This is a genomic window from Mycolicibacterium thermoresistibile (genome assembly GCF_900187065.1).
Lineage (GTDB): Bacteria > Actinomycetota > Actinomycetes > Mycobacteriales > Mycobacteriaceae > Mycobacterium > Mycobacterium thermoresistibile.
Window position 1 is genome coordinate 230,687 of record NZ_LT906483.1, and the last position, 57,280, is coordinate 287,966.

The following is a 57,280-nucleotide window of genomic DNA, read 5'->3' on the forward strand; positions in this document are numbered from 1 at the left end:
CTGCCCTCGGCGACCAGATCCTGGAACGCGCGACGCACGGTCTGCCGCGAGACCCCGTACTGCGCCATGAGTTCGGACTCGGTGGGCAACCGAGTACCGTCGCGGTACCGGCCGGCGGCGATATCGTCGCGCAGCCGGTCCCGCAGCACCTGATAGGCCGGCCGGGGACGCACCGGTCAGATCCCGCCCCGGGCCACGAGTTGGCTGACGATGACGTTGCGCTGGATCTCGTTGGTGCCTTCGCCGACGATCATCAGCGGGGCGTCGCGGAAGTAGCGTTCCACGTCGAATTCGGTGGAGTAGCCGTAGCCGCCGTGGATGCGCACGGCGTTGAGCGCGATCTCCATGGCGACCTCGGAGGCGAACAGTTTGGCCATGCCGGCCTCCATGTCGCAGCGCTGGCCGCTGTCGTAGCGTTCGGCGGCGTAGCGGGTGAGCTGGCGGGCGGCGGTGAGTTTGGTGGCCATGTCGGCCAGGTAGTGGCCGATGGCCTGATGCTTCCAGATCGGTTGGCCGAAGCTCTCCCGCTGCTGGGCGTAGGCCAGGGCGTCCTCCAGGGCGGCGGTGGCCACTCCCAGCGCGCGGGCGGCGACCTGGATGCGCCCGGTCTCCAGGCCCTTCATCATCTGCGTGAAGCCCTTGCCGGGCTCACCGCCGAGGATCGCCGAGGCCGGCACCCGGCAGTCGTCGAAGACCAGCTCGCAGGACTCCACCCCCTTGTAGCCGAGTTTGGGCAGATCGCGTGACACCGACAGCCCGGTGGTGCCCTGTTCCACCAGCACCACCGAGATGCCCCGGTGCCGCGGGGTGGCGTCGGGATCGGTCTTGCACAACAACGCGATCAGCCCGGAGCGCCGGGCGTTGCTGATCCAGGTCTTGGCGCCGTTGATCACCAGGCCGCCGCCGGGGCCGGGCAGCGCGGTGGTGGTCATGTTCTGCAGATCCGATCCGCCGCCGGGCTCGGTGAGCGCCATGGTCGCGCGGATCTCGCCGGTGGCCATCGCCGGCAGGTAGCGCTGTTTCTGTTCCTCGGTGCCGAACAGCGTCAACAGTTTGGCCACCACGGTGTGCCCGCCCATCGCCCCGGCCAGGCTCATCCAGCCGCGCGACAGCTCCTGGGTCACCTCGACATAACACGGCATCGACACCGGTGAGCCGCCGTAGGACTCCGGGATCGCCAGCCCGTAGATGCCGATGCGTTTCATCTGCTCGATCCACGCCTGCGGATATTCGTTGGCGTGTTCGACCTCGCGCACGGTGGGCTTGACGTCGCGGTCGATGAACGCCCGCACCGTCTCGACCAGCATGGTCTCTTCATCGTTGAGGTGTGCCGTCACCGTCGTCCCCTACTCGTCGAAAATGTACGGCCATATTGACATACCGGCGGCTCCATTGCAGCATCAACCGCGTGACTTTGTACGGCCAAACTCCGGGCGGTCCCTATTTCGACGATCTGCGCGTCGGTCAGGTCTTCGACTGGGCCCCGTCGATGACGTTGACGGCCGGCGCCGCGGCCGTGCACCAATCCATCCTCGGCGACCGGCTGCGCCTCGCCCTCGACGCCGAGCTCGCCGCCGCGGTGACCGGATCGGCCGGCCCGCTCGCCCACCCCGCCCTGGTGTGCGATGTGGCGATCGGGCAGTCCACCCTGGTCACCCAGCGGGTCAAGGCCAACCTGTTCTACCGGGGACTGCGGTTCCACCGCTATCCGGTCATCGGAGACACCCTGTTCACCCGCACCGAGGTGGTGGGTCTGCGGGAGAACACCCGCAGACCGGGCCGGGCGCCCACCGGGCTGGCGGCGCTGCGGATGACCACCGTCGACGACGCCGGACGGCTCATCCTGGACTTCCACCGGTGCGCGATGCTGCCCCTGAGCCCCGACGCCGGGGAGACCGGACACGCCGACGATCTGTCGGTGATCGGGACAGACCCGCTGCCGGTCGACGATCCGACCGCGTCCTGGAACGCCGAGGTGTACCGCGCCGAGGTGCCGGGCCCGCACTTCGACCCGGGTCTGGCCGGGACGGTGCTGCACAGCACCGCCGACGTGGTCAGCAGCGCCCCGGAGCTCGCCCGGCTGACCCTGAACATCGCCGCCACCCACCATGATTCACGTGCCGGCGGGCAGCGGCTGGTCTACGGCGGGCACACCATCGGGCTGGCGTTGGCGCAGGCCACCCGCCTGCTGCCCAACCTGGTCACCGTGCTCGGCTGGGAGTCCTGCGACCACACCGGCCCGGTGTACGAGGGCGACACCCTCTACAGCGAACTGCACATCGAGGCCGCCGAACCGCTCCCCGGTGACCGGGGCGGGGTGCTGCGGCTGCGCTCGCTGGTGCACGCCGTCGGCGATCCCGACCGTCAGGTGCTCGACTGGCGGTTCACCGCCCTGCTGTTCTGAGCCGGGTGGCTGAGCCGGCGGCGCCCGTGACCCACAATGGGGGCATGTGTGCGCTCGACATCCCACCCGCGGTGTTGGCGCACGCCCAGGGCATCGCCGGCCGGCTGGCGGAGCTCACCGGCATCGCCGTCGACGCCGAGGAACTGCTCACCGGCCGGGCCGCGCTGCTCGGGATCGCCCCCGACGGCCGGAGATCCGCCGGCGGGGCCACCCGGCTGTTGGAGGCCGCCGACGGCTGGTGCGCGCTCACCCTGTCCCGTGCCGACGACATCGCCGCGGTGCCCGCGCTGATCGAGGCGGACGAATCCGATGTCGACCCCGACGATCCGTGGCCGGCGGTCACCGCCTGGACCGCCCGGCAGCCCGCCGCCGACGCCATCGCCCGCGCCCGGCTGCTCGGCCTGCCCGCCGCGGTTCTCGGCGAAACCGCTGCCGCGCCACCGGTCGTGCGCCGGCTCGGGCTGCCGGCCGGGGCACGGTCCGCCCGCGGTCTGCTGGTCGCCGACCTGTCCTCGATGTGGGCGGGGCCGTTGTGCGGCCAACTGCTGCTGCGGGCCGGCGCGACCGTCGTCAAGGTGGAGAGCCCCACCCGCCCCGACGGCACCCGATCCGGACCATCTGTGTTCTTCGACTGGATGAACACCGGAAAGCTCAGCTACGCCGCCACATTCGACGAGCCCGAACCGTTGCGGGCGCTGCTCGGGGCGGCCGATGTGGTGATCGAGGGGTCACGGCCGGCCGCTCTGATCCGGCGCGGCCTGGGCCCCGACGACATCCCCGCGCGGCCCGGCCGGGTGTGGCTGCGCATCAGCGGTCACGGCACGTGCGGGGAACGCGCCGACTGGGTCGCCTTCGGCGACGACGCGGCGGTCTCCGGCGGTCTGGTCGGCACCACCGCCGACGGACCGCGGTTCTGCGGAGACGCCATCGCCGACCCGTTGACCGGGCTGCACGCCGCCCTGGCCGCCGTCGAGGCGCTGCACCGCGGCGGCGGCGAGCTGATCGAGGTGTCGATGGCGGCCACCGCCGCCGGTTACGCCGCGTTGCCGCCGGCGCCCCGGCCGGTGCCGGCGCTGAGGCCACCGGCGCCGGTGCCGCCGGCCCGGCCACTCGGCGCCGACAACGCCGTTGTGGACCAGTTGATCGCCGAGAGATCGGTCAGCCCATGCTGATCCGGCACGCCACCCTGCTCGACGGCCGCACCGTCGACATCCGCGTCGATCCCGGGCGGATCGCCGAGGTCGGCGCCGGGCTGGCGCCGCGGCCGGACGAGGAGGTGTTCGACGCCGGGTTCGGCACCGTCATCCCCGGCCTGCACGATCACCACCTGCACGTCTACTCCGCCGCCGCGGCACTCGACTCGGTTCGGGTCGGGCCCGGGCAGGTCCGGTCCCGCCGGGAGCTGGCCGATGTGCTCGCCGCCGCGAAACCCGGTGACGACGGCTGGATCCGGGCGATCGGCTATCACGAGGCGGTCGCGGGGTCACTGGATCGGCGTGCGCTCGACGAGATCGCACCCGATGTGCCGGTGCGGGTGCAGCACCGCAGCGGCGTGCTGTGGACGCTGAACTCGGCGGGCCTGGCCCGCATCGGGATGCCCGACCATCCCGACGGCCGGCTGCGCAGCGCCGACCCGGACTGGTCGAATTCGTTGCAGCGCCGCGAAACCCGAATCGCCGACCTCAGCGCGGAGCTGACCCGCTACGGCGTCACCGGGGTCACCGACGCCACCCCGGGACTGGATGTGGGCGACGTGGTCCGGTTGACGGGGATGAACCGCCGGGGCAACCTCAGCCAGCGGGTGAACTGTCTGGCCCCCGGCAAACGGATCCTGCACGACGACCGGCTCGACCTCACCGAGCTGACCGAGTGGATCGCGACCCGGCACGCCGCCGGCGGGGCCGTCGCGATCCACTGTGTGACCGCGGCCCAACTGGTGGTGACGTTGACCGCGCTGCGGGCCGTCGGCACCCATCCCCAGGACCGCATCGAACACGCCGCGGTGGTGCCCGACGACAGCCTCGAGGAGATCGCCGCCCTCGGGCTGACGGTGGTGACCCAACCGAATTTCATCGCCGAACGCGGTGATCAGTACCGCACCGACGTGCCCGCCGACGAGCACCATGAGCTGTGGCGGCTGAAATCACTGCTGGACGCCGGCATTCCGACCGCACTGTCGACCGACGCCCCGTTCGGTGACGCCGACCCGTGGGCCGCCATGCGCGCCGCTGTGCACCGCACCACCGGCAGCGGCGCGGTGCTCGGCGCCGACGAACGCATCGACGCCGGGACCGCGCTGCGGATGTTCTTCGGCACCGCGGACCGTCCCACCCGGCCGCGCACCGTCGAACCCGGTCAGCCGGCCGATCTGTGTGTGCTGTCCGCGCCGCCCGACCGGGTGCTGCGGGAGCTGAGCGCCGAACTGGTCAGCGCGACGATCGTCGGCGGGAAACCGGTGTATCAGAAACCGGTGTGATCACAGCTGGCCGTGCCGGGGCGGCCGGGTCCCCGACAGCAGGTACCGGCCGATGTGGTGCAGCTTCCACCGGGTCGGATCGTGCAGGGTGTGGGTGCGCGCATCACGCCAGAACCGGGACAGGTTCGCACTCACCGTCGCGCTGCGGGTACCGCCCAGCTCGAACAGCGCGGTGGAGGCCCGCAGCGCCGCCCGCTCCGCGGCCACCTTGGCCGTCGCCACCGCGATCGACGCCGCGGCCGCGGTGTCCTCGGTGAGATCGGCGGTGGCGGCGTCGACCGCCCGTGCCGCCTCGCCGAGCAACGCCTGCGCGGCCCGCACCGTGACGGCAACCTCGCCGGCACTCTGGATCAGCGTCGGATCGTCGGTGGCCACCGGCGCCCCGGATTCGAAATGCGGCCGGGCACGGGCCGCCAGACGTACCCCCTCTTCCAGTGCTGCGGTGGCGATCCCGACGTCCAGCGCGGCATGCCACAGCTGTGCGCGGGCGCCGTAGACGGTCGGCCGGCGGAAGATCGGGGTGAACGGCACCACATGGTCGGCCGGCACCCGCACCTCGTCGAGCGTCACCGACCCGGACGCGGTGGTGCGCTGCCCCATCCCGTCCCAGTCGTCGATCACGGTGAGGCCGGGCGCATGCCGCGGGACGAATGCCACCGCCTTGGGGGTGGCGGCGGTGGGCGCATCCGCCGCGTCGGCCGGCACCGAGGCCCGCACCACGATCCAGTCGGCGAACAGCGCACCGGTGGAATAGAACTTGCGTCCGGTCAGCAGGTAATCCCCGGCGCCGCGGCGCAACAGCACGGTGGTGTCGACGTCGATCGGATGCGGCCCCCGTTCGGACTGGGCGTTGGCGAACAGCGCACCCTCAAGGACCAGACCGTAGAAGAACCCGCGCTGCCGTTCGGTGCCCTGCAGCCGCAACACCTCCAGAAACGTGAAGTGCGAGTGCGGAATCTGCGCCACCGACGGATCACCGTGCGCCAGCAGCCGGAACACCTCGGCCAGCACCGTCGCCGGCACGTCGAGGCCGCCGTGTTCGGCCGGCACGCTCAGCGTCAACAGCCCGGACCGCTTCAACTCGCACACCTGCTCATAGGGCAGCAGACGTTCGGCGTCGCGGGTGCTCGCCTCCGCGGCGAACGACCCCGACAGCCGCGCGGCCACCGCCAGGGCCTCGGCGGTGTCGACGATCCGGGCCATGGTCAGCGGTTCGGTCACCGCGCGGCCCCCACGAACGGGATCGCCGCCGGCACCGGGCTGCGGTCGCCGGCACCGTCGAACAGGTTGCGGGACCGCAGGATCGGCACCACCCCCTCGCCGAACCAGAACAGCTCCTCGAGGTGCGGATACCCGGAGAAGATGAACTCCTCGATGCCGGCGGCCGCGTATTCGGCGATGCGGTCGGCGACCTCGGCGTGGCTGCCGACCAGCGCGGTGCCGGCGCCGCCGCGCACCAGGCCGACCCCGGCCCACAGGTTGGGCGCCACCTCCAGCGACCGCGCCGACCGCCAGCTGCCGTCGGCCCGGTTGGCCTGATGCAGCGCCAGCATGCGGCGCTGCCCTTCGGATTCGCTGCGGCGCAGCCCGGCCTGCGCGGCCCGCACGGTGTGCTCGTCGAGCGCTCCGATCAGCTTGTCCGCCTGCGCCCACGCCTCGTCGGCGGTGTCCCGGGAGATGGTGTGCAACCGGATGCCGAACCGCACGCGCCGGCCCTCGGCAGCGGCCAGGGTGCGGATCCAGTCGATCTTCTCGCGTACCGCGTCCGGCGGCTCACCCCAGGTGAGGTACACGTCGGCATGCCGGGCCGCCACCGGGCCGGCGGCCGTCGAGCTGCCACCGAAATACAACGGCGGCACCGGATCCGGTAGGGTCGGCAGGGCCGCATCCTCCACCCGGATGTGCCGGCCGTGGAGCGTGACGGTCTCCCCGGCCCACAACCGGCGCACCACCTCGAGGAACTCGTCGGCCCGCCGGTAACGCTCATCCTTGTCGAGATGGTCGCCGAAAGCCCGCTGCTCGTGCGATTCCCCGCCGACGACGACGTTGAGCAGGATCCGGCCCGGGGCGTGCCGGGCGAACGTCGCCGCCATCTGCGCCGACAGGGTCGGGCTGACCAGACCGGGCCGAAACGCCACCAGGAACCCCAGCGAGGTGGTCTCCCGGGCCAGCAGCGCCGCGGTGATGAACGCGTCCTCGCACCAGGCGCCGGTCGGGATCAGCGCCCCGGTGAAGCCGAACGTCTCCGCGGCCCGCACGATCGAGGCCAGGTAGTCGATCGACGCGTCCCGGTCGCCCCCGGCGGCGCCCGCCGGGGTGCCGTGGCCGCCGCCGACGATGAGCCGGCTGTCGCCGTAGGTGGGCAGGAACCAGTGCAGTTTGATCGTCACGATGTCATCACCCTCCGGGTCACTGGATGCCGACGAGTTCCCGGTCGGCGGAGTCGGCGCTCTCGATCTCGCGGACCAGCGGCAGCACCTTCGCGCCGAAGTACTCGATCTCCTCCTGGAAGTGCAGGAAGCCGCCCAGGATCAGGTCCACCCCGCGTTTGCGGTACTCGGCGATGCGTTCGGCGATCTGTTCGGGGGTGCCGATCAACCCGGTGCGGAAGCCGTCGTTGTACTGCACCAGATCCTCGAACGTGGAGTCGGCCCACATCCCCTTCTTGTCCGGTGTCGAGTTGCCGGCCTGCTGCACCGCGGCCCGGAAACCCTCCACCGCGGGCCGGTTGGCCTTGGCGATGATCTCGCGGAGGGTGTCCTTGGCCTCCTTCTCCGAGTCCCGGGCGATGATGAACCCGTTGAGACCGAACCTGACCTCCCGACCGGCGGCGCGGGCGTGCTCGCGCACCTCCACCACCTGTTCGGTGACGCCGTCGAAGTCCTTGCCGTTGGAGAAGTACCAGTCGGCGTAGTAACCGCCGTTGCGGCGGGCGGCGGTGGAGTTGCCGCCCTGGAAGATCTCCGGATGCGGCCGCTGCGGGGTGTTGACCGGCTTGGGTTTGAGGGTGAAGTCGTGGATGCGGTAGAAGTCGCCGCGGAAGTCCACGTCGTCCTCGGTCCAGATCTTGCGCAGCACCTGCTGGAACTCCGCTGCGCGCCGGTACCTTTCGTCGTGTTCCAGCCACGGCTCGCCGAGGTGGATGAACTCGTCCTTGAACCAGCCGGACACCACGTTGACGGCGAACCGGCCGCCGGAGAGTTGATCGGCGGTCGCGCCGAGCTTGGCCAGCACACCCGGCTGCCAGAGCCCGGGATGCACCGCGGCGATCACCTTCAGCCGCTGGGTGGCGAGCAGCAGCGCCAGGCTGAAACTGGTTGACTCGTGCTGGTATTCGGCACCGTAGCTGGCCTCGTAGCGGACCTGGGTCAGCGCGTACTCGAAACCGTTGTTCTCGGCGGTCCGGGCGAGTTCGGCGTTGTAGTCGTAGTTCCAGTCGGTGCGTTGTTCGATGTCGCTGGTGACCAGGCCGCCACTGACGTTGGGCACCCAGTAGGCGAACGTGACGTGATCGGCGATGCGTTCGGTGGACATGATGAGACCTTTCGGGATGGCGGGGAGGTGTCAGGGCCTGGGCAGCGGCGCGGTGCCGATCGCCCAGACGTAAACCGGTTCGGTGCCGTTGATCTCGTGGTCGCCGATGACCTTGGCCTTGAACACCGTCGGGTTGTGGCTGGACACGGTGCGGGCGTTGCGCCAGAACCGGTCCAGGGCGAACTCGTCGCGGACACCGGAGGCGCCGAGCGCGTCGAAGAGCTTCGAGGTGGCACGGGTCACCAGGTCGGTCGCGACCACCTGCCCGCGGGCGGTGGCGAGTTCGGCGGCCACATTGGCCTTCTTGTCGCGGACCGGGTCGCCGGCGCCGGCGTTCCGGGCCAGGGCGGCGCGGTGGGCGCGTTCGACGTCCTCGGCCGCCCGCAGGGCGATCGCCTCGGCGGCGAACGCGGCCGCCATCACCTCCCCGACGACCTGCTGAATCTGCGGGTCGGCGGCGTACCGGGGTGCGTTGCCGTGGCTGAACGTGCGGGTGCGGCCCCGGACCCGCTGGGCCAGTTCGGCAGTGGCGGCGTGGGCGATGCCGGCCAGGGTTGCGAGGTGGAACAACTGGTAGAACGCGGTCTGATACCGGAACCGGGTGGCGAACGGGATGAGGTTCTCGGCCGGAACCCGCACGTCGCGGTAGGTGGAGGTGCCCGACCCTGTGGTGCGCTGGCCGAACCCGTCCCAGTCGTCGGCGTGGGTCACCCCGTCGGCGTGTGCGTCGACCGCGGCGATGACGAACTCCCCGGTGTCGGTGCGCTGCGCGTACAGGTCGATCCAGTCGGCGAAGATGCTGCCGGTGCTGTAGAACTTCTGGCCGTTGACCACGAACGTGCCCGGGTCCCCGCTCGGGGCCACCTTGGTGTTGGCCTCGCCGAGCACGACGTCGCCGATCTCGGTCCAGGCGTTGCCGGCCAAATCCCCGGCGGCGAACCGCTGCCACCAGCGGTCCCGCCCCGGGCCGGGTGCGGCCACCAGCCGGTCCTCGGCGAACGCGAAATGGCCGCGAAGGGCCTGGGTGATGTTGGAATCCGCGGTCGACAGCTCGATCAGCAGCCGGGTCAGCTCGGGGATGGTGGCGCCGCGGCCGCCGGCGGACACCGGCAGCCGCACCGCACCGAAGCCGGCCGCCTTCAGCCAGCCGATCTGCTCGAACGGGAGCTCCCGGTCCCGTTCCCGCTGAACCGCGCCCGCCCGGATGCGGTCGAAGACCGGCCGGAACTCGGCGGCCAGAGCTTCAAACCGCTGTTCGTCGAAATACGGCACTGCCGAGGGGTTTACGGCAGGCGCGTGGTCAAGGCTGGCAGTCATGAAGTGTCCCTCGAAACGCTCGGTTGATGTGGGCGTCACGGCCTTCGCCGTGGATGAGGGACATGGTCGCCGGGCGGGAGGGCGCGGCGATACGGTTTCGATCAGCCTGATGAAATGGAAACGGCCGCGAGCGTCCGCAAAAGTACGGCAGCCATCGGCGTGTCGCGTACAGACACGGACGCTCGCGGCAGTTCGGAACTCAGTGGGGGAGGTCGCGGAAGGGTTGATCCCGGTAGGGATCCGGCTCCTTGGGCAGGCCCAGCACCCGTTCGCCGACGATGTTGCGCTGCACCTGGTCGGTCCCACCGCCGATCGACGTGAAATACGCGTTGAGCGTGCGGAACGTCACACCGTCACCGATCGGATGGTCCGGGCCGGCCAGCATCGACTCGGCGCCGACGATCTCGGTCTGCACCCGCGCGGTCTCGTGCAGGATCCGCGACATCGCGATCTTGCCGAGCGCCTGCAACGTCAACGACTCCACCTTGTCGCGGGTGGCCTTCGACCGCTGGGTGTTCCACCGGTTGACCGCCGCGAACTCGTCCATCCGGGCGATCCGCTGCCGGATGTAGGGATCATCGAGTCTGCCGGCCTCCCGGGCCATCTCGACCAGCGCGTTGCGCTGCTGGGCGGGGTCGTCCTTGGGTTTGCGGCTGGCCTTCGAGGTTCGGGCCAGATCACCCATCAGCCGCCGCTCATAGCCGAGCGCGACCTGCAGCACCGACCAGCCCTCGCCGGGCCGGCCGACCATGTTCTCCGCCGGGCAGCGGGCGTCGGTGATGAACACCTCGTTGAACTCCGACTCCCCGGTGATCTGGTGGATCGGCCGCACCTCGATGCCGGGTTGCTTCATCGGCAGCATGAAGAAGCTGATGCCCTTGTGTTTGGGCACATCCCAGTCGGTGCGGGCGACCAGCAGTCCGTAGTCGGCGGTCTGGGCGAACGACGTCCACACCTTCTGCCCGTTGATCACCCACTCGTCGCCGTCCCGTTCGGCCCGGGTGCGCAGACCCGCGAGGTCCGATCCGGCGCCCGGTTCGCTGTAGAGCAGACACCACCGGGTCTCACCGCGGATGGACGGCGGGATCAGCCGCCGCTTCTGCTCCTCGGTGCCCAGATCGTGCAGGGTGCAGGCGAACAGGTTGGCCCGGTCGTGGCCGGTGCCGGGGGCGCCCACCGCAGCGAATTCGGCTGCCACGATGCGGGACTGGGGGTCGGTCAGGCCGCGGCCGTACCACTGCGGCTCCCAGCTGGGAACCGCCCAGCCGGCCTCGAACACCAGCCGGGCCCATTCGGCGCGGTCCATCCCGGGTTTCCAGTTCGCGGCCAGCCACTCGCGGACCTCGGTCCGGACCTGATCGTCGGTCAACTCGCTCATGTCAGGCTCCAATCCGCTGCAGGTAGCGCTCACGGTGCCAGGCCGGATCGCCGAACAGTTGCGCGTCGGTGCGGGCCCGCCGCAGATACAGGTGCGCCGGATGCTCCCAGGTGAAGCCGATGCCGCCGTGCACCTGGATGTTGGTGGCGGCGACGTAGACGTAGGCGTCCGAGCAATACGCCTGGGCCAGCGCGAGATCGGCGAACCGGTTGGGCGCCTCGTCGGCGAAGGCCGCGGCGACGTGCCGGGCCGCCGACACCGCGGACTCGGCCTCCAGCAGCATGTCGGCGCACATGTGCTTGACCGCCTGGAAGCTGCCGATCGCCCGGCCGAACTGGAACCGGGTCCTGGCGTAGTCGACGGCCATCCGCATGGCGCGGTGCGCGCCGCCGGCCTGATCGCCGAGCAGCGCGACCGCGGAGCGGTCGAGCGCGGCGCCGAGCGCGCCGGCCCCGGAGCCCGCGGCGCCGACCGGGCGCGCCGGGGTGTCGGCGAACCGGACCCGGCCCATCTTGCGGGTCAGGTCGACGGTGGTCAGGGGGTCGATCGTGACGCCCGCCGCGTCACGCTCCACCGCGAACACCGCGGACCCCGCATCGGTGGCGGCCAGCACGTAGAACACCGCCGCGGTCGGCGCGTCGAGCACGAACGTCTTCTCGCCGGTGAGCCGCCACTCGTCGCCCGTGCCGCGGGCGGTGGTCGCCGGCACGTCGGGGATCAGCGCCGAGGACGTGCCCTCGGCATAGGCCACGGTGGCGATGAGCTCCCCGGCGGCGATCCTCGGCAGCACCGCCGCCCGTTCGTCACCGGCGCCGAGCTCGTCGAGCAGGTACGGCACCATGACCGCGCTGGACAGATACGGCCCGCACAGCAGCGCGCGGCCCATCTCCTCGGCGACGATGCCCAGCTCGACCGGTCCCGCGCCCGATCCGCCGAGGTCCTCGGGAATCACCAGGCCGAGCAGACCCATCCCGGCCAGCTCCTGCCACAGCGCCGGATCGTGGCCGGTGTCGGACGCCATCAACGTCCGCACCTGCTGCTCCGACGAGCGCTTCTCCATGAGGTCGGCGACAGCTTCGCGTAACGCCCGCTGTTCGTCGGCTACCGAATATGACACGTGTCAAGTATGGCGCGTGACGGGTGTGACTCCAAGCGCGGGTACCGGCGGACCCCGCCGGTCAGGCCGCCTCCGGCCGGAGCAGACCCCGCAGCATGGCGCACTGGCTGTCGAAGAACTGCCGGGAGACCCCGGCCCGCGGGGCGATCGCATCGAAGCCGTGGAAGGCCCCGGGAACCACCTCGACCTCACACGGCACCCCGGCCGCCCGGAGCCGCTCGGCGTACGCGAGGTCCTCGTCGTGAAACAGGTCGTAGGTGCCCACACCGATCCACGCCGGCGGCAACCCGGCCAGATCCGTCTGCCGCGCCGGCACCGCGACCTCCGGGTCGGCGTCGCCGAGATAAGCCGACCACCCGAACCTGTTGCTCGACTGATTCCACAGCCGCAGACCCGGGTGGTCCAGGTCGGTGCGGTGCAACGTGCGGTCATCGAGCATCGGATACACCAGCAGCTGGGCGACCGGTGCGACCTCACCGCGGTCGCGGGCCAGCAACGCCAGCGCGGCTGCCAACCCGCCGCCGGCACTGCCGCCGGCGATCACCACCCGCTGCGGGTCCACCGTCGGCAGCCGAGTCAGCCACAGCAGCGCTGCGTAGCAGTCCTCCAGGGGGATCGGATACGGATTCTCCGGAGCGAGCCGGTAGTCCACCGCCGCGACGGTGACATCCAGTTCCCGGGCGTAGCGCCGGCAGAGTGCGTCGTCCTGCGCGGCGCACCCGATGACGTATCCGCCGCCATGGATCCACAGCATCGCCGCACCGGTGCCGCCGCCGGGCGGCCGGAACAACCGGATCCCGATTCCGGACGACAATGTCAGCACCTCGATATCCCTGGGTGCGCGACGGGTCATCGGCCGGGTCGCCAGCCGCATCAACGGCAACGTCACCGGCGACACCGCCTGCCGGGGGATGAACCGGGCGAGCCGGCGCAGGTCGGGGTGGAAGTCGAGAGGGAGTTTGGAGGAGCGGGCCACCCGCTCAGTATCGCCGCACCGGTTGCGGCGCGTCCGGCAAACCTTTGAGGATGTGCGGTTCGGGGACCGCCGGACGGGGTACATTCGCGCAATGACGGTACGTCCGGACGGGGGTTCCTCCGCGTGGCTGTGCGCCCGCCGGCTGCTGCGCGCCGGGCCGGCCGACCACCTGCTGGCCCTCAGCGCCGCCTCGGGCTCGCTGCCGATCGTGGGCAGGCATCTCGAACCGCTCGGGTCGGCGGCCGCGATGAGCCTCTGGGGTTTCCGGCACCTTCCGGATTTCGTTGGGGCGACAGTTAAGTCGTGGCTCGCTCCCGGCAGCGCCGAGCTGCGTCGCCGGCAGCGCGAGATGACCAACGAGGTGTCGCGGCAGGCGCTGCGCGGGCTGCTCCCGGCGGACCCAGCTGCCCCGGGCGCCTCAGAAGTCTCGTCCGGCTCGGCCGGTTCTGCCCTGGACTGGCCCGCACCCGACCGTGTCCCGCCGCTGTGGCGGATGCTGCAGCACCGTCGCCACCTGTACCGCGGTGCGGTGCGCTACGGCGATCACACCGAGAACGTGCTCGATGTGTGGCGGCGCAAAGACCTTCCGGCGCAACCGGCTCCGGTGCTGATCTTCGTGCCGGGCGGCGCCTGGGTGCACGGCAGCCGGATGCTGCAGGGCTACGCCCTGTTGTCGCACCTCGCCGAACAGGGCTGGGTGTGCCTGTCGATCGACTACCGGGTGGCCCCGCAACACCCCTGGCCGGCCCACCTCACCGATGTCAAGACCGCGATCGCATGGGCCCGCGCCAACGTCGACAAGTTCGGCGGCGACCGCGATTTCGTTGCGGTGGCGGGCTGCTCGGCCGGTGGCCACCTCGCCGCGCTGGCCGGTCTCACCGAGAACGACCCGGACATGCAGACCGAGCTGCCGGAGGGGTCGGACACCTCGGTGGACGCGGTGGTGGGTGTCTACGGCCGGTACGACTGGGTGGACCGGTCCACCGCCGAGCGGGTGCGGTTCCTCGACTTCCTGGAACGGGTGGTGGTCCGCAAGCGGCTGGACCGGCATCCGGAGGTGTTCCACCGGGCCTCCCCGATGCACCGGGTGCACGGCGATGCACCGCCGTTTCTCCTCGTGCACGGCAGCGCCGACACCGTGATCCCGGTCCGGCAGGCCCGTGACTTCGCCGACCGGCTGCGCTCGGTGTCCCGATCGGCGGTCAGCTACCTCGAACTGCCCGGCGCCGGGCACGGATTCGACCTGCTCGACGGCGCCCGCACCGGCTCGGCGGCGACGGCCGTCGGCCTGTTCCTCGACCACGTCCAGCGCAACCGGAGCCGGGTGCGCGGCCGCGCCGTCGGATGATGCTGCTCGGCCGGCCACCGGGGAGGAGGATTCAGCGGTGAAACGGCTTCAGGGTTGGGACGCGGTCCTGCTGTACAGCGAGACACCGAATGTGCACATGCACACCCTGAAGGTGGCGGTGATCGACCTGTCCGACGTCACCCACCCGTTCGGCCTCGAGGACTTCCGCAAGGTCATCGCCTCGCGGCTGTACAAACTCGATCCGTTCCGCTACCAGCTGGTCGAGATCCCGTTCAAATTCCACCATCCGATGTGGCGGGAGAACTGCGAGGTGGACCTCGACCACCACATCCGGGGCATGCGGGTGGACCCGCCCGGCGGCCGCCGCGAACTCGACGAAGCGGTGGGCCGGATCGCCAGCACCCCGTTGGATCGCCGATATCCGTTGTGGGAGATGTACTTTGTCGAGGGGCTGGCGAACGGCCGGGTCGCGGTGGTCGGCAAGATCCACCACGCCCTGGCCGACGGAGTGGCATCGGGCAACCTCATGGCCCGTGGGATGGATCTGCAACCCGGACCGCAACGTGACCACACCTTCTACCGCACCGATCCGCCGCCGGGACGCTCGCACCTGGTGCGCACGGCGTTCGTCGACCACCTGCGCCAGATCGGCCGGATCCCGTCGGTGATGCGCTACACCTATGACGGACTGCGCCGGGTGCACCGCAGCACCCGCAAGCTCTCGCCCGAGCTGACCCGGCCGTTCACCCCGCCGCCGACATTCCTCAACCACAAGATCGACGCCACCCGCACCTTCGCCACCGCGACCCTGGCGCTGTCCGACGTCAAGGCCACCAGCAGGCACCTCGGCGTCACCATCAACGACCTGGTGTTGGCGCTGTCGGCCGGGGCGTTGCGGAAACTGCTGCTGCGCTATGACGGTCACGCCGACCATCCGTTGCTGGCGTCGGTGCCGGTGAGCTTCGACTTCTCCCCGGACCGCATCTGCGGCAACTACTTCACCGGCATGCTCGTCGCGCTGCCCGTCGACACCGCCGAACCGCTCGACCGGATCCGGGCCACCCGCGACGCGGCACTGCTGGCCAAGGAGAGCCACCAGCTCATCGGCCCGGAACTGATCAGCCGCTGGTCGCAGTACCTTCCACCGGCGCCCGCGGAACGGTTGTTCGGCTGGCTGTCCCGCATCGACGGGCAGAACAAGATCCAGAATCTCACCGTGTCGAATGTGATGGGCCCCAAGGAACGTGGCCGGGTCGGCGGTGCGCTGGTCACCGAGATCTACTCGGTGGGGCCGCTGACCGCCGCCAGCGGGCTGAACATCACCGTGTGGAGTTACGTCGACCAGCTCAACATCTCGGTGCTGTCCGACGGCAGCACCTTCGACGACCCGCACGAGGTCACCGACGCGATGGTCGGTGAGTTCATCGAGATCCGCGGTGCCGCAGGGCTTCCCGGGGAGCTTACGGTCGTCGAGACCGCGATGGCGCGTTGACGCACACGGTACCTCAGCGCCGGGTGGCCTGCACCCAGGACAGGAAGGTCTCCACCGCCTCGGCGGTGTAATGCCCGCGCGGTGAGCCGAAGAAGTCGAACGCGTGCTGGGCGTGCGGCACCTCGACGTACGCCACCGGCGCCGTCGACACCGCCCGCAACGCCTCGACGAACTCCCGCGCCTCACCCACCGGGATGATCGAATCGTCCACCCCGTGCAGCACGAAGAACGGCGGCGCGTCCGCACGCACGTGCCGGATGGGGGAGGCGTCGAGATAGATCTGCCGGTTCTCGGTGATCCGCTTCTTGACCACCAGCCGCTGCAGGAAGTAGATGAACTCGCGGCGGCCCGGCCCGGTGCTGCTGTACCAGTCGTAACGGCCGTAGATCGGCACCGCGGCGACCACCGAGGTGTCGGCGTCCTCGAATCCGGGCTGCCACACCGGATCGTTCTGGGTCAACGCGGCCAGCGCAGTCAGATGGCCGCCGGCCGACCCGCCGGTGATCGACACCTGATCCGGATCACCGCCGTAGTCGGCGATGTTCTCCTTGATCCACGCCAGCGCCCGTTTGACATCGACGATGTGGTCCGGCCAGGTGTGCCGCGGGCTGACCCGGTAGGCGATCGACACGCACACCCAGCCCCGCTCGGCCAGCCGGCTCAACAGCGGATACGCCTGCGGCCGGCGCATCCCGATCGACCAGGCGCCACCCGGAACCTGCAGCAGCACAGGAGCTTTGGCATCGGGCGGCAGATCGCTGCGGCGCCAGATGTCGGCCAGGTTGGCGTTGCCGTGCGGGCCGTACCGGACGACGCTGTGCCGCTGGACATACCGGCGGCGGGACAGCGACGTGCCGACGATGCCGCGGCGGCGCAGTTGCCGGGCCGGCTGCGACCGGTCCGCGACGGTCTCGTAGTCGTCGCCGAGGGTCTCGCGCAACCCGGCCTCGAAATACCGTTCCGAACGCACGTTGCGGTACATCAACAGCCCGAGCAGCGCCCAGGTGACCCCGGTGAGCAGCAACGCGATCCGGCCGCGGGCGCCGGAGAAGTCGCCGCGCAGCCCGCGGCGCAGCGCATCCAGTACCGAGGCCAGCAGGTACAGCGGCGCCGCCTCGCTGGTCGGCCAGCCGAACGCGAACGCCGGGATGGTGATGTAGCCCTCCCGGCCCAGCGGCCGCACCCCGTTGGCGGCGTTGGCCAACTCGGCGGCGGCGCGCAGCAGCGGTCGGCGCTTGCGGACGGCCACGGTCAGCCGAGCACCGGGAGACGACGTTCGGCGGCCAACTCGTCCAGCGCACGTTGCATCGTGCGCCGGACATGCGCATCGACCTCGTCGATGTCGGGATCCGGGCCGAACTCGGCCTCGATGTCGATCGGCGGCAGCACCTGCATGACGATCTTCGTCGGCAACGGCACATTGACCGGGACGACGGCCGACAACCCCCACGGAAACCCGAACGAGATCGGCAGGATCTTCACCCGCATCAGCTTGTCCAGCCGCAGCAGCCGCGCCAGCGACTCACCGCGGGACAGGAACAGCTGACTCTCCTGACCGCCGACCGCGACGGTCGGCACGATCGGCACCCCGGCGTTGAGCGCGGCCCGCACATAACCGGTGCGCCCGTCGAAGTCGATCTTGTGCTGGGCGAACGTGGGCCGGTACACGTCGTAGTCCCCACCGGGGAAGACGATCACCACCCCGCCGGACCGCAGCGCCTCGTCGGCGTTGTCGTGGTTGGCGCGGATGAAGCCGGTGCGGATGAAGAAGTCGGCGGTGGGGCCGGTGAGCAGGATGTCGTGCGACAGCGTGTACACCGGCCGGTCGTAGCCGAACCTCTCGTAGAACCCGGTGGCGAACACCGGGACGTCCATCGGGAACAGACCGCCCGAATGGTTCGACACCACCAGCGCACCGCCGTGGGGAAAGGTGTCCAGGCCGCGGATCTCCGCGCGGTGGTAGCCCTTGATGAGCGGCCGCAGCAGACCCATCACGCGTTCGGTGAGGTCAGGATCCCACTTGGCGATCTCGGACGGCTCGATGTCGGTCGGGCTCAACGCGTCCCCCTAGGACCTGCCACGCCGCGCTCTGCAACGTGTTCCAGTCTGCGATGTTACCCAGCGACGCCCCCGGACCGGCCGACTGGTGGTTAGCATCACCGTCGTGACTGAACAAGGCAGCAGCGACAACCCGGTCCTCGTCGAACAACGGGGCCGCATCCTGATCATCACCATCAACCGGCCGGAGGCCAAGAACGCGGTGAACCTCGCGGTCGCGCAGGGTCTGGCCGCCGCGATGGACCGTCTCGACGACGACAAGGGGCTGTCGGTCGGCATCGTGACCGGCGCCGGTGGCTCGTTCTCCGCCGGGATGGACCTCAAGGCGTTCGCCCGCGGCGAGTTCCCGGTGGTCGAGGGCCGCGGACTGGGCTACACCGAGAAGCCCCCGGCCAAGCCGCTGATCGCCGCGGTGGAGGGCTACGCGCTGGCCGGCGGCACCGAACTGGCGCTGGCCGCCGACATGATCGTGGCGTCGCGGGAGTCGGCGTTCGGCATCCCGGAGGTCAAGCGCGGCCTGGTCGCCGGTGGCGGCGGGCTGCTGCGGCTGCCGGAACGCATCCCGTACTCGATCGCCATGGAGCTGGCGCTCACCGGCGACATCCTGCCCGCCGAACGGGCCCACGACCTGGGCCTGGTCAATGCGCTGACCGAGCCGGGCGCTGCGCTGGACGGCGCGATCGAGCTGGCCGAGCGGATCGCCGCCAACGGACCGCTGGCGGTGGCGACCACCAAGCGGATCATCATCGAGTCCAAGAAGTGGACCCCGGACACCATGTTCGCCGAACAGGGCAAGTTGATGGCGCCGGTGTTCAGCTCCAACGACGCCAAGGAGGGCGCGATCGCATTCGCCGAGAAGCGCGCGCCGAACTGGACCGGGACCTGACCGGGCGGACACCCGCGCGATGACCTGGGGCCGGATCACCACCGCGCCGCTGCGGCTGCAGCCCGGCCTCACCCAGCCCAGCCGGCACGAACCGAACCGGCTGGGGCGACTCGCCGACGGCCATCGGCTGGAGACCCGCATCCGGGATACGTGGGAGCCGCTGCATCTGTTCACCGCCACGCCCCGGCATCGGATCGACACCGAGGTCGCCGGCTGGTCGCCAGCTGGTACGTGTCGACGTATCCCGGCTCGACGTTCATCAGCGGGCTGTCGCGCGATCGTCACCGATGACGCCCGGATCAACCTGCGCGGGCGGCAACTGGCCGTGCACCGGGCGGGATTTTGCAGCCAGGGCTGTGGCTGCGGCCCGATCACAGCCCTGGACGCAATCTTTGGCGTTGCGCCGTGGGCCGTGGAGCCGTGGGCCGTGATCCCTGGGCCGTGGGCCGGCCGCCAGCCGGCAGGGGAGGTCCCGCAGGAAAAGTCATGGCCGGCCTCCGGCGGCACCGCCATACTCGGTTCTCGTGAGCGAGCAAGCCCTCACCGGACGGGACCGGTTGCGTGAACTGCTCGACGCGGTCGTCGACGCCGCCAACACCGATGTCGAGTCGATGGCGCGCAGCAGCCATTTCTCGGAGTTCCACTTCTCCCGCGAGGTCCGCCGACTGGCCGGCGAACCACCCGCGGCGATGCGCCGACGGGTGATGCTGGAACGGGCGGCGTGGCGGTTGCAGCGCGGCGAGTCGGTGTCGGCGGTGGCCGCCGCGGAGGGATGGTCGTCGGCCGAGGTGTTCTCCCGGGCGTTCCGGCGGGCCTTCGGGGTGCCGCCGTCGCGGGTCGCCGAGGTGCATTACCTGTTACCCGCCCCGAACGGGGTGCATTTCCACCCACCGCATGCGTTGTGGGTGGACGGCCCCGGCAGCCGAGGAGCCCCGGCCGGCTCGGTGCCCGAGATCTCGGCCGTGCTGGTGGACCACGACGTCGCCGACACCGACTACCTGCTCGAATGCGCCTGCACGCTAACGGATCGGCAATGGGCGGAGGAGATCTCCCCCGGGCAGCAGGTGCTCGCGTGGGACGGCCCGGAGCCCAGCGTGGGAGCGGTGCTGGGCGCGATCGTGTGGACCAAACAGGTGTGGCTGGCCACCATTGAGGGAGCGGATTTTCCTACCCGCCAACACCTTCCGCCTTCAGCGCTGCGTGACCACCACCGCGACGTCGGTGCCCGCTGGATCGAGATGGTGCAGAGCTGCTCGGCGGCAGGGAAGTTGGGCGACACGGTGATCGACGCGTTGTGCGATCCACCGGAATCGTTTCCGTTGTACGGCATCATCGCCCACGTACTGACCTTCTCCGCGCTGCGCCGCGGCCTGGCCCGCGCCATGCTGGCCCACCACGGTGTGCGCACCCATCACGGCGACCCCCTGGCCTGGATGAGGAGCAATTGATCATGGCCACTGTGTATTTCACCGCGGCGAGCCTGGACGGCTTCATCGTCGACGACCATGACAGCCTGGACTGGCTGGTCACCCGTGACATCGACCCGGACGGACCGTTCGGATACCGGGCCTTCGCGGACTCGGTCGGCGCGGTGGTGATGGGGGCCGCCACCTACGAATGGGTGCTGCGTAACCAGCCCGGCGAGTGGATGCATGAGCAACCGTCCTGGGTGCTGACCCACCGCCCGCAGATCATCGCCGAAGCGCACCCGGTGCGGACCTTCAGCGGTGACGTCGCCGAACTGCACCCCGAACTGGTGCGGGCCGCCGGGGACAAGGATGTGTGGGTGGTCGGCGGCGGGGAGGTGGCCGCCCAGTTCGTGGCCGCCGGCCTGGTCGACGACGTCATCATCGGATACGCCCCCTGCACCCTGGGCGCCGGCGCGCCGGTGCTGCCGCAGCGTTCGGAATGGACGTTGGTCGACAGCGGGGTGAACGGGGAGTTCCTGTGTGCCCGGTGGTCGAGGTCGGCCGGCTCGTAGCGTCGGACCTTCACGGCAACGGTGCGGTGTGTGGGAGAGTACGCACCGGAAGCGCCGTCGAGAACTACGCTCGGTATAGCCGGATCGAAGGATGCGAGCGATGGGCCACTACAAGAGCAATGTGCGTGACCTCGAATTCAACCTGTTCGAGGTGCTGAGTCTGGAGAAGGCGTTGGCCACCGGCAAGTTCGGTGACCTCGACGGCGACTCCGTGCGGCAGATGCTGTCCGAGGCGGCGCGCCTGGCCGAAGGCCCGGTGGCCGAGTCGTTCGCCGAAGCCGACCGCCATCCGCCCACGTTCGATCCGGAGGCCCACACCGTGCAGCTGCCGGAGCCGTTCAAGGAGTCGCTGCGGGCCTGGCAGCAGGGCGAGTGGTTCCGGGTGGGGCTGCGCGAGGACGTGGGCGGTGTGCCCGCCCCCGCGGTGGTCTCCTGGGCGATCAACGAGTTCGTGCTGGGCGCCAACCCCGCCGTGTTCATGTACATGGCCGGCCCGATCATGGCCAACATCGTCTACGGCATCGGCAACGAGCAGCAGCGGCACTGGGCCCAGTTGGCCGTGGAGCGCGGCTGGGGCGCCACCATGGTGCTCACCGAGCCTGACGCGGGTTCGGATGTCGGCGCCGGCCGCACCAAGGCGGTCCAGCAGCCCGACGGCACCTGGCACATCGACGGGGTCAAACGGTTCATCACCAACGGCGACACCGACGACCTGTTCGAGAACATCCAGCACCTGGTGCTGGCCCGCCCGGAGGGCGCCGGGCCCGGCACCAAGGGGCTGTCGCTGTTCTACGTGCCGAAGTACCACTTCGACCCGGACACCGGTGAGATCGGCGAACGCAACGGGGTGTTCGTCACCGGCCTGGAACACAAGATGGGGCTCAAGGCGTCGGCCACCTGCGAGCTCACCTTCGGCCAGCACGGGGTGCCGGCGGTGGGGTGGCTGGTCGGTGACGTGCACGACGGCATCCGGCAGATGTTCAAGGTCATCGAGTATGCGCGAATGTTCGTGGGCACCAAGGCGATCGCCACACTGTCCACCGGCTACCTGAACGCGTTGGAGTACGCCAAGACCCGGGTGCAGGGCGCGGACATGACCCAGATGACCGACAAGACCGCGCCGCGGGTCACGATCATCCACCATCCGGACGTGCGTCGTGCGCTGATGGTGCAGAAGACCTACGCGGAGGGGCTGCGGGCGCTGTACCTGTACACCGCGGCGTACCAGGATCCGACCGTGGCGTCGATCGTCTCCGGCGCCGACGCCGATCTGGCCGAACGGGTCAACGACCTGCTGCTGCCGATCGTCAAGGGGGTCGGCTCCGAACGCGCCTACGAGTGCCTGACCGAGTCCCTGCAGACCCTGGGCGGTTCGGGTTATCTGCAGGATTACCCGATCGAGCAGTACATCCGCGACGCCAAGATCGACTCGCTGTACGAGGGCACCACCGCCATCCAGGCGCAGGACTTCTTCTTCCGCAAGATCGCCCGGGACCAGGGGGTGGCGCTGACCCATGTGGTCGGCCAGATCCAGGCCTTCATCGACAGCGACACCGCGCGGCCGGAACTGGCCGATGAGCGCGCCCTGCTGGCCGCCGCGCTGTCCGACGCGCAGGCCATGGTCGCCGCGCTGACCGGATATCTGATGAAGTCGCAGGAGACGCCCGAGGAGCTGTACCGCATCGGGCTGGAATCGGTGCGGTTCCTGCTCGCCGCCGGCGATCTGCTGATCGGCTGGCTGCTGCTGTGGCACGCCGAGATCGCGCTCGCCGCGCTCGACGGTGACGTCGCCGACGCCGAGCGGCACTTCTATGTCGGCAAGGTGGCGGCGGCGAGGTTCTTCGCCCGCAACGTGCTGCCGCGGCTGTCGGCCGAGCGGACCATGGTCGAATCGGTCGACCGGTCGATCATGGAACTCCCCGAGGCGGCGTTCTGACGCGTGCCGGGCGTGTCCGCCCGGCCGGATGAGAGCGTTCTCATCCACCTCTCATCCGGGCACCACCGCGGCCGTCCACCCTGGGACACATGCGTGCCTCAGCGGTGGCGGCGTTGGCCGCGGGTGGAGTGGCCGTCGGCGTGGTGACGGCCACCGTGATGTCGGCCGGTTCGACGCCGGACCGGGACCCGCTGACCCCGATCGTCGTCGAGACACCGGGTGCCCGCGAGGCCACCGGGTCGTCATCCGCAGACGACTCCGCCACGCCGTTGCCGCCGGCCGATCCGCTCCCCGCCCCTCCGCCGGCGTTGCGGCCCGACGAACGTGCCGGGTTCACGATCAGCGAGCCCCGCCCCGACCAGACCGGCGGCTGGCAGGGTGAATGGGCGGATGACGCCGCCGACGACACCTGGGACGACACGTGGGACGACACCTGGGACGAGGGAGACTGGGACGAGGGAGACTGGGACGACGACTGAGCCCCGGCTTGAGCCCGCACCGGGCGGCGGGTATCCAGGACGCGACATGACCTCCGAGCCCCCGTCTCCCAGCGGCCGCCCGCGCTGGCGGCGGCTGCTGCCGTCGGCGGCCCGCACCCGCATCATCGGCTGGGTGTTGCTGCTGGTCATGGTCGCGCTGGGGGTGGTCACCCTCACCACCTGGCGGTTGATGGTCAGCTCGATCGACGCCCGGATGGATGAGGCGCTGCACATCGAGGTCGACGAGTTCGAGGAGCTCACCGCCTCCGGCCTCAACCCGCGCACCGGCGCGCCCTTCACCGGCGTCGCCGAGGTGATCCGGGAGGCCATTGCCTACAACCTGGCCCGCCCGAACGAGAAGTTCCTCGGCTATGTGGACGGCGAATATCACACCCAGAGCCGCCAGGAGCCCGGGTTTCCCGAGGTCCTGGCCGGCGACGACGCGTTCACCGAACGGGTCGCCACGGTCACCGAACCGGTCGAGGGCAGCTACGACCACCCCGAGGTCGGTGAGGTCCGCTACCTGGCCATCCCGGTGACCATGGCCGGCGACCCGGCGCAGGGTGTGATCGTCGCCGCCTACCTCGGGGACGCCGAACGCGCCGCCGCCGACGACGCCGCCCGGTTGATGCTGCTGGTCGGGGCCGCCACGCTGTTCGGCGCGATCGGCGCGGCCTGGCTGGTGGCGGGCCGCATCCTGCGACCGCTGCGCGACGTCGCCGACACCGCCCGCACCATCACCGACACCGACCTGTCGCGGCGCATCCCGTCGCGCGGCGAGGGCGACGAGATGGATTCGCTGGTCCGCACCATCAACGGCATGCTGGACCGGATCGAGGCCGGGGTGTCCGCGCAGCGCCGGTTCATCGACGACGCCGGCCACGAACTGCGCACCCCGATCACCATCGTGCGCGGCCACCTCGAGGTGCTCGACCCCGACGATCCCGACGATGTGCGCTCCACGGTCGCGCTGGTCGACGACGAGCTGGTGCGGATGAACCGGATGGTCACCGATCTGCTGCTGCTGGCTCGCTCCGAGCAGCCGACGTTCCTCACCCCCGAGCCCACCGACATCGGGGCGCTCACCCGGGCCATCTTCGACAAGGTGGTGCAACTCGGTGACCGCGACTATCAGCTGCAGTCGGTCGCCGAGGTGACCGCGGTGCTCGACGCCCAACGCATCACCCAGGCGCTGATCGCGTTGGCCGACAACGCCTGCCGCTACACCCGCGACGGCGACTGGATCGCCGTGGGCTCCGGCCTGTACGACGGCTGGTTGCGGTTCTGGGTGTCGGATTCCGGACCGGGGGTGAGCGACGCCGACCGGGACCGCATCTTCGAACGGTTCGCCCGCGGCAGCGCCGGCGGTCAGCGGTCCGACGGCGCCGGCCTGGGCCTGTCGATCGTCCGCGCCATCGCCGGGGCGCACGGCGGCCACGTCGACCTGGACACCGTCGTCGGCCGCGGATCCACCTTCACCATCACCATCCCGGCCGTACTGGAGGCGCCATGGCCCGCATCCTGATCGTCGAAGACGAGCCACGCATCTCGTCGTTCATCGAGAAAGGGTTGTCCGCCAACGGTTTCACCGCCACCACCGTGACCGACGGGCCGACCGGATACGACTACGCGATGACCGGCGGTTTCGACCTGATGGTGCTCGACATCGGCCTGCCCTCAATGGACGGTTTCACCGTGCTGCGCAAACTGCGTGAGGACGGCAACCAGATTCCGGTGATCGTGCTCACCGCCCGCGACAGTGTGGAGGACACCGTCGCCGGGCTGGAGGGCGGCGCCGACGACTACATGCCCAAACCGTTCCGGTTCGAGGAACTGCTGGCCCGCATCCGGTTGCGGTTGACCACCGAACGCTCCGCCGAACTGACCGTATTGACCTGCGGCGGAATGCAATTGGACCTACGCACCCGGCGCGCGAAGGTGGGGGACAAGACCGTGGACCTGTCCGCGCGGGAGTTCGCGCTGGCGGAGACGTTCATGCGCCACCCCGGCCAGGTGCTGTCGCGCGAACAGCTGCTCAGCCGGGTGTGGGGTTATGACTTCGACCCTGGCTCCAATGTGGTCGACGTCTACGTGCGGTATCTGCGGCGCAAGCTGGGGGCGGAGCGGTTCGTGACCGTCCGCGGCATGGGGTACCGGCTCGAAGAGCTGCCCTGAGAGCCCAGCCCCGGACCCAACGAAACGCCCGCCACCGGAAGGTGGCGGGCGTCGGACCGTCCCGGGGCTACGGGGTGTCGTCCCAGCTGTCATCCCAGGAATCGTCCCACCAGGTGTCGTCCATCGCGACGTAGGACGAATCCGGGCTGTCGGCGTCGAACGCGGTGGCCCAGTCGACCTCGGGAGCCTCCACCGCGGGGCCGACCGCCGCCGGGGCGGCCTCGGTGGCGCCGTGCGCGGCGCCGGCGCCCAGCACGCCGAGGCCGGTCAGCGCCGCCCCGACCGTGACGACCTTCCACGTTGCGGGTCGCGTCATGTGTCTCTCCTTCACTCGTCCGTCTACCCCCCGACTTGTCCACCATCGCGCGCGCAGATGAGGGATCGGGGAGCCGAAGATGAGCGATTTCTCATCGAGCGCATCGGCGTCATTCAGCCTGGGCCAGCCAGCGCCGCGCCAGCTCGAGCCGCGTCGCGGTGGCGTCGGCCCAGTGCGGATGCTGGGTGCGAAACGGGCCGGTGGCCAGGCCCAGCAGCACGGCGGCGACGCGTCGGCGCAGGTCGGCGCCGTCGTGACGGCGGTCGGCGTGGTCGAGGACCGCTTGGGCGTACCGGTCGGCGGCCGGATATGTGTGGGCGGCGACCACCAGGTGGCCGATGAGCGTGGCCCAGTCGTCGGCGCGCTCGCCGGGGCCGGCGGTGTCCACATCGAGCAGGCCGGTGACGCGGCCCCCGTCGGCGAGGAGTTGCCCCTCGTAGAAGTCCCCGTGAACCGGCACCGTCGGGGCCGAATGCGGCGGGGCCGTCCGCAGCCGATCGGCCACCTCGTCGACCATGCCGAGCAGGTCGTCTCGCCCCGCGGTGGTCTGGCGCAGGATCGCGGCGCTGTCGGCGGCGCCCTGCAGCTGGGTGCGCCGGCGCGGAAGTTCCGACAGCTCGGTCGGCAGCGCGTCGAGCAGTGCCGCCAGGGTGTCGGGGGTGGGCAGTGCGGCGTCGTCGGCGATCAGGGTGCGCAACGGGGTGCCGGGCGCTTCCGGGAGGACGAGCACGCCGTCGTCGGTGGACAGCAGCACCGGCGGCACCGGAACGTGGGCGCTGAGCAGCTCATGCCGGTCGATCAGGGCCCGGGCCGCCGCGGGCCGCACCACCTTGACGAACCATCTGCGCTGCCCATCGCGGAGTTCGATGACCGCACGCCGGCCGGGCCGGTAGCCGCGCACCGTCATCCGCACGGCCGGCGCGGTGGTCAGGCCGTGGTCCCGCAGCGCGGCCGCGGCCCGTGCCGGATCCCGCACGAAGTCGAGGCCGGGCAGCGCGGGGTCCTGCGGCCAGCGCCAGACCCCCACCTCGACGGGTTGACCGCGGTGCTCCCCGGCGACCACGGTCGCGCCCGGTGGAATCCGGTCGGCCGTGGTGGCGACCAGCATCTCCATGCTGCGGCGGCCGTCGCCGCGGTGCACCTCGGCGCGGTAGCGCACCGCGACCGCACCGCTCGGTTGGACGTGGACGTTGACCGGTGCGAGCGCGGTGAGTTCGCCGCGGTACTCCGCGATCGCGGCGGCCAGCACCTCGGCGGCCTGCGGGCCGAGCAGCAGTTCCAGGGCGGGTGTCACATGTTCAGCCTGCCCCAGCCGCGCCGGAGGGTGGCTGTCGCGGGGGGTGTGCGGCTGTCGCGGGGGTGTGCGGCTGTCGCGGTGGGTCTGCGTGTACGGCGTCGAAAGTGCGGCTGCTGCGCGGATTCGGCCGAAACAGCACCGTGGCCGCACTGTCGGCTCGCTGGTCGCACTGTCGAGTCGGCCCGTGCACAACCGAGTCGGCCGGTGCAGAGCCGAATCAGCCTGTGCACGATCGGCGGGGCCGGCGCGCCGCCGCGAGGGTTCGGAGGTCATGCCGAGCTGGGGGAGCGGCCCGGGTATACGCCGAATGTGCGGCTGTCGCGGTGGGTGTGCGTGTACTGCGCCGAAAGTGCGGCTGCCGCGGTGGGTGTGCGTGTACTGAGTCGAATGTGACCGTGTTGCGCGAATCCGGCCGAAACCGCACCGTGGCCGCACTCTCAGATCGCCTGCTGCACAATCGAGTCGACCTACGCACAGTCGAGTCGCCGGGGGCACACAAACGAGGCGGCGGGCACCACCGACACGATGGCGCCCGCCGCCCCTGGTTCAGCCCCGGGTTCCGCCCCAGCTCAGACGTCAGTCCTCGGGGGTGTACCCGAACGGCAGCAGCACACTCTTCTGCTGGCAGTACGCCTCGATGCCCTCGGGCCCGTTCTCCCGGCCGATGCCGGAGTTCTTGTACCCGCCGAACGGGGCACCCGGATCGAACGCGTACATGTTCACCGCATAGGTGCCGGTGCGGATCTTCGACGCGATCTCCAACGCCTTCGGGTAGTCCTGGGTGTAGACGCTGCCCGCCAACCCGTACACCGAGTCGTTGGCGATGCGCACCGCATCGTCCTCGTCCTCGTAGGGGATGATGCACAGCACCGGCCCGAAGATCTCCTCCTGGGCGATGGTCATCGAGTTGTCCACGTCGGCGAACACCGTGGGCTGTACGAACCAGCCGGAGTCCAGGCCCTCGGGCCGGCCGCCGCCGGTCACCAGCCGCGCACCCTCCTCGATGCCCTTCTTGATGTAGCCCTCGACGCGTTCCCGCTGCTTCTCGCTGATCAGCGGCCCGATCGCGGTGTTGGGGTCGTCGGGCAGCCCGACCGGCATGGCGGCGACGAAGTTCGCGACCTTCTCGACCACCTCGTCATAACGCGACCGCGGCGCCAGGATGCGGGTCTGCCCCACACAGGCCTGACCGGAGTTCATCACCCCGGAGAACACCAGCATCGGCAGGGTGGCGTCCAGGTCGGCGTCCTCGAGGATGATCGCCGCGGACTTGCCGCCGAGTTCCAGCGTGCACGGCTTGAGATTCTCGGCGGCGATCTTGCCGATCTCCCTGCCCACCGCCGAGCTGCCGGTGAACGTGTACTTGTCCAGGTCCTTGTTGGACGTCAGCGCCCGGCCGGTCTCCGCGCCGCCGGGCACCACCGACAGCACCCCCTCGGGCAGGCCCGCCTCGGCGAACACCTCGGCCAGCGCGTTGACGGTCAGCGGGGTCTCGGCGGCCGGCTTGAGCACCACCGTGCACCCCGCCAGCAGCGCCGGGCCGAGCTTGTTGGCCGCCAGGAAGAACGGCACATTCCAGGCCGCCACCGCGCCGACCACGCCGACCGGCTCGCGCAGCACCAGGGTCTGGCCGTAGATGCCGTCGCGGATGTCGCGCCACGGGAACTTGTCCGCCGCGGCGGCGTACCACTGCAGCGACGACAGCGCGGCGCCGTACTGCATCATGTCGATAATCGTTGTGGGCTGGCCGGTTTCGAGCTTGAGCAGATGCTTGAACTCGTCGACCCGGTCCTCGATCAGCTTGACCGCGTTGGCGAGTACCGCCTGCCGCTCCTCCGGTGACATCCGCGGCCACGGCCCCTCGTCGAACGCCTTGCGGGCGGCCGCCACCGCGGCGTCGACGTCGGCCTTGGCGGCCAGCGGCACCTTGCCGACGTACTCGCCGGTGGCTGGGGAGCGCACTTCGATGACCTCGGACGACGACGGCTGGACCCACTTGCCGCCGATGAAGAGCTTGTCCCATTCGGTCTTGTATGCGGTCTGCGTCATGGCGCTCACCTTACCTAGCGAAACGCCAAACGAGAACCTGTTTCAATTGACGATCTCCGGCGGGCTCAAGACCAGCACCAGATTGCTCACCAGGAACTCCCGCACCACCGGGGCCCGGGTCAGCCACCAACCCCATTTCGGGTGGTAGCGCGGGAAAGCGGCGAGCAGCGCGCCGGTGGCGGCGGCCCACCGCAACCCGTCGGCGGCCGACACCGCGAACAGCGACGAGCCGTAGTCGTTCTTGGGCCGGTGACCGTGCCTGCGGGCGTAGCGGTCGGCGGCGCGGCGCCCGCCCAGGTAGTGCCACAGACCGGTCTCATGCCCGCCGAACGGCCCGAGCCACACCGTGTACGACAGCACCGCCAGCCCGCCCGGCCTGGTGACCCGCAGCATCTCGCGGCCCAGCAGCCACGGCTGCGGCACATGTTCGGCGACATTGGACGACAGGCAGATGTCCACGCTGGCGTCGGCGAACGGCAACGCCATCCCGGACGCCCGCACGAACGTGCCGGCGGCGGGGTCATCTTCCGGGCACTCCACGGCCGGGCCGGCGTGGATCTCCCGGGGATCCGGTTCGACGCCGATGTAGCGCATGCCGGCCCGGGCGAAGGCCGCCGCGAAGTAGCCGGGCCCGCCGCCGACGTCGAGCACCGTGCGCCCGGCCGGGTCGGAGCCGGTGGCGGCCCGCCACAGATCGGCGACCAGGGCCGCGGTGTCGTCGGCCAGGGCGCCGTAGAACCGGGCCGGATCGGACTGTTCGAACCGGAACTCGCTGAGCAGCCGCACCGACCGCCGCAGGGTCGCCCGGCGGGCGAACAGCTCGGTGACGTCGCGACGGGCGGCAGCCCGGGGAGCATCCATCCAGACCACCCTATGCAGCGGTTAAGCTGGCCCGGATGTCTGCCCGCCGAACCCGCCCCGGCTGCTCGCGTCCGCGGGTCCGCTCGGTGCTGCTGCTGTGCTGGCGGGACACCGGCCATCCGCAGGGTGGCGGCAGCGAGACCTATCTGCAGCGCATCGGCGCCCAGCTGGCCGCGTCCGGGATGCGGGTGACGCTGCGCACCGCCCGCTACCGCGGCGCGCCCCGCCGCGAGATCGCCGACGGGGTGCACATCAACCGCGCGGGCGGCCGCTACACCGTCTATCCGCGGGCGTTGCTCGCGATGGCCGCGGCCCGGCTCGGCCTGGGCCCGCTGCGGCACGTCCGCCCCGATGTGGTGGTCGACACCCAGAACGGGGTGCCGTTCCTGGCCCGGCTGGTGTTCGGCCGCCGGGTGGCGGTGCTGGTGCACCACTGCCACCGCGAGCTGTGGCCGGTGGCCGGACCGGTGCTGGGCCGGGTGGGCTGGTATGTGGAGTCGACGATCTCCCCACGCGCCCACCGCGGCCACCAGTACGTCACGGTGTCGCTGCCGTCGGCGCGCGATCTGATGGATCTCGGGGTGCCGCCCGGGCACATCGCGGTGGTGCGCAACGGGCTGGACGAGGCCCCGCCGGACACGCTGGCCGTGCCGCGCTCGGCCACACCGCGGCTGGTGGTGCTGTCCCGGCTGGTGCCGCACAAGCAGATCGAGGACGCGCTGGAGGCGGTGGCCCGGTTGCGGCCCCGGATCCCGGAGTTGCACCTGGACGTCCTCGGCGACGGGTGGTGGGCCGACCGGCTGGTCGACCATGCCCGGTCACTCGGCATCGCCGACGCGGTGACCTTCCACGGGCACGTCGACGACGAGACCAAACACCGTGTGCTGCAACAAAGCTGGGTGCACGTCATGCCGTCCCGCAAGGAGGGCTGGGGGCTGGCGGTCACCGAGGCCGGCCAGCACGCGGTGCCCACGGTCGGTTACCGGTCATCGGGCGGGCTGACCGATTCGATCGTCGACGGGGTCACCGGGCTGCTGGTCGACGACCGGGCCGAGCTGGTGGGGGCGCTGGAGCGGCTGCTGACCGATCCGGTGCTGCTCGCCGAACTCGGCGCCAAGGCCCAGGCGCGCAGCCGGGAGTTCTCCTGGCGGCAGAGCGCCGAGGCGATGCGCACGGTGCTGCAATCGGTGTACGACGGCCGGCGGGTCAGCGGTCTGATCTGACCGCGATCGTCTTCGCACCGGAGTCCGGCTCAGCGGGCCTTGCCGGTGCGGCCGTTGCCGATCTTGACCGTCGGCGACGATCCGCGCCCGCCCGCACCCGCCGTCGAACCACGGGTGCTGAGACCCGACCCGGCCGAGCGTGCGCCCGACCCAGCCGATCCGGCCGATCCGGCCGATCCGGAGGACGGCGAGGTGGCCGCGGCACCGGACTGCGCGCCGCCCCGGCGCACCTGCGGTCGGTTGCGGCCCGACTCCGCCGGCAGCGTGCCCGACTGTTCCGACGGGGCGGTGGCGGCCGGCGCGGCCACCGTGCGGACCGGTACCCGCCGTGCCGGCGGCGGATTGATCGGCGGCAGGTAACCGGGCGGCTCCCCGGTGGCGTAGGCCTGCGCCCAGCCCAGCACGTTCTCGGTGTAGGCCATCGAGTTGTTGTATCGCAGCACCGCGCTGACCAGTGCCGACCGATCACGCAGGTCGGCGCCGCCGCTGCACAGATAATGGGCGGCGGCCAGGGTGGCGTCGAACAGGTTCTGCGGGTCGGCCCGGCCGTCGTGGTCGCCGTCCACCCCGAACAGCTCCCAGGTGCCGGGTAGGAACTGCATCGGACCCATGGCACGGGCATACACGGTCCGTCCGTTGGCCTGACCGGCGACGATGATCTCGTTGCCGGGCAGCGAGCCGTCCAGGGTCGGCCCGAAGATCGGGTCGACGGCGGTGCCGCGGTGGTCGACGGCCCCGCCGAACGCGTGCCGGGACTCGATGTAGCCGATGCCGGCGAGCAGGTTCCAGCTGAGGTGGCAGCCGGGATGGGTGCGGGCCATGACACCGTCGGCGTTGCGGTAGGCGGCGAGCGCGACGGCGGGAATGTGCAACCGGCCCGGCTCGGTGACCGCGGCGGGTGGTGGCGGGCCGACGGCCTCGGTCAGTAGCCGCGGGTTCGCGGCCGTGTCCGTCGGGGACTCCGCGGTCCACCCCGGTGGGAGCACCGGCTGCGGGGTCACCGCGGCGGCGGTCCGGACCTCCGGATCGTCGAGGACCGCGACGATGACACTGGGCGCGGCCACCACCGCGCCGGCGATCAGCACACGGGTGACGCTCGCCAATCCGCTGAGCGGCAGTCGAACTGCCCCCTGGATCCGGCGCAGCAGGCGGCCGGCCCGGGCGGCGGTCGGCGCGGGTGCGCCCTCCACCGTCTGCATCGATCCCGTCCTCACCGTCGCAACGTCGCTTCTGTGATCGCCGTCTGAAGCATAGGTGCTTGTCCGCGCAAATTGAACGAGGGGTCATTTTGCTGGGGTCGATTCGCGGTGCGTGATCGCGAGACCATTCGCAGGATTCCGGCCCGCACCGCGGGTTCAGCGGCGCCCGGAATCGGGTATGTGCGCGACGTGCAGACCTTCTTGCCCTATCCCGGGTTCACCGACACCGCCCTGGTGCTCGACGCGCGCCGGCTCGGAAAGCAGCGGGTGGAGACCATCCAGGTGGTGCGGGCGCTGACCGTGCCCGGCTACGGCTGGCGGCACCATCCCGCCGCGGCGATGTGGGCCGGGTACGAAGAGGCGCTGGTGCGCTACGGGCTGGACATCTGCGCGGTCTGGTCGCGATCCGGCCGCGCCGACACCTGCGCCGCGACCCTGGCGCGCGATCTGCGGGCGGGCACCGGCCTGAGAACGGTCCGCGACCAGGCCGACCTCGCCGCCGCGGGGGAGCTGCCGCTGTGGCTCGGCGACCACGATTTCCACCGCGCCCACCAGTCCGCGCTGGTCCGTAAGGACCCGCGGCATTACCGGCAGTTCTTCCCCGACGTGCCCGACGACCTGCCGTACCGGTGGCCGGTGTCGGATCGAAGTCGGCGGATCCCGGCATGATCGGATGCCGGCTGGGTATCTCTACGGCGTCAGCACGACGTTGCTGAGCAACCGCACCCCGGGCGCCGAGCGGAGGAGCTGCCGATGACGGTCGTCGACACCGAAGAATTCGTCGTACTGCTCGACGAGCAGGGCCGACAGGTGGGCACCGCCCCGAAAGTATCGGTCCACCACCAGGACACCCCGCTGCACCTGGGTTTCTCCTGCTACCTTCTCGACGGCGACGGCAGGGTCCTGCTCACCCGGCGCGCCCTGGTCAAACGCACCTGGCCGGGAGTGTGGACCAACTCCTGTTGCGGCCATCCCGGTCCCGGCGAACCGATCGAGGAAGCGGTGCGCCGCCGGGCCCACCACGAACTGGGGCTGCGGATCGAGGAACCGGTGTGTGTGCTGCCGGACTTCCGCTACCACGCGGTGGCCGCCGACGGCACCGCGGAGAACGAGATCTGCCCGGTGTTCGTGGCCCGTGCCGACGGTCCGGTCCGCCCGGCAGCCGACGAGGTGATGGATTGGCGGTGGGTGCGGTGGCAGGAGTTGCGCGCCGCCGCGGAGCTGCCGTGGTCGATCAGCCCGTGGGCCGCCGTCCAGATCCCGCTACTGCACGACACCGGCGCCGTCGGCTGACCCCGCCGCCCCGCCCCGGCGGTCGGCGCGCAACCGGTAGAGCCGCTCGGCGTACGCCAGATCGTCGCGCCACAACCGGGTGGCGGCGCGGCGCATCAGCGGTCTGATGAGCGCGGCGCCGCGCAGCGCATGGACGAAGTTGGGCCGGTTCGAATGCGCGACGACGGCCTCCAGCACCGCGGTGCGCGGTGCCCCGTCCGCGCCGGGACCGATGGGGGTGGCATGGGTTTCGACGACGCTGCCGGCCCCCTCGCCGTCGACGATGCGCATCACGATGGTGCGCGGTCCGGGGGCGGTGAACTCGGCGATCACCGGAACCCCCAGCCGGCCCATCCGGAACGTCACCGCGACCAGGAACCGATCCTCCTCGGGCGGCACCTCGATGCCCGGCGGCGGTGCGGACACCACCTCCAGCCGGGTGAACGAATACGGGTGGAACCAGGCGCCGTGCCAGGGGTCGAGCCGGTTGGCGATGATGTCGTGCGGTTCGCAGCGACCCACCAGGCGGGTGACCGCCGCCAACCGAACCCCGGCCGGCCGGGGCGCCGGCACCGGACGGTCGGTGGGGTTCTCCCCGCCGACCCGGTCGAGCCGGACCCACGCCAGCACCCCGTCGTCGTGGCTCGGATACGGGCTCCAGCCGAACTCCCGGCAGCCGCCGTCCAGCCGCAGACCGTGCCACGGGCACACCAGGGTTCCGTGGTCCACCCGGCCGGTGGACAGGTCCGCACCCAGATGCGGGCAGGCGCCGGGCCCCACCCGCAGGGTGCCGTCGGCGCCGCGCCAGGCGACCAGCTCCACCCCGCCCACCCGGGTGCCCAGCGGGCGGTCGCCGATGCGGTCGGCGGCGGCGAATGCGAACCAGTTGCCGCCGGGCCGGCGCTGGGAACGGGTCAGCGCACCGGCGATGACCGCCGGTTCCGCGGCCCGGAAGGTGGGCCGTTGAGCAGCCCAGCGTAACGGTGGAAGCACCTGGAACGGAACGGTTTTCGCCCACCGGGAGCGCAGATTGGCCGCGATGCTCATCGGACCTGCCGAACCTCTCGGCGGGCCAGCCGGCGCAGCGCGGCGGACCGGCCCCGGGTGGGCACCGTGTACAGCGGATGCCCGGCCAGGCCGAAGTGCGTCAGCAACCGGTTGGCGGCGGACCAGCCGGTGGTGGCGGCCCGTTCCATCAACGCCACCGGCAGGTCGATGCGGATGCCGTCACCGGCCAGGGCCAGCGCCGGGTGCGGGCCGGCCACCCCGGGACGGCCGGCGTGATCACCGGGGGCGAACCGCGGGCAGTCCTGACGGCACAGCACCCGCTCGGCGACGATGCCGGCATCGGCGGTCTCCGGGTACAGCGCGTGCAGCCGGTCCAGCAGCGCGTCCCGCAGCCCGTCGGTCGGTTCGGTGACCGCGTAGGAGTGCAGTTCCACCACCGAGCCGCCGGTGCACCGGGCCCAGTCACGCGCCTGGTGCTCGTAGGTCTCGAGCACGCTGACGTTGTCCAGCGGCGACCAGCCCCCGGTGCCCAGGAACGGCGGCCGGTCCGGTGCGACGGGCCGGTCCAGCCACAGCCGGTGCACGACGAACGGCGGCGCGGTGTGCAATCCGGCGATCCGGTCCCGCCAGCCCGCATCGCCGAGGCCGGGGGAGGCGGCGACGATGCGTTGCAGACCGGTGACGTCGGTGGCCAGCACGACGCCGTCGGCGGTCAACTCGTCCCCGGAGTCGCAGCTGACCCGGAACCGCGCGCCGGCGTCGACGGCCCGCACCCCGACGCCGGTGTGGAACCGCACCCCGCGCGACTCCAGCTGGTCGCGCAGCGGATTCCACAGCGCCACATCGAAGTTGGCGTTGACCACGTCGAACACCAGGCCCTCGCTGGAGCCGAGGAAGTAGATGTGGAACATGGTGGCCAGTTCGGCGGCCGACAGCTGCGACGGTTGCGCGAAGAAGCTGCGGGAGAACACCTCGAAGGCCAGGTGGCGGGCCGCCGGCGGGAAGTTGATCGCCCGCAGGAACGATTCGGCGTCGGTGTCGTCGAGGTGGCGGTAGATGCCGGGCAGTTCCACCGCGGCCAACGGCGCGGCGGCCCGGGCGTTGAGCCGGATGAGATCGCGCAGCCGGAAGGTGGGGCTGCGCAACGCGAACGCCATCGCGTTGAACGGCGGGGTCTTCGGCAGGCCGCGGAAGGTGTCGCGGCGCCCGTGCGCGTCGACCAGCGGATAGTCGTCGACCGGGGTCAGCATGCCCAGCCCGGGATCGATGCGCCGCAACAACGTTCGCAGGTTGTAGTACTGCCGGAAGAACGCGTGGAATCCGCGGTTCATCGCGGCGCCGCCGGGGACGTCCGGTCCGATGTCCTCGGTCCAGCCGCCGACCCGGCCGCCGAGATACCCGGCCTGTTCCACCACGTCGACGGTGACTCCCCGTTCGGCCAGGCCGGTCGCGGCGGCCAGCCCGGCGATGCCGGCGCCGACCACCACGACGTGCGGACGGCGGGCCAGGCCGCGCGCATCGGGCAGGCCGGGTGGGGCGTGGTGGTGGACCCGGCGCGGATCGGTCAACGTGGAGCCTCCTGGCTCTGTGGGTCGGGGCTCTGTTCGTCGGGGCTCTGTGGGTCGGGGTTCTGTCGGTCCCGTGTCCGGTACCGCTCCCACAGCAGCAGCACCGCGGTGACCAATGCGAAGCCGAACAGGAAGTCCTCGACCGGGATGTCCCACGGGAACCGGACGCCGGTGGTGTGCCGCTCGTCGTAGATGACGATCGGCGCGGACAGTTTGGTCAGCCACCCGTCGACGGGGATCTGGAAGCCGAGGACGATGGCCATCGCGATCCAGTAGCCGGGCCGCCGGAACAACCCGGTGCGCAACGCCCACATCTCCCACGCGCACACCGCCAGCACGGCCAGCACCGCGGGCAGCGTGTAGCCCAACCCCGTCATCGCCGCCGGCCCGGTATCGGGGGCTCCGATTCGACGCGGCTGCGCCGCATCCGCGCCAGGATGGTGTCCACGGCGTTGTAGGTGAGCAGCCCACACAGCGGGATCACCACGAAGAACAGCACCTCCTCGACGGGGAACCCGCCCGGCAGCATCACCCCGGTCAGATACCGGGAATCGAACGTCCACACCCCGAACGCGATCGCGATGCCGTCCCAGATCAGAAACACCGCCGCGACGGGCAGGATCGCCCGGGCGGCCCGGCCGGCCCGGCGGTAGACGCCGGCGCCGAAGAACTCCAGCGGTGCGGTGATCGCCAGACATCCGGCCAGCACCAGCAGGTAGTGCCAACGGTCCATGCCTACCGTCCTCCGGCCGGTTCGGCGCCACGGCTGCGCCAGGCCCGGATCAGGCCACCGCAGGCCACCCGCAGCCGGCGGGCGGTGCCGACGCTGGCACGCTGACTGAAGATGGCGTAGTCGATGCTCTCGATGCGGTCCAGGATCTCCGAGTACAGGGTCAGCGCCGCACTGATGCACGGCCGGGAACCCGGTGCCAGCATGGCGATCCCGGTGCGGGCGTAGTCGTACACCCGGCGGGTGACGGCGTGCTGCTCCGCCAGCGCCCGGCGCACCCGCGGATCGGTGCGGTGGCGGGTGTGGCACCACATCAACACGTCGCGGTCGACGTCGTGGGCGGCCAGCTCGTCGGCCGGCAGATACACCCGGCCCCGTTGCAGATCCTCGTCGACGTCGCGCAGAAAGTTGGTCAGCTGAAACGCTTTTCCCAGCGCGGCGGCGTAGGGGGCGGCTTCCTCGCGGGGCACCACCGTGCCGAGCACCGGCAGCATCTGCAGGCCGATCACCTCCGCCGAACCGTGCATGTAGTGCTCCAGCGCGGGCCGGTCGGGATAGTCGGTGACGGTGAGATCCATCCGCATCGACGCCAGGAAGTCGTCGAACAGATTCCAGGAGATGTCGTAGCGGCGGGCGGTGTGCACCACCGCGGCCAGCGCCGGATCGGCTCCGCAGCCCGTGCCCTGCACCAGGGCGTCGAACAGTCGGGTCGCCAACCGTTGCAGCTGTTCGGCCCGTTCGACGGCGCCGCGGTCCGGGTTGAAGTCGTCGAGGATGTCGTCGGCCTGCCGGGCGAAGCCGTACAGCGCGTGCACCGCCGGGCGTTGATGCGGGGCCAGCAGCCGGGTGGCGAGGAAGAAGGTGCGGCCGTGCGCGGCGTTGAGCATCCGGCAGCGGCGGTACGCCTCGCGCAATGCCGGGTCGCTCACCCCGGCGGCGTCGAGTTCGGAACCGATCACCTGCGTCCCCTTTGCGCCGCCACCACCGTGCCCGGACCGCATGGTCGGGATATGTGTTCCATACCCGCGCTGAGGGAATTCAATCCCCCCGCCCGCGTAGGCGCGGATATCAGTCCCGCCGCGCGGCCACCCGGCGGGACCACACCGACCGCGCCATCGCCGCGAACCCGCCGAGCAGCACACCGACCCACACCAGGTGGGCGGCGATCATCACCGGCCGGTACGGGGAACCGGGCCGGTCACCGCTGACCCGGTACACCGCCAGATCGGCGTCCCGGTAGGCCACCGGCAGGTCCAGATCGGGGGAATCCCCGGGATTCTCGACGACGACCCAGCCCACCCCGGCGGCGGTGAGCGCGGCGGCGTCGGCGCCGGAGAGCAGCAGGTCCTGCACCTTCCGGGCGTGGCGGCCCTCACCGGGCACGGTGCGCTCCCCGACCCGGAGGTCGCCGGTGGCCAGCACCTCGGCGCGCACCCACCGGGGCAGCGGGTCCAGTACCGGGGCGGGCCCCGCATCGGCTCCCAGGCCGGGGCGGGTCCAGGCGAAGGTGCGCATGACGTCCGGCGGCAGCACCGCCACCGGCCGGGGATCGGCGTTGATCATCGCCGCGGCGGCCGGCCAGGCGGGCGGATACCGCACCGAACCGAGTTGGCCGCCCACCCCCCAGGCCAGATCGGGCAGCACCGCCACCAGCGCCGCGCAGCACACCGCCGCGGCCGCCGGGGCCGGCAGCCACCGCCGCACCGTGACCACCGCCGCGGCCCCGGCCACCGCGTAGCCGGGGACGGCCAACGCCACCCACTTCTGCCCGTCGCGGATGACTCCGAGTCCCGGCAGCGCCCGCACCATCGCCTCGACGACCGCCAATCCGGGACCGGTCGCCAACACCGCCGGCACCAGCACCGCCGCCGCGGCCAGCACCAGCAGCGGCACGGCGACCCGCCGGCGCGCCAGCACCGGCACCCCCGCCGCCACCACCGCCAGCAGCACCACGGTCGCGACCACCGCGAACAGCGACGCCCGGGACGCGGGCACGGCGTCGGCGTTCCAGATCCCACCCAGCCCGGCCAGCGCACCCAGGGTGCCCAATCCCGGCTCGGCGCGAGCCGCGAACGCGGCGACACCGGTGGCCTCAGACGACGACAGCGACCCGGCCAGCGCCGGCGCCACCAGCCACGGCAGCGCCACCGGCACCGCCGTGCCCAGTGTGACCGTCGCGCACCACCGGCGCGGCAGGCCGTCGCCCGGCACCGCCACACACACCAGCGCGACCGTCGCCGCCAGCATCAGACCGGTTGGGGTCAGTCCGGCGACCGCGACGGCGAGCACCAGCGGCGCCCATCCGCGCGCGTCGGATCCGGTGCGTAGGCGCACTGGTGTTGAATCGGTGCGCAGGCGCACTGGTGTTGAATCGGTGCGCAGGCGCACTGGTGTTGAATCGGTGCGCAGGCGCACCATGGCCGCCGCGACCCAGGGCAGCGCCCCGTAACCGACCAGCAGGCTCCAGTGGCCCTGCAGCAGCCGTTCGGCGACATAGGGATTCCAGATCGCCAGCGTCGCGGCGACCAGTTGTCCGGACCGGCCGGCCTCGGGAACCAGCACCGCCGCCAACCGGGCCGCACCCCACCCGGCCGCCCACAGGCCCGCGATCAGCAGCGCCTTGACCAGCACACCGCCGTCGATCACCGCGGACAGCACCGCCACCGCGAAATCCTGCGGCAGCGCGCGCGGCGCCGCCTCCGACAGGCCCAGTGCCGCATCGGTCAGATGGGAGCGCGGGGTGGACACCGCATCGCGCAGCAGCAGATAGCCCGGTGCCAGCAGCGGCGCCGTCACCGACAGCGCCAACAGCAGCGAGTACGCCGGCGGCACCAGCGCACCCGCCGCGACGGCGCCGCGACCGCGGACGATCAGATCGGGCGGTCCGGCGGTAGATCCGACGGCCGCTGCGCCGGCAGCTTCTCGGTCTGGGCCTCCGCACCGGGCACCGGCCGGCCCTCCGGACCGAAGAATCCGTGTTCGGCGTCATCCAGACCCGGATCGATCAGCGCCGACTCGGCGCGCAGGCTGAACGACCCCAACAACGCCCCGCCGACCAGGCTGACCAAGCCCAGCGCGGTGAACGTGATCGGCAGCACCCGGCCCCACAGGCCCAGCCGGTCGCGTTCGTCGCGGGCCGCGGCGACCTGCTCCTCGACGGTCTCCTCGGTCGAGGTGACGGTGTAGTCGACGAAGGTCACCTCGGGTTCGAGCGCATCCCGCGCGTAGTAGTGGTGGGCGCGCTCCTCGGACTTGACGATCGTGCCCGTCACCGGATCCACCCAGAACGTGCGCTGGGCGGCGTAGTAGCGGGTCATGGTGATCGGCTCGTCGGATTCACCCTCCACCCCCCACTGCGCGGCGCGGGCGGTGACCTGGGCGTCCTCGTCGTTGTCGTACAGCGAGGAGTACCGCACCGGGTCCACCAGCTCGCCCTCGGCGTCGAAGCCGACGTTCTGGGTGAACCGGTAGGTGGTCAGGCCGTTGACGTCCTCCTCACCGGAGTAGTTGGCGTCGAACGCCTGCTGCGCGATCGGGTCGAACACCGGATAGGTCTTCTTCTCGGTGTCGAACGGGAACCGGTAGGTCAACCCCTCGTGCGGCAGCGCGATGTTGGTCGGCGGCTGGGTGGCCTCGATCGCCCGCGGCTTCTGCACCGCACCGCCCGGATTGGTGTCGCTGGACACCGCCTCGGCGGTCTCCCGGTTCACCGTGACGGTGTCGACCATCGCCAACAGCAGACCGGTGTCCTGCTGTTTGTCGGTGCGCCGCAACGTGCTGCCCACCTGCAAGGTCACCACATCGGCGTTGGCCGGCGCCTCCACCGAGACCTGCTCCTGCAGCACCACCGGCACATCCGGGTCGATGACGAACCGCTCACCGGCCAGCGACTCCGGGTCGAACGCGACCGCGGTGCCGTCGCTGACCAGCGTGGTGTCCAGGTCCAGCGGAATCTTGGCGATCTTGCTCTTGGTGTAGGTGGATAACAACAGTGCGGCGATCAGCAGGGCCGCGCCCAGCCCCATGAGTCCGCATGCCGCAATCCGCAGCGCCACTGCGCGGTTCAAACCGCTCCTCCTTCGGTTCTGCGACCATGCCGCCGCTACCTGCCCCGACGTCGGTGAGGCAAACCTGTTCGACCCTAACAGCCGAAACTCTGCTCACTCTCGTCTACAGGGACCTGTTCGCGACCCGTCCCACTTTCCGGTACCGGTGCGCATGTCGCGGTGGACCCATTTTCCCCGATCGCCGGATGCCCGGCACACTGGTCGCCATGGCGGTGACGGCTGAACAGGTGGCGGGAAACCCGGGGGACTCCTCCGGGGCCAGCCCGCGCGACCTCTCGCACGAGGTCAGCGGCACCCGCAGCTTTCTGCCCGCGGTCGAGGGGCTGCGCGCCTGCGCGGCGCTGGGCGTCATCGTGACCCACGTGGCCTTCCAGACCGGCCACACCAGCGGCGCGGTGGGCCGGCTGCTCGGCCGCTTCGACCTGGCCGTCGCGGTGTTCTTCGCGCTGTCCGGGTTCCTGCTGTGGCGCGGGCACGCCGCGGCGGTCCGCGGGCTGCGGCCCACCCCGGCGACCGGCCGCTACCTGCGCTCCCGGGTGGTGCGGATCATGCCCGGCTATCTGGTCGCGGTGGTGGTCATCCTGCTGTTGCTGCCCGGCGCCACCGCCGACCTCACCGTCTGGCTGGCCAACCTGACCCTCACCCAGATCTACGTGCCGCTGACGCTGACGTCCGGGCTGACCCAGATGTGGAGCCTGTCGGTGGAGATGACGTTCTATCTGGTGCTGCCGCTGTTGGCGCTGCTGGCCCGGCAGGTGCCGGTGCGGGCCCGCATCCCGGTGCTGCTGGCCACCGCGGTGCTGAGCCTATTCTGGGTGCGGATCCCGTTCGGCCCGGATTCCGGGCTCAACCCGTGGAACTGGCCGCCGGCGTTCTTCTCCTGGTTCGCCGCCGGCATGATCCTGGCCGAACTCACCGTGACCCGGGTCGGCTGGTTCCACCGGCTGGCCCGCCGCCGGGTGCTGATGGGGATGTTCGCGCTCGCGGCGTTCCTGGTGGCGGCGTCACCGCTGGTCGGGTTGGAGGGGCTGGCGCCGGGCTCGATCGTGCAGGTCACCCTGAAGACCGTGATGGGGGCGCTGCTGGCGGCGGCCCTGCTGGCGCCGCTGGTGCTGGACCGGCCGGACACCCCGCACCGGTTCCTGGCCAGCGCGCCGATGGTGACGCTGGGCCGCTGGTCGTACGGGATCTTCGTGTGGCATCTGGCCGCGCTGGCGATGGTGTTCCCGATGATCGGGGAGTTCCCGTTCAACGGCAACATGCCGGTGGTGCTGGTGCTGACGGTGCTGTTCACCATCGCGATCGCCGCGGTGAGCTACGGGCTGGTGGAGCAGCCGTGCCGGGCCGCCTACCGGCGCTGGGAGATGCGCCGGGCCCGCCCGGACGCGCCGGCGCCGCCGCTGGACTCGGCGGTCACGAGCGTCGCGACGCCGATCTCGCGATGACCTCGTCGCGCACCGCCGACCGCCGCGCCTTGCCGGCGTCGTCGCGCACCGGGGTGGCGCTGAACTCCACGTGGCGCGGCACCTTGTAACCGGCGATCCGTTCCCGCAGAAACCCGATCACCGCGGCCTCGTCGAGATCCGACCCGTCGGCGGTGTGCACGATCGCATACGGCACCTGGCCGAGGTCATCGTCGGGAATGCCGACGACCAACGCGGACAACACCTCCGGATGTTCGGCCAGCGCCGACTCGACCTCGGCGGGGTAGACGTTGCGGCCGCCGACGGTGAACATGTCCACCCTGCGGTCACTGAGGTACAGAAACCCGTCCTCGTCGAAATAGCCCAGATCACCCAGCGAATCCCAGCCGTCGCGACTCTTGGCCGTCGCGCCGACGTAGCGGTAGGTCGGTCCGCTGCCCGGCGACGGCCGCATGTAGATCTCCCCGACCACCACGGGCGGGCACTCGTTGCCGTCGTCGTCGAGCACCTTCATCTCACCGGACACCACCACCCCGACCGACCCGCGGTGGCTCAGCCACTGCTCGCCGGAGATGAACGTCAACGCCTGCAGTTCGGTGCCGCCGTAGAGTTCCCACAGCACCTGCGGCCCGAGGATCTCGATCCAGGCCTCCTTGACCGCCGGCGGGCACGGCGCGCCGACATGCCAGAACCGCCGCAGCGAGGACAGATCGTATCGGCCCGGATCCGCCGCGGCGGCCGCCCGGTACACCGGCAGCAGGCGCTGCATGATGGTCGGCACCGTGGTCAGCCAGGTGACCCGGAAATCGGTGACCAGGCGCAGGAATTCGGCCGCGTCGAACCGCGGCATCAACACCAGGTGGTGCCCCTGCACCAGCCCGATGACCGCGGTGGTGAAGCCGGTGTTGTGGCTCAGCGGCACCGAGATCAGGTTCACGTCACCGGGTTCGGCGCCCAGTGGGGTGCCGATGACCGGTGGCACCCGGGCGTCGCCGCCGGATTCGATGAGTTTGGGGCGGCCGGTGGAACCGCCGGAGGCCATCGACTTCAGCACCGGTGACACCGCCTCCGGCAGCGGGCCGTCCGACAGCGCCGGATCGGGTGTGAAACCCGCGGGCACATGAGGAATCGAGCCGTCCGGGGCGGGGCGGCCGACCAGCAGCGCGCGGCGGCGCAGCGCCAGCAACTCGGCGAACTCCGGATCGGGCAGCCGCGGTGACAACGGCTGCGGGATGGCGCCCAGCTTCCACACCGCCAACGTCGCCTGCAGCCACTCGATCGAGTTGAACAGGCTGATCGTCACGTAATCGCCTTGGCCGACACCGAGTTCGGCGAAGGCGCGGGCCAGCCGGTTGGTCGAGGCGTCGAGTTCCCGGCGGGTCAGGGTGACCCCGGCGCAGCTGACCGCGGGGGCGGTCGGGTCGGTCTGGGCGAGCGCAGCGAAGCGGGTTCCGATCGGGGGCACCGGGGTCCCCGGTACGTCGGTGGTGTCTGCCATCTCCTCCGACCCTAGCCCGGCCCGATCAGTAGCCGCCCTGGGTTTCGAAGATCCGGCGCGGGTTGTCGACCAGCATCGTGGTGAGCTGCTCGTCGGTGACGCCGCGCTGTTTGAGCGCGGGGATCACGTCGTCGTGGATGTGCAGGTAGTGCCAGTTCGGCAGGCCCGCCGCGACGAGCTGTTCGGGCAGCCAGTCGAAGTAGCAGTGCGCGTCGTGTGACAGCACCATCCGGTCGGCGTACCCGAGCTCGCACATCTTCGCCACCGTGTTGACCCGGTCCTCGAACGACAGGAAGGTGTCCACCCCGAACCGGTCCATGCCGATGTAGGACCCGTTGGCGATCAGCTGCTCGAGGTAGCCGATGTCGGTGGTGTCCCCACAGTGGCCGATCACCACCCGCGACAGGTCCACCCCCTCCTCGGCGAACACGCGCTGCTGGTCCAGGCCGCGCCGGCTCGCCGCATGGGTGTGGGTGGAGATCGGTACCCCGGTGCGCCGGTGCGCCTGCGCCACCGCCCGCAGCACCCGGTCCACTCCCGCGGTGACGCCGGGCTTGTCGGTCGCGCACTTGAGGACGGCCGCCTTGACGCCGGTGTCGGCGATCCCGTGCTCGATGTCCCGGACGAACATGTCGGTCATGCTCTCCGGGCCGTCGAGTTCGGTGCCCGGACCCTGCAGCGAGAAACAGAACGGCACGTCGTTGTAGGTGTACAGGCCGGTGGCCACCACGATGTTGAGGTCGGTCTGCTCGGCGATCCGGACGATCCGCGGCAGATCGCGGCCCAACCCGATGACGGTCAGATCGACGATGGTGTCCACACCGCGTGACTTCAGTTCGTCGAGCCGGGCCACCGCGTCGGCCTCCCGCCGCGCCCCGTCGCCCCACCGCTCCGGGTAGTTCACCGCGATCTCGGTGGTCAGCACGAACACGTGCTCGTGCATCAGCGTGACGCCCAGATCGGCGGTGTCGATGCTGCCGCCCGCGGTGTTGACCGTGCGCCGGCCCATGTCTGGCTCCCGTCGGTGATCGACTCCCCGATGCTTCCCGGATGCTACGTTCCGGCCGGCCCGGTGTGCGGGAGATTCGTGTTCCCTGCGGGTGGGACCGGGCATGTCGGCCACCGCCGACCTAAGCTGACCCGGTGGCTGGCGGAAACCGGAGACAGCGTGCCCCGTCGCCGTGGGCGCCGTTCGCCTCACCGATCTTCCGCGCGTTGTGGATCGCCCAGTTCGTGTCCAACCTCGGCACCTGGATGCAGACCGTGGGCGCACAGTGGATGCTGGTCAGCACCCCGGCCGCGGAAGTGCTGGTGCCACTGGTGCAGACCGCCACCACGCTGCCGATCATGTTGCTGTCGCTGCCCTCCGGGGTGGTCGCCGACCTGGTCGACCGGCGCCGGCTGCTGCTCGCCACCCAGTCGATGATGGCGGCCGCGGTCGCCATCCTGGCCGCGTTGACCGCCGCCCAGTTGACCACCCCGACAGTGCTGCTCATCCTGCTGTTCCTGATCGGCTGCGGGCAGGCGTTCACCGCACCGGCCTGGCAGGCGATCCAACCGGAACTGGTTCCGCGCGAACAGATCCCGGCCGCCGCGGCGTTGACCAGCATGAGCCTCAACGCCGCCCGGGCGGTCGGACCCGCGGTGGCCGGGGTGCTGGTGGCGATCTCCGGCCCCACCCTGGTCTTCACCCTCAACGCGGTGTCGTTCGCCGGCATCGTGGTGGTGCTGCTGCTGTGGAAACGCTCATCCGCCGAGCAGACGCTGGCCGCCGAACGCCCGCTGGCCGCCCTGCAGGCCGGCCACCGCTATGTGCGCAGCTCGCCGGTGGTGCGCCGGATCCTGTTCCGGGCCGCGCTGTTCATCCTGCCCGCCAGCGCCCTGTGGGGCCTGCTGCCGGTGGTCGCCAGCAGCGGGTTGGGGCTGTCCTCCTCCGGATACGGGCTGATGCTGGGCGCGCTCGGGGCCGGTGCGGTGCTGGGGGCGTTGACGTTGTCGGCGTGGCAGTCCGCGTTCCGGCAGAACACCCTGCTGGCCCTCGCGGCGGTCGGGTTCGCGGCCGCCACCGCCGTCGCCGTGTTGGTGCCTGATGTGGTGGTGGTGCTGATCGGGCTGACCGTCGGCGGCATGTCCTGGCTGCTGGCGCTGGCCACCCTCAACGCCTCCATGCAACTGAGCCTGCCGGCCTGGGTGCGGGCCCGCGGGCTGTCGGTCTACCTGTTGATCTTCATGGGCGGGCAGGCGCTGGGGTCGACGATGTGGGGGCTGGTCGCCGGCAGCACCAGCACCGTCGTCGCGATGCTGATCAGCGCCGGCCTGCTGGTGGTCTCGGGGCTGTCCGCCTGGTGGTGGCCGCTGCACCCGCAGACCGGACAACTGGATGTCAGCCCGTCGGCGCACTGGCCGGAACCGGCGCTGGTGTTCGAACCCGAACCGCGGGACGGGCCGGTGCTGGTGCTGAGCACCTACCGGGTCGCCCCCGAGGACGAACCGGCGTTCCTCGTCGCGATGCAGCGGCAGGCCCGGTCCCGGCAGCGCACCGGGGCGGCGCTGTGGCGGCTGTACCGTCACCTCGAGCGGGAGCACACCTTCGTCGAGGCGTTCCTGGTGCGGTCGTGGGACGAACACCTGCGCCAGCACCACGTCCGGCTGACCCTCGTCGACCAGCGGGTCGAGGAGGAGGTGCGGCGGTATGCCGAGGGGCCGCCGCTGGTCGAGCATCTGATCGCGGTCAACTTCGACGAAATCACCCGCCGGGGCGTCTAGTCCCGAGGGCGACGGCGGAGGCGAGCACGGCCGCGACCGAGATCAGCGCCAGCAGTTGCACCCAGCCGGAGTGGCCGACGTATCCGTCCACCGAACGCCACGGATTGCGGCTGAGCACCGCACCGGCCAGGATCAGCCCGCCGGCGCCGGCCCACACCGCGACCCGGTCGGACCACTTCGGCCGATTCCGCAACAGATACCGCACCCCGAGCGCCGCGCCGGTCACCGCGACCCCCGCGACACCGGAGAGCAGGCCGCCGACGGTGAGCACCGCCGCTCCCGTCACCCACGGCCCGGGCCGCCACGGCCGGGGCGGGTCGAGCGCGGGTGCGGCGCGCCGCGCCGGCAGCAGCGCCAGCGCGAACAGCACCGGAAGCAGCGCCAGACCACCGAACAGGCCGATCCGGTAGGCGGTGTTGGTGGTGAACGTCAGGGTGACGGGGCCGGCCGTCCCGGCCGGCAGCACCCACCCCTGCTGCCATCCGTTGACCGGGATCGGGGTCAGCGCCGCACCGTCGGCGGTGCGGGCGATCCAGCCCGGGTTGATGCTCTCCGGCACCACCAGCACGCGCTCGGCGTCCGCGGCCGGCACCTCCACCTCCCGGTGGTCGGCACGCCACGCCCCGGTGGCCACGGGAACCGTTGTGGCCGAACCGATCCGCTCGGCTTCGGGGGTGTTCAGCACGACCCCGTCCACCACGAACGCGGCGCCCGGGCTGATCAGCAGTTCCTGCTCCCCGGCGGGCAGGGTGATCGGCCGGTCCTGACAGGGCCGGGCGGCCACCGGCTCGCCGTCGAGCAGGGCGCCGACGGTGGTGCGGACCGTGGTCTGCACGAACTGTCCGGCCACCGCGATCACCGGCCCGTCCCCGCACGGCAGGGTGATCGGCCGGGCCCGGTTGACGTCCGGGTCGGCGGCGGCGATCGGGGCGCCGTCGGGGTCCAGGACGGTCACCTCGGCCAGGCCGGGCGGCTTGTTCTGATCGAAACCCAGTGCGGTGCGGTCGATCACATCGTTCCAGTCCAGGACGGACAGGGTGATCGTGTCGGTGACCTGCGGCGTCAACTGCAGCGTCTGACTGTCGGCGTCCGGGCTGATGCGGTGCGCCTGCGGGCCGCGGCCCAGGTCGACGGCCACCATCGTGGGCCGGGCCGGCAGATCCGCGGCCGGCGGGTGGATCCGCAGCGCCGCCACTTCCCGCGGCGCCGGCAGCCGCACCGTGAGGGTGGGTGCGCTGCGGTGCTGCACCAGCCGCTGCGGTGCGGTCCACGACGTGGCCGGGTCACCGTCGGTGGCGGCGTAGGCCGATCCGAGCACATCGATCACGTCGGCGTCGCCGAACGCCCGCGCGGTTCCGGGCTGGTGCACCAGATCGGCCAGCGGCGGTCCCTGCCGGGCCCGCACCCACACCGTCGGGGTGACCGCGGTCGGCTCCGTAACCGACAGGGTGCGGCTGAGGTTCACCGGTTCCTCGGGGGACAACGCCATGGTCGCGGCGCACCGGACCGCGTCCGGACCCTCCGCGCAACCCGGCCGGCCCAACAGCTCCTGTCCAAGATCCCATTGCGCCACAGTCGAATCCGCGGGCGGTGCGGGAACGGCGACGGTGTGCCGCAGCGGCACCGGATGGGCGAACCCGTTGGCGTCGTACTGGGTGACGCTGAGCTCGGTGATGCCGAACTGCACCCCCGAGGAACCGTCATCGGTGCCCACCGCGGTGATCCGCACCCACGGTGTCTCGCCGTACGGCAGCGCCACGGTGATCGGCCGCCCCGGCTCGTCATACCGCACCGTGCTGGTGCCGTTGACGGTGGAGATCTCCAGGCGGCGCACCTGGGCGCCCACCGCGGTGGCGCTCGGGGTGATGGTGAGCGTCGCGTTGGTGACCGGATGGTCGAAGTCGACCTGCAGCCACTGCCCGACGGCGGTCTGCAGCGCGTTGGACACCCAGCTGGTGGCGGTGTCGTTGTCGATCGCGGCGGTCGCCGCGGTGGCCGGGGCGACGTTGGGCAGCGCGGTGGAGTCGGCCGACGAGCTCGACACCGTGAGCCGGCCGCCGTTCCACCGGCCGTGGACCAGATCCGCGCCGCGCACCGGATAGTCCGGCACCCGGTTGTGGGTGTGCCTCTCGTCACCGGGGGCCCGGACCGCCGAGGAGTGGTCGTCGACCCGGCCGTAGTCGGTTTCCCGGGCCACCGGGGTGTCGGTGACGGTGACCAGCGGGGCCGCCAGCCCGGCCTGCCGCGCGTCGGGGGTCAGCAGCGCCGGGCCCAGGGGCGGCCGGCCCTGCAGCCGGCGCCGCTCATCGAGCCGCAGCAGCGCCTCGGGCCCGCCGCTGACCCGGGCCATCGCCGCGGCGTCCACCACATACGGTTCGGCGGGCCGCTGCGCCCCGTCTACCCGGTAGATCTCCACCGCCGGATACGGCGGGCGCAGATCGCTGTCGGTGACGAACCCCTCGAGTTCACCCGGCCCGACCGGGTCACCGAACTCGGCCACCTTGGTCAGCCCGCCGGAACCATCGATGGCCCGGTGCACCAGGATCGGGCGGGCCGAACGGGAGGTGTCCGGATCCAGGTCGTTGCGCACCACGACATGCGAGATTCCTTGCCGGGCAAGGGTGTCGGCCAGCCCGGCGGACGGCCGGCCGGCCGCCAGCAGCCGCTGTACCGAATCCATCGCCCGGATCGCCTCCGGCGGGGTCAGCGGGATCGAGTCGCGCACCCCCCAGGCCCGTGCGCCCAGCACCTGCAGCGGTTCGTCGTGGGTGCTGCCCCAGACCTGGGTGGCGAACGGCGCACCCGGCACCACCAGCACCCGGCCGCCGTCGTCGTGCGCGTCGAGCCAGGCGGCGGCGTCATGCCAGTACTGCGGGATCGCGGTGAACGCCCCGGGCGCGGCCAGCCGGCCCGACCAGGCCAGCGAGGTGGCCGCGGTCAGCGCGGCGAGCACCACGATGCCCACCGTGACCGGTTTGTGGCGTTCCGGATGTGCCAGCGCCTCCCGCCACACCGGGGTGGGCACACTGCCCGGCAACGGCAGACGGCCCAGCAGATGGGCCAGGCCGAGCACGATCGGCAACCGGATGACCGGGTCGAGTTTGGCGATGTTGCGCAGCGGGGTGCCGTCGGCGTCCAGGAAGGCCCGCACCGGCTCGGCCAGCGGCGAGCCCAGACCACCTGCGTAGCCGACGCCGAGCAGCACGACACCGACGGCCAGAACGGTGATCAACCGACCCCGCGCCGGCATGGTCCGCATCGCCAGCCCGGCCAGGCCCGCCGCGGCCACCAGGCTGGTGGCCAGCACCGCCATCGACCCGGTGACCAGCGACGATCCGGCGGTCGCGGTCGGGGCCACGAACGGGGTCCAGCTGCCGGTGCCGCGCAGCATCTCGGTCAGCGACATCCACTGCGTGGTCACCCCGGAGGATTCGATGAAATCCAGGAACGGTGGGCTGACCCGGCCGAGCAGCACCAGCGCGGTGGCCCACCACAGCGTCGCCGGCAGCAGGCACAGCGCCCACCAGCCGGTGAACCGCCACCACAACCGGTTCGACCGGTGACACGCCCACCACAGCACCGCGACCAGACAGCCGGCCAGCGTCGCGACCGCGTTGACCGCCCCCATCAGCGCCACCGCCACCGCCGAGTGGGCGGCGGCCGGCCGCACCGGTTTCCGGCCGGACGCGGTTCCCGTGCCTGCGGGCCCGCCGGAGAACACCAGGATGATCGGCAGCAGCACCCACGGCGCCAGCATCATCGGCAGCGTCTCCGAGGAGATCGCGCCGAGCGTGGTCAGCGCCCGCGGCGACAGCGCATAGGCGGTCGCGGCGATGATCCGTGACGGGGTGGTGCCGATGCCGAGTGCCTCGGCGACCCGCAGCACCCCCCAGAACCCCACGACCAGCAGCAGCGCCCACCACAGCCGCTGGATCACCCAGCCGGGCAGGCCCAGCAGATCACCGGCCAAGAAGAACGTGCCATGCGGGAACAGATAGCCGTACGCCTGGTTCTGCACCTGGCCGAACGGCATGTCACTGCTCCACAGATTCGTGGCGCGGTGCAGAAAGCCGAGCGGGTTGGCGGTGAGATCGAGCTTGGTGTCCGGGGAGATCTGACCGGGTGACTGCGCAAAGGTCAGCAGGAGCGCCGCGGCAGCGACCACCCACAGCCAGCGCCGCGACAGCGGCTGCACGTCGTTGGCGGCGGCGGGGGGCCCGGTTCGGGTCGGGGCCACCCCCGGACTAACTTCGGTCGCCGTATTCAACCCGGTTGAGCACCGAGGACGCCGGGTCACCGGCCTGCAGCGGCGGCCTGGTGTCCTGCTGCACCATCAGCGTCACCCCGAAGATGGCGGCAGCGCCCAGCAGCAGTCCGACCACGATGCTGGCTGCGGCAGGGACGATGAACCGATCCATGCCCGCCAAATTAGCATGGCGAGCTACCGGGGCCCGGGCGGCACGATCAGCACCGGGCGGCGGCCTCGCCGCAACACATTGTCGGCGACGCTGGACTGCAGCAGCGAACGCAGCCCGGTAGTGCCGCGGGTGCCGGTGACGATGAGGTCGGCGTCGAGCTCGTCGGCCGTCTCGATGATGGTGTTCCACACCGTGCCGGACTCCGGCATACACAGCGGTTCGGCGGCCAGGCCGGCGGTCCGGGCCAGTTCCACACCCTCGTTGTTGACCCGGCGCGCGCTGGCCAGCTTGATGTCCTCGTCGGGTTCCGGGGGATCCGGCGGCCCGTCCAGATCGACCTGGACCGGTTCCGGCCCGCGTTCCAGCGGGGTCCACACCGTCAACACCACCGCGCGCCGACCGGCGAAGAAGTGCCCGGCGTACTGCACGGCGCGCCGCGCGTTCCGGCTGCCGTCATAGGCGATGACCATGACGGACGACGCGCTGCTTGCCATGGCACCTCCCGGATGGATTTGTCATCAGCCTAGGGGAGCCCGGGGGCGGTTCCGCGCGGCGGTCGCCCCGGATCCGGGTCAACCAGTACGCTCGGTCACCATGGCCCGATCCGGTACGGCCCCGTCCCGTCGGTTGTGGTCCCGTCGGTGGTGCGCACTCGCGGCGTTGCCCGCGTTGACGCTCGCCTGCTCACCGGCGGCCGAACGACCCGCCGAGCCCGAACCCGACCCGCCCGCGGTCGTCGCGACACCCGCCGCGACCCCGCTGAGCACCCCGCTGCCCGCCGCGCCGCCGGCCGGCTGCGGCGACGCGCAATCGGTGCTGGCCTCCATGGAGCTGCGGGACAAGCTGGCCCAGCTGCTGATGGTCGGCGTGAACGGCGCCGCCGACGCCCGCGCGGTGGTCAACGACCATCGGGTCGGCGGCATCTTCGTCGGCAGCTGGTCGGATCTGTCGATGCTGTCGGACGGTTCGGTGGCCGACATCGCCGCCTCGGCCGGCCCGTTCCCGCTGGCCGTCAGCGTCGACGAGGAGGGCGGCCGGGTGTCGCGACTGTCCGGGCTGATCGGACCGCAGCCGTCGCCGCGGTCGTTGGCCCGGACCCGCAGCCCCGAAGAGGTGCAGGTGATCGCCCGGGAGCGCGGCCAGGCCATGCGCGGCCGCGGCATCACCATCGACTTCGCCCCGGTGGTCGACGTCACCGACGCCGCCGACAACTCGGTGATCGGGGACCGGTCGTTCGGCGCCGACCCGGAGACCGTCACCGCCTACGCCGGGGCGTACGCCCGCGGGCTGCGCGAGGGCGGGGTGATGCCGGTGCTCAAACATTTCCCGGGGCACGGCCGGGCCTCTGGTGACTCCCACGCGTCCGGGGTGGTGACCCCGCCGCTGGCCGACCTGGAGGCCACCGATCTGGTCCCGTACCGCGCGCTCGTCGGCGAGCAGGTCGCGGTGATGGTCGGGCATCTGCAGGTGCCCGGCCTGACCGGCGGTGAGCCGGCCAGCCTGAGCCCGGACGCCTACCGGCTGCTGCGGTCGATGGGATACCACGGCCCGGTGTTCACCGACGACCTGTCCGGGATGCGGGCGATCACCGACCGGTACGGGGTGGCCGAGGCGGTGCTGCGCAGCCTGCAGGCCGGTGCCGACGTCGCGTTGTGGCTGACCACCGCCGAGGTGCCCGCGGTGCTGGACCGGCTGGAAGCGGCCGTCGCCGCCGGTGAGTTGTCCGAGGCCCGGGTCGACGAATCGGTGCTGCGCCTCGCCGGCGCCAAGGGGTACACCCCGCGCTGTTGAGCAGGAAGGTTCGGCCATCTCCTACTCTGGAGTAATGGCAGGTGGAACCAAACGTTTGCCGCGCGCTGTCCGCGAGCAGCAGATGCTCGACGCCGCGGTGCAGATGTTCTCGGTGAACGGTTATCACGAGACCTCGATGGACGCCATCGCGGCGCAGGCCGAGATCTCCAAGCCGATGCTGTATCTGTACTACGGCTCCAAGGAGGAGCTGTTCGGCGCCTGCCTGAAGCGTGAGCTCTCCCGTTTCGTCGAGACGGTGCGCGCCGACATCGACTTCTCCCAGAGCCCCAAGGACCTGCTGCGCAACGCGGTGCGGTCGTTTCTGACCTACATCGACACCAACCGGGCGTCCTGGCTGGTGCTCTACACCCAGGCCACCAGCTCGCAGGCGTTCGCCCACACCGTGCGGGAAGGCCGCGAACGCATCATCGACCTGGTGGCCCGGCTGCTGCGGTCGGGCACCCGCCACCCCGAACCGGACACCGACTTCGACATGATGGCCGTCGCGCTGGTGGGCGCCGGGGAGGCGGTGGCCACCCGGGTCAGCGCCGGTGACGCCGAGGTCGACGAGGCCGCCGAACTGTTGATCAACCTGTTCTGGCGCGGCCTGAAGGGCACCCCGGCCGAATCCCACGAGGACACCCACCGGGAGAACGGCCAGGACGTGGACCGCGACGGGGTGGATCAGAGCACGACGGTCTGATTTCCGTACCGGATCACCCGGTCCTCGCAGTGCCAGCGCACTGCGCGGGACAGCACCACTCGCTCGACATCGGCGCCCATCCGGCGCAGATCGTCGACGGTGTCGCGGTGGTCGACCCGCACCACGTCCTGCTCGATGATCGGCCCCTCGTCGAGCTCCTCGGTGACGTAGTGCGCGGTGGCGCCGATGAGCTTGACGCCCCGGTCCTTGGCCTGTTGGTACGGGGCGGCGCCGATGAACGCCGGCAGGAACGAGTGGTGGATGTTGATCAGCGGCACCCCGACCTCGTCGAGGAAACGCGGGGTGAGGATCTGCATGTAGCGGGCCAGCACCACCAGGTCGACATTGCCCCGCAGCAACTCCAGCTGACGCTGTTCGGCCTGTTCCCGGATCTCCTTGGAGGCCGGCACGTGGATGAACGGCACATCGAACGGACGCACCTGATCGGCCAGCTCCGGATGGTTGGCGATCACCATCACCACGGTCATGTTCAGCTCGCCGCGGCGGTTGCGCCACAGCAGGTCCAGCAGGCAGTGGTCCTCCCGCGACGCCATGATCGCCACCCGTTTGGGTCTGGCCGCCTCGGTCAGCTTGAAGTCCATCCCGAACCGGCCGGCGACCCGTTCGGCGAACTCGCGTTCCAGGGTGTCGCGCACCGCCGGCAGACCCGGCAGGTGGAAGATGGTGCGCTGCATGAAGATCCCACCGGTCTGTTCGGTGGAATGTTGATCCAGCGAGATGATGTTGGCGCCCGCCTCGGCGAGGAAGGCGCTGACCGCCGCCACCAGACCGGGGCGGTCCGGGCACCGCAGCAACAGCCGGCCCACGTCGGCGACCGGCAACTCGGCGTGATCAGAGCGGGGATACACGGCCCCTAGCGTCTCATGACCACACCGGCGGGTTATCCGGGGTGAGCCGTCGGACGTGAGCTCGTGCGCGACGTCAGCGCGCCGGAAAGACACCCGAGCGCACGTTCGAGCAGCGGTGCGGGGCCCGACCGCGGCCGGGCCCCGCCGCGACCACCGCGACTACAGCGGGGTGACCATTGCCGTCAGGTGCGGATACCCCTTGGTCAGATGCCGCAGCGCCAGCTCCCACCCGCCGTCGGTCTGCTGCACGTACAGACCGGCGGCGGCGGGCAGCACCAGCGGCTTGCCGAACCGCACCGAATACCGGACCGCGTCCGGCAGTCGCCCCTCGATGTTAGCGAGCACCGCCGCGGCGGTGTACATCCCGTGCGCGATCACCGTCGGGAAGCCGAACAGCTTGGCGCCCAGCGAACTGGTGTGGATCGGGTTGTGATCACCGCCCACCGACGCGTACCGCCGGATCTGGCCCGGCGTGACGCGCAGCACCGCGTTCGGCGGCCCCAGCTTCGGCTGTTTGGCCGGCGGCGGTTTCGGCTCATCCGACAGGCTGGTGCGCTGCTGGTGCAGAAACGTCGACACCTGATGCCAGGCCGCCTCATTGCCGACGTAGATGTCGGTGACCAGGTCGACCAGCAGCCCGCGCCGGTGCTCGCGCAGGTTCTCGGCGTGCACCGAGATGTTGACGATGTCGGTGACCAGGATCGGCCGCTGCTGGGTGATGTGGTTCTCCACATGCACCGCGCCGATCGCCGGGAACGGGAAGTCGAACCCGGACAGCAGTTCCATCACGTGCGGGAACGTCAGCGCGAAGGGATAGGTGAGCGGCACCTGATCCCGGAACAGCAGTCCGGTCACCGCGGCGTAGTCGGCGACGTGGGCGGCGTCGATCGGCAGATCGGTGGCCGTCACGGTGCGCTTGGGCAGCGTGCCGTCACGGCGGACCACCGGCAGCGCCCCGGCCGCCGCGCGCACCATGTTCAGCAGGCCGTTCGGCTGACTTGCAGTGTGACGCGTCATCATGACCTCCCGATCACGCCCCGAGCATGGCCTGTCCGCACACCCGGATCGTGTTGCCGGTCACGGCATTCGACGCGGGGTTGGCGAAGTATGCGATGGTCTCGGCGACGTCGACGGGCTGACCGCCCTGGTACAGCGAGTTGAGCCGGCGGCCGACCTCCCGGGTGGCGAACGGGATCGCCTCGGTCATCTTGGTCTCGATGAAACCCGGTGCGACGGCGTTGATCGTGATGTTCTTCTCGGCCAGCACCGGCGCCAGCGCATCGGTCAACCCGATCATGCCGGCCTTGGTGGCGGCGTAGTTGGTCTGACCGCGGTTGCCGGCGATCCCGGCCATCGACGACAGGCCGACCACCCGGCCGCCCTCGGCCAGCGTGCCGTTGCCGAACAGCCCCTCGGTGAGGCGTTGCGGGGCGAGCAGATTGACGGCGATGACGGCGTCCCACCGGTCTTCGGTCATGTTGACCAGCAGTTTGTCGCGGGTGATCCCGGCGTTGTTGACCAGGATGTCGACCTTGCCGTCATAGTGCTCGCGCACATGCTCGGTGATCCGGTCCACCGCGTCGTCGGCGGTGACGTCGAGGACCAGCGCGGTGCCGTTCACCTTCGCGGCGGTCTCGGCGAGTGCGTCATTGGCCCCCGCGGCATCGCCGATGTCCACGGCCACCACCCGGGCACCGTCGCGGGCGAACACCTCGGCGATCGTCGCGCCGATACCCCGGGCGGCCCCGGTGACCACCGCGACCTTGCCGTCGAGCGGCTTGTCCCAGTCGGCCGGCGGCACCGAGTCGGCGGGCCCGACCCGGAACACCTGACCGTCGACGTAGGCCGACTTGGCGGACATGATGAACCGGATGGTCGACTCCAGTCCGGTGGCCGCCGGTTTGGCCTCGGGGGACAGGTAGACCAGGTTCACCGTGGCGCCGCGGCGCATCTCCTTGGCCAGCGACCGGGTGAAGCCCTCCAGGGCGCGCTGGGCGATGCGCTCGTTGACGCTGCCGGTCTCCTCGGGCGTGGTGCCCACCACCGCGATCCGGGCGCACGGGCCGACATTGCGCAGCAGCGGGGTGAAGAACTCGTAGAGCGCCTTGAGCCCGGCCGGTTCGGTGATCCCGGTGGCATCGAAGAGCAGCCCGCCGAACTTGTCGGCCCAGCGGCCCCCGAGGTTGTTGCCGACCAGTTGGTAGTCGTCGGCCAGCGCGGTGCGCAGCGGTTCGACGACCCGGCCGTCCCCGCCGATCAGCAGTGAACCGGCCAGCGGCGGCTCACCGGGCCGGTACCGGCGCAGCGGTTCCGGCTGCGGAATGCCGAGTTGTCTGGCGAGGAACGACCCGGGTGTCGAGTGGACGATTTGCGAGTACAGATCGGTTGCCATAAGACGAACTTACTCCAGAGTAAGAAGCGTGGGTACTATGACTTCGGTAACCCCATAACGGAGGTAACAAACCCCCGACAACGGAGGCAACAGACGTGGCCAATAACGATTCCCGCCGCCGGGTCGCCATCCTGGGCGGCAACCGGATTCCCTTCGCCCGTGCCGACGGCGTGTATGCCGACGCCTCGAACCAGGACATGTTCACCGCGGCGCTGAGCGGCCTGGTCGACCGGTTCAACCTGGCCGGTGAGCGGCTCGGTGCCGTCATCGGCGGTGCGGTGCTCAAACACAGCCGCGATTTCAACCTGATC

The 57,280-nt window shown here is 71.1% G+C and carries 52 protein-coding genes (2 of these 52 cut by a window edge); 21 read left to right on the forward strand and 31 right to left on the reverse strand.

The window, feature by feature from the left end; translation table 11 throughout:
* Together CKW28_RS01020 and CKW28_RS01025 are read right to left on the reverse strand one after the other, a co-directional pair.
* On the reverse strand, window positions 1-173 hold the beginning of the coding sequence (locus tag CKW28_RS01020; protein WP_003924492.1) for a GntR family transcriptional regulator. It extends 544 nt beyond the left edge of the window; the window shows 173 of its 717 coding nt (coding positions 1-173); it begins with the start codon at window positions 171-173; its stop codon lies off the left edge, out of view.
* Window positions 174-176: 3 nt separating this feature from the next.
* Window positions 177-1,337 carry an acyl-CoA dehydrogenase family protein gene (locus CKW28_RS01025; protein ID WP_003924491.1) on the reverse strand — a complete coding sequence of 387 codons (1,161 nt, stop codon included), beginning with the start codon at window positions 1,335-1,337 and terminating at the stop codon, window positions 177-179.
* Window positions 1,338-1,408: 71 nt separating this feature from the next.
* Between CKW28_RS01025 and CKW28_RS01030 the strand changes: the two genes are divergently transcribed.
* The 3 genes from CKW28_RS01030 to CKW28_RS01040 are packed head-to-tail and all read left to right on the forward strand — an operon-like array spanning window position 1,409 to window position 4,880.
* The gene (locus tag CKW28_RS01030; protein ID WP_040546238.1) at window positions 1,409-2,404 is read left to right on the forward strand and encodes a MaoC family dehydratase; all 996 of its coding nucleotides are present in this window, start codon (window positions 1,409-1,411) and stop codon (window positions 2,402-2,404) included.
* A gap of 44 nt (window positions 2,405-2,448) precedes the next feature.
* A complete protein-coding gene (locus CKW28_RS01035; RefSeq protein ID WP_003924489.1) occupies window positions 2,449-3,576 on the forward strand; it encodes a CoA transferase in 1,128 nt (375 codons plus the stop codon).
* Window positions 3,570-4,880, forward strand: coding sequence for an amidohydrolase family protein (locus CKW28_RS01040; protein ID WP_003924487.1), 1,311 nt, complete (start codon window positions 3,570-3,572; stop codon window positions 4,878-4,880). Before CKW28_RS01035 ends, CKW28_RS01040 begins: the two co-directional genes overlap by 7 nt.
* Here CKW28_RS01040 and CKW28_RS01045 read toward each other — a convergent pair whose 3' ends face one another.
* The 7 genes from CKW28_RS01045 to CKW28_RS01075 form a co-directional block, all read right to left on the reverse strand.
* Window positions 4,881-6,083, reverse strand: coding sequence for an SfnB family sulfur acquisition oxidoreductase (locus CKW28_RS01045; protein ID WP_040546280.1), 1,203 nt, complete (start codon window positions 6,081-6,083; stop codon window positions 4,881-4,883).
* 14 nt (window positions 6,084-6,097) lie between these two features.
* Window positions 6,098-7,270: an LLM class flavin-dependent oxidoreductase gene (locus CKW28_RS01050; protein ID WP_003924484.1), complete on the reverse strand. Its 1,173-nt coding sequence runs from the start codon at window positions 7,268-7,270 to the stop codon at window positions 6,098-6,100.
* A 19-nt stretch (window positions 7,271-7,289) separates the two neighbouring features.
* Window positions 7,290-8,414, reverse strand: coding sequence for a dimethylsulfone monooxygenase SfnG (gene sfnG, locus CKW28_RS01055; RefSeq protein ID WP_003924483.1), 1,125 nt, complete (start codon window positions 8,412-8,414; stop codon window positions 7,290-7,292).
* 30 nt (window positions 8,415-8,444) lie between these two features.
* Window positions 8,445-9,731, reverse strand: a complete 1,287-nt coding sequence (locus tag CKW28_RS01060) for an acyl-CoA dehydrogenase family protein (protein WP_081475436.1) — start codon at window positions 9,729-9,731, stop codon at window positions 8,445-8,447.
* 199 nt (window positions 9,732-9,930) lie between these two features.
* Window positions 9,931-11,109 (reverse strand): acyl-CoA dehydrogenase family protein, encoded by a 1,179-nt coding sequence (locus tag CKW28_RS01065; protein WP_003924481.1) that lies wholly within the window; start codon window positions 11,107-11,109, stop codon window positions 9,931-9,933.
* A 1-nt stretch (window position 11,110) separates the two neighbouring features.
* Entirely contained in the window at window positions 11,111-12,226 is a 1,116-nt protein-coding gene (locus CKW28_RS01070) for an acyl-CoA dehydrogenase family protein (protein WP_040546237.1), read from the reverse strand.
* Between the two features lie 61 nt (window positions 12,227-12,287).
* The gene (locus tag CKW28_RS01075; RefSeq protein ID WP_003924479.1) at window positions 12,288-13,202 is read right to left on the reverse strand and encodes an alpha/beta hydrolase; all 915 of its coding nucleotides are present in this window, start codon (window positions 13,200-13,202) and stop codon (window positions 12,288-12,290) included.
* Between the two features lie 91 nt (window positions 13,203-13,293).
* Here CKW28_RS01075 and CKW28_RS01080 point away from each other — a divergent pair, with 91 nt between their 5' ends.
* Both CKW28_RS01080 and CKW28_RS01085 read left to right on the forward strand, forming a co-directional pair.
* Window positions 13,294-14,550 (forward strand): alpha/beta hydrolase, encoded by a 1,257-nt coding sequence (locus CKW28_RS01080; protein ID WP_003924478.1) that lies wholly within the window; start codon window positions 13,294-13,296, stop codon window positions 14,548-14,550.
* A gap of 37 nt (window positions 14,551-14,587) precedes the next feature.
* Complete coding sequence (locus tag CKW28_RS01085; protein WP_003924477.1) at window positions 14,588-16,003, forward strand: WS/DGAT/MGAT family O-acyltransferase; 1,416 nt, start codon at window positions 14,588-14,590, stop codon at window positions 16,001-16,003.
* Between the two features lie 13 nt (window positions 16,004-16,016).
* Here CKW28_RS01085 and CKW28_RS01090 read toward each other — a convergent pair whose 3' ends face one another.
* Both CKW28_RS01090 and CKW28_RS01095 read right to left on the reverse strand, forming a co-directional pair.
* Window positions 16,017-17,252 carry an alpha/beta hydrolase gene (locus CKW28_RS01090; protein WP_003924476.1) on the reverse strand — a complete coding sequence of 412 codons (1,236 nt, stop codon included), beginning with the start codon at window positions 17,250-17,252 and terminating at the stop codon, window positions 16,017-16,019.
* A gap of 2 nt (window positions 17,253-17,254) precedes the next feature.
* Window positions 17,255-17,995, reverse strand: a complete 741-nt coding sequence (locus CKW28_RS01095) for a lysophospholipid acyltransferase family protein (RefSeq protein WP_435405819.1) — start codon at window positions 17,993-17,995, stop codon at window positions 17,255-17,257.
* 163 nt (window positions 17,996-18,158) lie between these two features.
* Between CKW28_RS01095 and CKW28_RS01100 the strand changes: the two genes are divergently transcribed.
* The 8 genes from CKW28_RS01100 (at window position 18,159) to CKW28_RS01130 (ending at window position 25,518) form a co-directional block, all read left to right on the forward strand.
* Complete coding sequence (locus CKW28_RS01100; RefSeq protein ID WP_050811912.1) at window positions 18,159-18,947, forward strand: crotonase/enoyl-CoA hydratase family protein; 789 nt, start codon at window positions 18,159-18,161, stop codon at window positions 18,945-18,947.
* Window positions 18,948-18,966: 19 nt separating this feature from the next.
* Window positions 18,967-19,512: an arylamine N-acetyltransferase gene (locus tag CKW28_RS24405; RefSeq protein ID WP_110844384.1), complete on the forward strand. Its 546-nt coding sequence runs from the start codon at window positions 18,967-18,969 to the stop codon at window positions 19,510-19,512.
* A complete protein-coding gene (locus CKW28_RS01105; RefSeq protein ID WP_003924473.1) occupies window positions 19,472-20,395 on the forward strand; it encodes a helix-turn-helix domain-containing protein in 924 nt (307 codons plus the stop codon). Before CKW28_RS24405 ends, CKW28_RS01105 begins: the two co-directional genes overlap by 41 nt.
* A 2-nt stretch (window positions 20,396-20,397) precedes the next feature.
* A complete protein-coding gene (locus tag CKW28_RS01110) occupies window positions 20,398-20,928 on the forward strand; it encodes a dihydrofolate reductase family protein (RefSeq protein WP_003924472.1) in 531 nt (176 codons plus the stop codon).
* Window positions 20,929-21,028: 100 nt separating this feature from the next.
* Complete coding sequence (locus CKW28_RS01115; protein WP_003924471.1) at window positions 21,029-22,864, forward strand: acyl-CoA dehydrogenase; 1,836 nt, start codon at window positions 21,029-21,031, stop codon at window positions 22,862-22,864.
* 89 nt (window positions 22,865-22,953) lie between these two features.
* Window positions 22,954-23,343: a hypothetical protein gene (locus CKW28_RS01120; protein WP_131588012.1), complete on the forward strand. Its 390-nt coding sequence runs from the start codon at window positions 22,954-22,956 to the stop codon at window positions 23,341-23,343.
* Window positions 23,344-23,389: 46 nt separating this feature from the next.
* Entirely contained in the window at window positions 23,390-24,868 is a 1,479-nt protein-coding gene (locus tag CKW28_RS01125; RefSeq protein WP_003924469.1) for a sensor histidine kinase, read from the forward strand.
* Window positions 24,853-25,518 carry a response regulator transcription factor gene (locus CKW28_RS01130; protein ID WP_003924468.1) on the forward strand — a complete coding sequence of 222 codons (666 nt, stop codon included), beginning with the start codon at window positions 24,853-24,855 and terminating at the stop codon, window positions 25,516-25,518. Before CKW28_RS01125 ends, CKW28_RS01130 begins: the two co-directional genes overlap by 16 nt.
* A 67-nt stretch (window positions 25,519-25,585) precedes the next feature.
* Here CKW28_RS01130 and CKW28_RS01135 read toward each other — a convergent pair whose 3' ends face one another.
* The 4 genes from CKW28_RS01135 to CKW28_RS01150 form a co-directional block, all read right to left on the reverse strand.
* Window positions 25,586-25,834, reverse strand: coding sequence for a hypothetical protein (locus CKW28_RS01135; RefSeq protein ID WP_003924467.1), 249 nt, complete (start codon window positions 25,832-25,834; stop codon window positions 25,586-25,588).
* A gap of 109 nt (window positions 25,835-25,943) precedes the next feature.
* The gene (locus CKW28_RS01140; RefSeq protein WP_003924466.1) at window positions 25,944-27,128 is read right to left on the reverse strand and encodes a phosphotransferase family protein; all 1,185 of its coding nucleotides are present in this window, start codon (window positions 27,126-27,128) and stop codon (window positions 25,944-25,946) included.
* Between the two features lie 579 nt (window positions 27,129-27,707).
* The gene (locus tag CKW28_RS01145; protein WP_003924465.1) at window positions 27,708-29,180 is read right to left on the reverse strand and encodes an aldehyde dehydrogenase; all 1,473 of its coding nucleotides are present in this window, start codon (window positions 29,178-29,180) and stop codon (window positions 27,708-27,710) included.
* Between the two features lie 42 nt (window positions 29,181-29,222).
* A complete protein-coding gene (locus tag CKW28_RS01150) occupies window positions 29,223-30,041 on the reverse strand; it encodes a class I SAM-dependent methyltransferase (RefSeq protein WP_003924464.1) in 819 nt (272 codons plus the stop codon).
* Window positions 30,042-30,076: 35 nt separating this feature from the next.
* Here CKW28_RS01150 and CKW28_RS01155 point away from each other — a divergent pair, with 35 nt between their 5' ends.
* A complete protein-coding gene (locus CKW28_RS01155; protein ID WP_050811900.1) occupies window positions 30,077-31,264 on the forward strand; it encodes a glycosyltransferase family 4 protein in 1,188 nt (395 codons plus the stop codon).
* Between the two features lie 29 nt (window positions 31,265-31,293).
* Here CKW28_RS01155 and CKW28_RS01160 read toward each other — a convergent pair whose 3' ends face one another.
* Complete coding sequence (locus CKW28_RS01160) at window positions 31,294-32,463, reverse strand: lytic transglycosylase domain-containing protein (RefSeq protein WP_003924462.1); 1,170 nt, start codon at window positions 32,461-32,463, stop codon at window positions 31,294-31,296.
* Between the two features lie 189 nt (window positions 32,464-32,652).
* On the opposite strand from CKW28_RS01160, the gene CKW28_RS01165 reads away from it, so the two are divergent.
* The gene (locus CKW28_RS01165; RefSeq protein WP_003924461.1) at window positions 32,653-33,132 is read left to right on the forward strand and encodes an MSMEG_6728 family protein; all 480 of its coding nucleotides are present in this window, start codon (window positions 32,653-32,655) and stop codon (window positions 33,130-33,132) included.
* Window positions 33,133-33,216: 84 nt separating this feature from the next.
* A complete protein-coding gene (idi, locus tag CKW28_RS01170; RefSeq protein WP_003924460.1) occupies window positions 33,217-33,756 on the forward strand; it encodes an isopentenyl-diphosphate Delta-isomerase in 540 nt (179 codons plus the stop codon).
* Here idi and CKW28_RS01175 read toward each other — a convergent pair.
* From CKW28_RS01175 to pgfA, 7 genes are all read right to left on the reverse strand, one after another.
* Entirely contained in the window at window positions 33,727-34,782 is a 1,056-nt protein-coding gene (locus CKW28_RS01175; RefSeq protein WP_003924459.1) for a Rieske (2Fe-2S) protein, read from the reverse strand. The genes idi and CKW28_RS01175 overlap by 30 nt on opposite strands.
* Window positions 34,779-36,311: an FAD-dependent oxidoreductase gene (locus CKW28_RS01180; RefSeq protein ID WP_003924458.1), complete on the reverse strand. Its 1,533-nt coding sequence runs from the start codon at window positions 36,309-36,311 to the stop codon at window positions 34,779-34,781. Before CKW28_RS01180 ends, CKW28_RS01175 begins: the two co-directional genes overlap by 4 nt.
* Window positions 36,308-36,688 carry a lycopene cyclase domain-containing protein gene (locus CKW28_RS01185; protein WP_040546235.1) on the reverse strand — a complete coding sequence of 127 codons (381 nt, stop codon included), beginning with the start codon at window positions 36,686-36,688 and terminating at the stop codon, window positions 36,308-36,310. The genes CKW28_RS01180 and CKW28_RS01185 overlap by 4 nt, the downstream gene beginning before the upstream one ends.
* Entirely contained in the window at window positions 36,685-37,044 is a 360-nt protein-coding gene (locus tag CKW28_RS01190; RefSeq protein ID WP_003924456.1) for a lycopene cyclase domain-containing protein, read from the reverse strand. The genes CKW28_RS01185 and CKW28_RS01190 overlap by 4 nt, the downstream gene beginning before the upstream one ends.
* A gap of 2 nt (window positions 37,045-37,046) precedes the next feature.
* Window positions 37,047-38,000 (reverse strand): phytoene/squalene synthase family protein, encoded by a 954-nt coding sequence (locus CKW28_RS01195; RefSeq protein ID WP_003924455.1) that lies wholly within the window; start codon window positions 37,998-38,000, stop codon window positions 37,047-37,049.
* A 109-nt stretch (window positions 38,001-38,109) separates the two neighbouring features.
* On the reverse strand, window positions 38,110-39,873 hold the full coding sequence (locus CKW28_RS01200; protein ID WP_197700606.1) for an MmpA family trehalose lipid delivery protein: 1,764 nt from the start codon (window positions 39,871-39,873) through the stop codon (window positions 38,110-38,112).
* A gap of 38 nt (window positions 39,874-39,911) precedes the next feature.
* Complete coding sequence (gene pgfA, locus CKW28_RS01205) at window positions 39,912-41,108, reverse strand: cell envelope lipid trafficking protein PgfA (RefSeq protein ID WP_040546234.1); 1,197 nt, start codon at window positions 41,106-41,108, stop codon at window positions 39,912-39,914.
* A gap of 206 nt (window positions 41,109-41,314) precedes the next feature.
* On the opposite strand from pgfA, the gene CKW28_RS01210 reads away from it, so the two are divergent.
* Window positions 41,315-42,553 (forward strand): acyltransferase family protein, encoded by a 1,239-nt coding sequence (locus CKW28_RS01210; RefSeq protein ID WP_110844389.1) that lies wholly within the window; start codon window positions 41,315-41,317, stop codon window positions 42,551-42,553.
* Here CKW28_RS01210 and CKW28_RS01215 read toward each other — a convergent pair.
* Together CKW28_RS01215 and CKW28_RS01220 are read right to left on the reverse strand one after the other, a co-directional pair.
* Complete coding sequence (locus CKW28_RS01215) at window positions 42,522-44,030, reverse strand: AMP-binding protein (RefSeq protein ID WP_003924451.1); 1,509 nt, start codon at window positions 44,028-44,030, stop codon at window positions 42,522-42,524. The two genes, CKW28_RS01210 and CKW28_RS01215, sit on opposite strands and share 32 nt — an antisense overlap.
* A gap of 25 nt (window positions 44,031-44,055) precedes the next feature.
* Window positions 44,056-45,039, reverse strand: coding sequence for a phosphotriesterase family protein (locus CKW28_RS01220; protein WP_003924450.1), 984 nt, complete (start codon window positions 45,037-45,039; stop codon window positions 44,056-44,058).
* Window positions 45,040-45,173: 134 nt separating this feature from the next.
* Here CKW28_RS01220 and CKW28_RS01225 point away from each other — a divergent pair, with 134 nt between their 5' ends.
* A complete protein-coding gene (locus tag CKW28_RS01225; protein WP_040546233.1) occupies window positions 45,174-46,796 on the forward strand; it encodes an MFS transporter in 1,623 nt (540 codons plus the stop codon).
* On the opposite strand, the gene CKW28_RS01230 is transcribed toward CKW28_RS01225, so the two are convergent.
* Genes CKW28_RS01230 through CKW28_RS01240 form a run of 3 tightly spaced genes read right to left on the reverse strand, consistent with a single transcriptional unit; the run spans window position 46,777 to window position 51,708 of the window.
* Window positions 46,777-50,991 (reverse strand): DUF3367 domain-containing protein, encoded by a 4,215-nt coding sequence (locus CKW28_RS01230; RefSeq protein ID WP_197700623.1) that lies wholly within the window; start codon window positions 50,989-50,991, stop codon window positions 46,777-46,779. The two genes, CKW28_RS01225 and CKW28_RS01230, sit on opposite strands and share 20 nt — an antisense overlap.
* A 49-nt stretch (window positions 50,992-51,040) precedes the next feature.
* Entirely contained in the window at window positions 51,041-51,214 is a 174-nt protein-coding gene (locus CKW28_RS01235; RefSeq protein ID WP_003924447.1) for a DUF2613 domain-containing protein, read from the reverse strand.
* Window positions 51,215-51,237: 23 nt separating this feature from the next.
* Window positions 51,238-51,708 (reverse strand): universal stress protein, encoded by a 471-nt coding sequence (locus tag CKW28_RS01240; protein WP_003924446.1) that lies wholly within the window; start codon window positions 51,706-51,708, stop codon window positions 51,238-51,240.
* A gap of 100 nt (window positions 51,709-51,808) precedes the next feature.
* On the opposite strand from CKW28_RS01240, the gene CKW28_RS01245 reads away from it, so the two are divergent.
* Together CKW28_RS01245 and CKW28_RS01250 are read left to right on the forward strand one after the other, a co-directional pair.
* On the forward strand, window positions 51,809-53,005 hold the full coding sequence (locus CKW28_RS01245; RefSeq protein ID WP_050811898.1) for a glycoside hydrolase family 3 N-terminal domain-containing protein: 1,197 nt from the start codon (window positions 51,809-51,811) through the stop codon (window positions 53,003-53,005).
* A 34-nt stretch (window positions 53,006-53,039) separates the two neighbouring features.
* Complete coding sequence (locus CKW28_RS01250; RefSeq protein WP_040546231.1) at window positions 53,040-53,708, forward strand: TetR/AcrR family transcriptional regulator; 669 nt, start codon at window positions 53,040-53,042, stop codon at window positions 53,706-53,708.
* Here the strand turns inward: CKW28_RS01250 and purU are convergent.
* The 3 genes from purU to CKW28_RS01265 all read right to left on the reverse strand — a co-directional run bounded on the left by purU (window position 53,690) and on the right by CKW28_RS01265 (window position 56,969).
* Window positions 53,690-54,577, reverse strand: a complete 888-nt coding sequence (gene purU / locus CKW28_RS01255; RefSeq protein ID WP_003924443.1) for a formyltetrahydrofolate deformylase — start codon at window positions 54,575-54,577, stop codon at window positions 53,690-53,692. The genes CKW28_RS01250 and purU overlap by 19 nt on opposite strands.
* A gap of 159 nt (window positions 54,578-54,736) precedes the next feature.
* Complete coding sequence (locus CKW28_RS01260; protein WP_003924442.1) at window positions 54,737-55,597, reverse strand: MaoC/PaaZ C-terminal domain-containing protein; 861 nt, start codon at window positions 55,595-55,597, stop codon at window positions 54,737-54,739.
* 10 nt (window positions 55,598-55,607) lie between these two features.
* Complete coding sequence (locus CKW28_RS01265) at window positions 55,608-56,969, reverse strand: 3-oxoacyl-ACP reductase (RefSeq protein WP_003924441.1); 1,362 nt, start codon at window positions 56,967-56,969, stop codon at window positions 55,608-55,610.
* Between the two features lie 95 nt (window positions 56,970-57,064).
* Between CKW28_RS01265 and CKW28_RS01270 the strand changes: the two genes are divergently transcribed.
* Window positions 57,065-57,280 carry the start of an acetyl-CoA C-acetyltransferase gene (locus CKW28_RS01270; protein ID WP_003924440.1) on the forward strand. It continues 1,086 nt past the right edge of the window, so the window shows 216 of its 1,302 coding nt (coding positions 1-216); it begins with the start codon at window positions 57,065-57,067; its stop codon lies off the right edge, out of view.

Bases quoted from the DNA above. Each gene is read 5' to 3' on its own strand.
- CKW28_RS01160 (WP_003924462.1), bottom strand. From the start codon at position 32,463: ATGCAGACGGTGGAGGGCGCACCCGCGCCGACCGCCGCCCGGGCCGGC.
- CKW28_RS01125 (WP_003924469.1), top strand. From the start codon at position 23,390: ATGACCTCCGAGCCCCCGTCTCCCAGCGGCCGCCCGCGCTGGCGGCGG.
- CKW28_RS01135 (WP_003924467.1), bottom strand. From the start codon at position 25,834: ATGACGCGACCCGCAACGTGGAAGGTCGTCACGGTCGGGGCGGCGCTG.
- CKW28_RS01045 (WP_040546280.1), bottom strand. From the start codon at position 6,083: ATGGCCCGGATCGTCGACACCGCCGAGGCCCTGGCGGTGGCCGCGCGG.
- CKW28_RS01245 (WP_050811898.1), top strand. From the start codon at position 51,809: ATGGCCCGATCCGGTACGGCCCCGTCCCGTCGGTTGTGGTCCCGTCGG.
- CKW28_RS01215 (WP_003924451.1), bottom strand. From the start codon at position 44,030: ATGGCAGACACCACCGACGTACCGGGGACCCCGGTGCCCCCGATCGGA.
- idi (WP_003924460.1), top strand. From the start codon at position 33,217: ATGACGGTCGTCGACACCGAAGAATTCGTCGTACTGCTCGACGAGCAG.
- CKW28_RS01065 (WP_003924481.1), bottom strand. From the start codon at position 11,109: ATGAGCGAGTTGACCGACGATCAGGTCCGGACCGAGGTCCGCGAGTGG.
- CKW28_RS01150 (WP_003924464.1), bottom strand. From the start codon at position 30,041: ATGGATGCTCCCCGGGCTGCCGCCCGTCGCGACGTCACCGAGCTGTTC.
- CKW28_RS01175 (WP_003924459.1), bottom strand. From the start codon at position 34,782: ATGAGCATCGCGGCCAATCTGCGCTCCCGGTGGGCGAAAACCGTTCCG.
- CKW28_RS24405 (WP_110844384.1), top strand. From the start codon at position 18,967: ATGACCTGGGGCCGGATCACCACCGCGCCGCTGCGGCTGCAGCCCGGC.
- CKW28_RS01185 (WP_040546235.1), bottom strand. From the start codon at position 36,688: ATGACGGGGTTGGGCTACACGCTGCCCGCGGTGCTGGCCGTGCTGGCG.
- CKW28_RS01095 (WP_435405819.1), bottom strand. From the start codon at position 17,995: ATGGGTCTGCTGCGGCCGCTCATCAAGGGCTACCACCGCGCGGAGATC.
- CKW28_RS01145 (WP_003924465.1), bottom strand. From the start codon at position 29,180: ATGACGCAGACCGCATACAAGACCGAATGGGACAAGCTCTTCATCGGC.
- CKW28_RS01155 (WP_050811900.1), top strand. From the start codon at position 30,077: ATGTCTGCCCGCCGAACCCGCCCCGGCTGCTCGCGTCCGCGGGTCCGC.
- CKW28_RS01120 (WP_131588012.1), top strand. From the start codon at position 22,954: ATGCGTGCCTCAGCGGTGGCGGCGTTGGCCGCGGGTGGAGTGGCCGTC.
- CKW28_RS01080 (WP_003924478.1), top strand. From the start codon at position 13,294: ATGACGGTACGTCCGGACGGGGGTTCCTCCGCGTGGCTGTGCGCCCGC.
- CKW28_RS01250 (WP_040546231.1), top strand. From the start codon at position 53,040: ATGGCAGGTGGAACCAAACGTTTGCCGCGCGCTGTCCGCGAGCAGCAG.
- CKW28_RS01260 (WP_003924442.1), bottom strand. From the start codon at position 55,597: ATGATGACGCGTCACACTGCAAGTCAGCCGAACGGCCTGCTGAACATG.
- CKW28_RS01060 (WP_081475436.1), bottom strand. From the start codon at position 9,731: ATGACTGCCAGCCTTGACCACGCGCCTGCCGTAAACCCCTCGGCAGTG.
- CKW28_RS01190 (WP_003924456.1), bottom strand. From the start codon at position 37,044: ATGGACCGTTGGCACTACCTGCTGGTGCTGGCCGGATGTCTGGCGATC.
- CKW28_RS01265 (WP_003924441.1), bottom strand. From the start codon at position 56,969: ATGGCAACCGATCTGTACTCGCAAATCGTCCACTCGACACCCGGGTCG.
- CKW28_RS01210 (WP_110844389.1), top strand. From the start codon at position 41,315: ATGGCGGTGACGGCTGAACAGGTGGCGGGAAACCCGGGGGACTCCTCC.
- CKW28_RS01110 (WP_003924472.1), top strand. From the start codon at position 20,398: ATGGCCACTGTGTATTTCACCGCGGCGAGCCTGGACGGCTTCATCGTC.
- sfnG (WP_003924483.1), bottom strand. From the start codon at position 8,414: ATGTCCACCGAACGCATCGCCGATCACGTCACGTTCGCCTACTGGGTG.
- CKW28_RS01040 (WP_003924487.1), top strand. From the start codon at position 3,570: ATGCTGATCCGGCACGCCACCCTGCTCGACGGCCGCACCGTCGACATC.
- CKW28_RS01240 (WP_003924446.1), bottom strand. From the start codon at position 51,708: ATGGCAAGCAGCGCGTCGTCCGTCATGGTCATCGCCTATGACGGCAGC.
- CKW28_RS01035 (WP_003924489.1), top strand. From the start codon at position 2,449: ATGTGTGCGCTCGACATCCCACCCGCGGTGTTGGCGCACGCCCAGGGC.
- CKW28_RS01115 (WP_003924471.1), top strand. From the start codon at position 21,029: ATGGGCCACTACAAGAGCAATGTGCGTGACCTCGAATTCAACCTGTTC.
- CKW28_RS01235 (WP_003924447.1), bottom strand. From the start codon at position 51,214: ATGGATCGGTTCATCGTCCCTGCCGCAGCCAGCATCGTGGTCGGACTG.
- CKW28_RS01130 (WP_003924468.1), top strand. From the start codon at position 24,853: ATGGCCCGCATCCTGATCGTCGAAGACGAGCCACGCATCTCGTCGTTC.
- CKW28_RS01220 (WP_003924450.1), bottom strand. From the start codon at position 45,039: ATGGGCCGGCGCACGGTCAACACCGCGGGCGGCAGCATCGACACCGCC.